59 protein-coding genes and 1 riboswitch (1 of these 60 only partly in view) are annotated in these 57671 nt (G+C 44.6%); of the genes, 57 read left to right on the forward strand and 2 right to left on the reverse strand.

What is annotated here, in order from left to right; translation table 11 throughout:
• The 9 genes from pyrF to sirC form a co-directional block, all read left to right on the forward strand.
• Nucleotides 1-477: orotidine-5'-phosphate decarboxylase (gene pyrF, locus C1T29_RS09695; protein WP_208945670.1), on the forward strand; the 477-nt coding region annotated here is incomplete at its 5' end.
• On the forward strand, nucleotides 474-1106 hold the full coding sequence (gene pyrE / locus C1T29_RS09700; protein ID WP_331281202.1) for an orotate phosphoribosyltransferase: 633 nt from the start codon (nucleotides 474-476) through the stop codon (nucleotides 1104-1106). The genes pyrF and pyrE, both read left to right, overlap by 4 nt.
• A 146-nt stretch (nucleotides 1107-1252) precedes the next feature.
• Nucleotides 1253-1358: riboswitch (SAM riboswitch) on the forward strand.
• Between the two features lie 162 nt (nucleotides 1359-1520).
• Nucleotides 1521-2222: a phosphoadenylyl-sulfate reductase gene (locus C1T29_RS09705; RefSeq protein WP_103748788.1), complete on the forward strand. Its 702-nt coding sequence runs from the start codon at nucleotides 1521-1523 to the stop codon at nucleotides 2220-2222.
• An 11-nt stretch (nucleotides 2223-2233) separates the two neighbouring features.
• A complete protein-coding gene (gene cysP, locus C1T29_RS09710; RefSeq protein WP_071576814.1) occupies nucleotides 2234-3298 on the forward strand; it encodes a sulfate permease in 1065 nt (354 codons plus the stop codon).
• A gap of 48 nt (nucleotides 3299-3346) precedes the next feature.
• Complete coding sequence (gene sat, locus C1T29_RS09715) at nucleotides 3347-4495, forward strand: sulfate adenylyltransferase (protein WP_095431278.1); 1149 nt, start codon at nucleotides 3347-3349, stop codon at nucleotides 4493-4495.
• Between the two features lie 12 nt (nucleotides 4496-4507).
• The gene (gene cysC / locus C1T29_RS09720; RefSeq protein WP_015252120.1) at nucleotides 4508-5101 is read left to right on the forward strand and encodes an adenylyl-sulfate kinase; all 594 of its coding nucleotides are present in this window, start codon (nucleotides 4508-4510) and stop codon (nucleotides 5099-5101) included.
• A gap of 99 nt (nucleotides 5102-5200) precedes the next feature.
• Entirely contained in the window at nucleotides 5201-5974 is a 774-nt protein-coding gene (gene cobA / locus C1T29_RS09725) for a uroporphyrinogen-III C-methyltransferase (protein WP_014663921.1), read from the forward strand.
• Nucleotide 5975: 1 nt separating this feature from the next.
• Nucleotides 5976-6761, forward strand: coding sequence for a sirohydrochlorin chelatase (gene sirB, locus C1T29_RS09730; RefSeq protein ID WP_103748787.1), 786 nt, complete (start codon nucleotides 5976-5978; stop codon nucleotides 6759-6761).
• The gene (gene sirC / locus C1T29_RS09735) at nucleotides 6742-7230 is read left to right on the forward strand and encodes a precorrin-2 dehydrogenase (RefSeq protein ID WP_103748786.1); all 489 of its coding nucleotides are present in this window, start codon (nucleotides 6742-6744) and stop codon (nucleotides 7228-7230) included. The genes sirB and sirC overlap by 20 nt, the downstream gene beginning before the upstream one ends.
• A gap of 39 nt (nucleotides 7231-7269) precedes the next feature.
• Here sirC and rqcH read toward each other — a convergent pair whose 3' ends face one another.
• Nucleotides 7270-8982 carry a tRNA modification protein RqcH gene (rqcH, locus tag C1T29_RS09740; protein ID WP_189396834.1) on the reverse strand — a complete coding sequence of 571 codons (1713 nt, stop codon included), beginning with the start codon at nucleotides 8980-8982 and terminating at the stop codon, nucleotides 7270-7272.
• A gap of 121 nt (nucleotides 8983-9103) precedes the next feature.
• Here rqcH and C1T29_RS09745 point away from each other — a divergent pair, with 121 nt between their 5' ends.
• The 17 genes from C1T29_RS09745 (at nucleotide 9104) to spoVM (ending at nucleotide 26667) form a co-directional block, all read left to right on the forward strand.
• Nucleotides 9104-11776 carry a calcium-translocating P-type ATPase, SERCA-type gene (locus C1T29_RS09745; protein WP_103748784.1) on the forward strand — a complete coding sequence of 891 codons (2673 nt, stop codon included), beginning with the start codon at nucleotides 9104-9106 and terminating at the stop codon, nucleotides 11774-11776.
• 82 nt (nucleotides 11777-11858) lie between these two features.
• Nucleotides 11859-12734, forward strand: coding sequence for a YicC/YloC family endoribonuclease (locus tag C1T29_RS09750; protein WP_041521332.1), 876 nt, complete (start codon nucleotides 11859-11861; stop codon nucleotides 12732-12734).
• Between the two features lie 76 nt (nucleotides 12735-12810).
• The gene (gene remA, locus C1T29_RS09755; RefSeq protein ID WP_003154355.1) at nucleotides 12811-13080 is read left to right on the forward strand and encodes an extracellular matrix/biofilm regulator RemA; all 270 of its coding nucleotides are present in this window, start codon (nucleotides 12811-12813) and stop codon (nucleotides 13078-13080) included.
• 7 nt (nucleotides 13081-13087) lie between these two features.
• Nucleotides 13088-13702, forward strand: a complete 615-nt coding sequence (gene gmk / locus C1T29_RS09760) for a guanylate kinase (protein WP_003232083.1) — start codon at nucleotides 13088-13090, stop codon at nucleotides 13700-13702.
• Nucleotides 13703-13705: 3 nt separating this feature from the next.
• Entirely contained in the window at nucleotides 13706-13909 is a 204-nt protein-coding gene (gene rpoZ / locus C1T29_RS09765) for a DNA-directed RNA polymerase subunit omega (RefSeq protein ID WP_003221520.1), read from the forward strand.
• Between the two features lie 80 nt (nucleotides 13910-13989).
• Entirely contained in the window at nucleotides 13990-15210 is a 1221-nt protein-coding gene (gene coaBC, locus C1T29_RS09770) for a bifunctional phosphopantothenoylcysteine decarboxylase/phosphopantothenate--cysteine ligase CoaBC (RefSeq protein WP_103748783.1), read from the forward strand.
• The gene (priA, locus tag C1T29_RS09775) at nucleotides 15207-17624 is read left to right on the forward strand and encodes a primosomal protein N' (RefSeq protein WP_103748782.1); all 2418 of its coding nucleotides are present in this window, start codon (nucleotides 15207-15209) and stop codon (nucleotides 17622-17624) included. The genes coaBC and priA overlap by 4 nt, the downstream gene beginning before the upstream one ends.
• Before the next feature lie 26 nt (nucleotides 17625-17650).
• A complete protein-coding gene (def, locus tag C1T29_RS09780) occupies nucleotides 17651-18133 on the forward strand; it encodes a peptide deformylase (RefSeq protein ID WP_103748781.1) in 483 nt (160 codons plus the stop codon).
• A 4-nt stretch (nucleotides 18134-18137) separates the two neighbouring features.
• Nucleotides 18138-19091 (forward strand): methionyl-tRNA formyltransferase, encoded by a 954-nt coding sequence (gene fmt, locus C1T29_RS09785; RefSeq protein ID WP_103748780.1) that lies wholly within the window; start codon nucleotides 18138-18140, stop codon nucleotides 19089-19091.
• Complete coding sequence (rsmB, locus tag C1T29_RS09790) at nucleotides 19078-20421, forward strand: 16S rRNA (cytosine(967)-C(5))-methyltransferase RsmB (RefSeq protein ID WP_103748779.1); 1344 nt, start codon at nucleotides 19078-19080, stop codon at nucleotides 20419-20421. Before fmt ends, rsmB begins: the two co-directional genes overlap by 14 nt.
• Nucleotides 20422-20424: 3 nt before the next feature.
• On the forward strand, nucleotides 20425-21516 hold the full coding sequence (rlmN, locus tag C1T29_RS09795) for a dual-specificity RNA methyltransferase RlmN (RefSeq protein ID WP_014663932.1): 1092 nt from the start codon (nucleotides 20425-20427) through the stop codon (nucleotides 21514-21516).
• A 6-nt stretch (nucleotides 21517-21522) separates the two neighbouring features.
• Nucleotides 21523-22287, forward strand: coding sequence for a protein-serine/threonine phosphatase PrpC (gene prpC / locus C1T29_RS09800; protein WP_014663933.1), 765 nt, complete (start codon nucleotides 21523-21525; stop codon nucleotides 22285-22287).
• Nucleotides 22281-24227, forward strand: coding sequence for a serine/threonine protein kinase PrkC (gene prkC / locus C1T29_RS09805; RefSeq protein WP_103748778.1), 1947 nt, complete (start codon nucleotides 22281-22283; stop codon nucleotides 24225-24227). The genes prpC and prkC overlap by 7 nt, the downstream gene beginning before the upstream one ends.
• Nucleotides 24228-24241: 14 nt before the next feature.
• On the forward strand, nucleotides 24242-25138 hold the full coding sequence (gene rsgA, locus C1T29_RS09810) for a ribosome small subunit-dependent GTPase A (protein ID WP_103748777.1): 897 nt from the start codon (nucleotides 24242-24244) through the stop codon (nucleotides 25136-25138).
• A 4-nt stretch (nucleotides 25139-25142) separates the two neighbouring features.
• Nucleotides 25143-25793 carry a ribulose-phosphate 3-epimerase gene (rpe, locus tag C1T29_RS09815; RefSeq protein ID WP_069840339.1) on the forward strand — a complete coding sequence of 217 codons (651 nt, stop codon included), beginning with the start codon at nucleotides 25143-25145 and terminating at the stop codon, nucleotides 25791-25793.
• 76 nt (nucleotides 25794-25869) lie between these two features.
• A complete protein-coding gene (locus C1T29_RS09820; protein WP_103748776.1) occupies nucleotides 25870-26514 on the forward strand; it encodes a thiamine diphosphokinase in 645 nt (214 codons plus the stop codon).
• A gap of 72 nt (nucleotides 26515-26586) precedes the next feature.
• The gene (spoVM, locus tag C1T29_RS09825; RefSeq protein WP_003221545.1) at nucleotides 26587-26667 is read left to right on the forward strand and encodes a stage V sporulation protein SpoVM; all 81 of its coding nucleotides are present in this window, start codon (nucleotides 26587-26589) and stop codon (nucleotides 26665-26667) included.
• 72 nt (nucleotides 26668-26739) lie between these two features.
• Here spoVM and rpmB read toward each other — a convergent pair whose 3' ends face one another.
• Nucleotides 26740-26928: a 50S ribosomal protein L28 gene (gene rpmB, locus C1T29_RS09830; protein WP_003221548.1), complete on the reverse strand. Its 189-nt coding sequence runs from the start codon at nucleotides 26926-26928 to the stop codon at nucleotides 26740-26742.
• A gap of 276 nt (nucleotides 26929-27204) precedes the next feature.
• On the opposite strand from rpmB, the gene C1T29_RS09835 reads away from it, so the two are divergent.
• The 31 genes from C1T29_RS09835 to trmFO all read left to right on the forward strand — a co-directional run.
• Complete coding sequence (locus C1T29_RS09835; RefSeq protein ID WP_014663939.1) at nucleotides 27205-27567, forward strand: Asp23/Gls24 family envelope stress response protein; 363 nt, start codon at nucleotides 27205-27207, stop codon at nucleotides 27565-27567.
• Between the two features lie 15 nt (nucleotides 27568-27582).
• Complete coding sequence (locus tag C1T29_RS09840) at nucleotides 27583-29244, forward strand: DAK2 domain-containing protein (RefSeq protein WP_103748775.1); 1662 nt, start codon at nucleotides 27583-27585, stop codon at nucleotides 29242-29244.
• Between the two features lie 138 nt (nucleotides 29245-29382).
• Nucleotides 29383-30045 carry an L-serine ammonia-lyase, iron-sulfur-dependent subunit beta gene (gene sdaAB / locus C1T29_RS09845; protein ID WP_069840337.1) on the forward strand — a complete coding sequence of 221 codons (663 nt, stop codon included), beginning with the start codon at nucleotides 29383-29385 and terminating at the stop codon, nucleotides 30043-30045.
• Nucleotides 30046-30069: 24 nt separating this feature from the next.
• Nucleotides 30070-30972 carry an L-serine ammonia-lyase, iron-sulfur-dependent, subunit alpha gene (gene sdaAA / locus C1T29_RS09850; protein ID WP_003232049.1) on the forward strand — a complete coding sequence of 301 codons (903 nt, stop codon included), beginning with the start codon at nucleotides 30070-30072 and terminating at the stop codon, nucleotides 30970-30972.
• The gene (recG, locus tag C1T29_RS09855; protein WP_095431292.1) at nucleotides 30950-33001 is read left to right on the forward strand and encodes an ATP-dependent DNA helicase RecG; all 2052 of its coding nucleotides are present in this window, start codon (nucleotides 30950-30952) and stop codon (nucleotides 32999-33001) included. The genes sdaAA and recG overlap by 23 nt, the downstream gene beginning before the upstream one ends.
• A 108-nt stretch (nucleotides 33002-33109) precedes the next feature.
• Nucleotides 33110-33676, forward strand: coding sequence for a transcription factor FapR (gene fapR / locus C1T29_RS09860; RefSeq protein ID WP_003232044.1), 567 nt, complete (start codon nucleotides 33110-33112; stop codon nucleotides 33674-33676).
• Between the two features lie 13 nt (nucleotides 33677-33689).
• Entirely contained in the window at nucleotides 33690-34691 is a 1002-nt protein-coding gene (gene plsX, locus C1T29_RS09865) for a phosphate acyltransferase PlsX (protein WP_095431293.1), read from the forward strand.
• Nucleotides 34692-34709: 18 nt separating this feature from the next.
• On the forward strand, nucleotides 34710-35663 hold the full coding sequence (gene fabD / locus C1T29_RS09870) for an ACP S-malonyltransferase (RefSeq protein ID WP_095431294.1): 954 nt from the start codon (nucleotides 34710-34712) through the stop codon (nucleotides 35661-35663).
• Complete coding sequence (gene fabG, locus C1T29_RS09875; protein ID WP_014113766.1) at nucleotides 35656-36396, forward strand: 3-oxoacyl-[acyl-carrier-protein] reductase; 741 nt, start codon at nucleotides 35656-35658, stop codon at nucleotides 36394-36396. Before fabD ends, fabG begins: the two co-directional genes overlap by 8 nt.
• Before the next feature lie 83 nt (nucleotides 36397-36479).
• On the forward strand, nucleotides 36480-36713 hold the full coding sequence (acpP, locus tag C1T29_RS09880) for an acyl carrier protein (protein WP_003154310.1): 234 nt from the start codon (nucleotides 36480-36482) through the stop codon (nucleotides 36711-36713).
• 139 nt (nucleotides 36714-36852) lie between these two features.
• Entirely contained in the window at nucleotides 36853-37602 is a 750-nt protein-coding gene (gene rncS / locus C1T29_RS09885) for a ribonuclease III (RefSeq protein ID WP_103748774.1), read from the forward strand.
• Between the two features lie 100 nt (nucleotides 37603-37702).
• Nucleotides 37703-41263: a chromosome segregation protein SMC gene (smc, locus tag C1T29_RS09890; RefSeq protein WP_095431295.1), complete on the forward strand. Its 3561-nt coding sequence runs from the start codon at nucleotides 37703-37705 to the stop codon at nucleotides 41261-41263.
• 19 nt (nucleotides 41264-41282) lie between these two features.
• The gene (gene ftsY, locus C1T29_RS09895; protein WP_014663946.1) at nucleotides 41283-42272 is read left to right on the forward strand and encodes a signal recognition particle-docking protein FtsY; all 990 of its coding nucleotides are present in this window, start codon (nucleotides 41283-41285) and stop codon (nucleotides 42270-42272) included.
• A gap of 84 nt (nucleotides 42273-42356) precedes the next feature.
• Nucleotides 42357-43127: a phosphotransferase family protein gene (locus tag C1T29_RS09900; RefSeq protein ID WP_103748985.1), complete on the forward strand. Its 771-nt coding sequence runs from the start codon at nucleotides 42357-42359 to the stop codon at nucleotides 43125-43127.
• A 121-nt stretch (nucleotides 43128-43248) separates the two neighbouring features.
• Nucleotides 43249-43581 (forward strand): putative DNA-binding protein, encoded by a 333-nt coding sequence (locus C1T29_RS09905; RefSeq protein ID WP_003238590.1) that lies wholly within the window; start codon nucleotides 43249-43251, stop codon nucleotides 43579-43581.
• 13 nt (nucleotides 43582-43594) lie between these two features.
• On the forward strand, nucleotides 43595-44935 hold the full coding sequence (ffh, locus tag C1T29_RS09910) for a signal recognition particle protein (protein WP_014663948.1): 1341 nt from the start codon (nucleotides 43595-43597) through the stop codon (nucleotides 44933-44935).
• Nucleotides 44936-45040: 105 nt separating this feature from the next.
• Complete coding sequence (gene rpsP / locus C1T29_RS09915; protein WP_003220815.1) at nucleotides 45041-45313, forward strand: 30S ribosomal protein S16; 273 nt, start codon at nucleotides 45041-45043, stop codon at nucleotides 45311-45313.
• Nucleotides 45313-45558, forward strand: a complete 246-nt coding sequence (locus tag C1T29_RS09920; RefSeq protein ID WP_014663949.1) for a KH domain-containing protein — start codon at nucleotides 45313-45315, stop codon at nucleotides 45556-45558. The genes rpsP and C1T29_RS09920 overlap by 1 nt, the downstream gene beginning before the upstream one ends.
• A gap of 121 nt (nucleotides 45559-45679) precedes the next feature.
• On the forward strand, nucleotides 45680-46066 hold the full coding sequence (locus C1T29_RS09925; protein ID WP_103748773.1) for a YlqD family protein: 387 nt from the start codon (nucleotides 45680-45682) through the stop codon (nucleotides 46064-46066).
• A gap of 4 nt (nucleotides 46067-46070) precedes the next feature.
• Nucleotides 46071-46595, forward strand: a complete 525-nt coding sequence (rimM, locus tag C1T29_RS09930) for a ribosome maturation factor RimM (protein WP_014663951.1) — start codon at nucleotides 46071-46073, stop codon at nucleotides 46593-46595.
• A complete protein-coding gene (trmD, locus tag C1T29_RS09935) occupies nucleotides 46592-47323 on the forward strand; it encodes a tRNA (guanosine(37)-N1)-methyltransferase TrmD (RefSeq protein WP_003232011.1) in 732 nt (243 codons plus the stop codon). Before rimM ends, trmD begins: the two co-directional genes overlap by 4 nt.
• A 139-nt stretch (nucleotides 47324-47462) precedes the next feature.
• Nucleotides 47463-47810 carry a 50S ribosomal protein L19 gene (rplS, locus tag C1T29_RS09940; protein ID WP_003220825.1) on the forward strand — a complete coding sequence of 116 codons (348 nt, stop codon included), beginning with the start codon at nucleotides 47463-47465 and terminating at the stop codon, nucleotides 47808-47810.
• Nucleotides 47811-47954: 144 nt separating this feature from the next.
• Entirely contained in the window at nucleotides 47955-48803 is an 849-nt protein-coding gene (gene ylqF, locus C1T29_RS09945; protein ID WP_009967235.1) for a ribosome biogenesis GTPase YlqF, read from the forward strand.
• Nucleotides 48804-48873: 70 nt separating this feature from the next.
• Complete coding sequence (gene rnhB, locus C1T29_RS09950; protein WP_103748772.1) at nucleotides 48874-49641, forward strand: ribonuclease HII; 768 nt, start codon at nucleotides 48874-48876, stop codon at nucleotides 49639-49641.
• 29 nt (nucleotides 49642-49670) lie between these two features.
• On the forward strand, nucleotides 49671-51398 hold the full coding sequence (locus C1T29_RS09955; protein ID WP_103748771.1) for a hypothetical protein: 1728 nt from the start codon (nucleotides 49671-49673) through the stop codon (nucleotides 51396-51398).
• Nucleotides 51395-51676, forward strand: coding sequence for a FlhB-like flagellar biosynthesis protein (locus C1T29_RS09960; protein ID WP_014663956.1), 282 nt, complete (start codon nucleotides 51395-51397; stop codon nucleotides 51674-51676). The genes C1T29_RS09955 and C1T29_RS09960 overlap by 4 nt, the downstream gene beginning before the upstream one ends.
• Before the next feature lie 174 nt (nucleotides 51677-51850).
• Nucleotides 51851-53008: an ADP-forming succinate--CoA ligase subunit beta gene (sucC, locus tag C1T29_RS09965; protein WP_103748770.1), complete on the forward strand. Its 1158-nt coding sequence runs from the start codon at nucleotides 51851-51853 to the stop codon at nucleotides 53006-53008.
• Between the two features lie 28 nt (nucleotides 53009-53036).
• Entirely contained in the window at nucleotides 53037-53939 is a 903-nt protein-coding gene (gene sucD / locus C1T29_RS09970) for a succinate--CoA ligase subunit alpha (protein WP_103748769.1), read from the forward strand.
• A 60-nt stretch (nucleotides 53940-53999) separates the two neighbouring features.
• On the forward strand, nucleotides 54000-54893 hold the full coding sequence (gene dprA / locus C1T29_RS09975) for a DNA-processing protein DprA (RefSeq protein WP_103748768.1): 894 nt from the start codon (nucleotides 54000-54002) through the stop codon (nucleotides 54891-54893).
• A 187-nt stretch (nucleotides 54894-55080) separates the two neighbouring features.
• Nucleotides 55081-57156, forward strand: coding sequence for a type I DNA topoisomerase (gene topA, locus C1T29_RS09980; RefSeq protein WP_014663959.1), 2076 nt, complete (start codon nucleotides 55081-55083; stop codon nucleotides 57154-57156).
• A 75-nt stretch (nucleotides 57157-57231) separates the two neighbouring features.
• On the forward strand, nucleotides 57232-57671 hold the start of the coding sequence (gene trmFO / locus C1T29_RS09985) for an FADH(2)-oxidizing methylenetetrahydrofolate--tRNA-(uracil(54)-C(5))-methyltransferase TrmFO (RefSeq protein ID WP_014663960.1). 868 nt of this gene lie beyond the right edge of the window; the window shows 440 of its 1308 coding nt (coding positions 1-440); its start codon is at nucleotides 57232-57234; the stop codon falls past the right edge of the window.

Raw genomic sequence — 57671 nt, forward strand, 5'->3', positions numbered from 1 at the left:
GTAGATCTCGTCAATGTTCATGCGGCCGGGGGCAAAAAAATGATGCAAGCAGCTCTTGAAGGCTTAGAAGAAGGTACGCCGGCGGGGAAAAAACGCCCGTCACTTATTGCGGTAACCCAGCTGACAAGCACATCTGAACAAATCATGAAGGATGAACTGCTGATTGAAAAGCCTCTGATCGATACGGTTGTGCACTACAGCAAACAGGCGGAAGAAAGCGGACTGGATGGAGTGGTCTGCTCTGTTCATGAAGCAAAAGCCATTTACCAAGCAGTGTCGCCTTCATTTCTGACTGTCACTCCAGGGATCAGAATGTCAGAGGACGCTGCGAATGACCAAGTCCGCGTGGCGACACCTGCAATTGCAAGAGAAAAAGGTTCATCAGCGATTGTAGTAGGACGCTCGATTACAAAAGCGGAAGATCCGGTAAAAGCCTATAAGGCTGTCAGACTTGAATGGGAGGGAATCAAATCTTGAAACAAATCATCGCAAAACATCTATTAGACATCCAAGCTGTATTTTTACGTCCGAACGAGCCGTTCACATGGGCAAGCGGCATTTTATCACCAATCTACTGTGACAACCGCCTTACGCTATCTTTCCCAGAGGTCAGAAATGATGTCGCCTCAGGCATCAGCAAGCTTGTTAAAGAGCATTTTCCCGAAGCTGAAATGATAGCAGGAACAGCAACTGCGGGTATTCCTCATGCTGCTCTGGCGGCTGACCGTTTGAATCTTCCGATGTGTTATGTGAGGAGCAAGCCGAAAGCGCACGGAAAAGGCAATCAGATTGAGGGAGCTGTGCAGAAAGGGCAAAAAACGGTCGTTATTGAAGACTTAATCTCCACAGGAGGCAGCGTGCTTGAAGCTTGTGCAGCTTTACAAGCGGCTGGCTGTGAGGTGCTTGGTGTCGTCTCAATCTTTACGTACGGACTTCCCAAAGCAGAAGAAGCCTTCGCAAAGGCAGAACTGCCATACTACTCATTAACTGATTACGATACGCTCACAGAGGTCGCACTTGAGAACGGAAATATTCATTCAAATGATCTAAAAAAGCTGAAAACATGGAAACGAAATCCCGAGTCAAAAGATTGGTTTAAAAAATAAAAAATAAATTCCAACGATGTAAAGAGGCTTCAAAGCCTTGCTGTACTTAAAAACAGGCCATGAGGCCTGTTTTTTTTATTAATCCTATAAAAAAAGTCGGGTTGACTTATGTTAGAATTGTGCTAAAATTTACTACAAATCTGAAAAACTTATCAAGAGCGGCTGAGGGACTGGACCTATGAAGCCCGGCAACCTGCATAGTTTGTAAGGTGCTACTTCCAGCAAAATGAATTCCATTTTGAAAGATAAGGGCTACATGCTGTTCCTGTCTTTCTTTCCGCCGGATTGAAAGTTTTTTATTTTAAGAGGCAAAAAGGCTGTTTGAAATCACCAGCCAAGAATCACATTACAATTGGGAAAAGACAACCGGCAGGAAGCTACTGTTTGTTTGTCTCCGAAAGGAGGAAAGAAGAAATGTTAACGTATGATAATTGGGAAGAACCAACGATTACATTTCCGGAAGACGATCCTTATAAAGGAGCGCTGTCAGTTTTAAAGTGGGCATACGGCCATTACGGCAACCAGCTTGTTTATGCCTGCAGTTTCGGAATTGAGGGAATCGTTTTGATTGACTTAATTTATAAAGTGAAAAAAGACGCAGAGATTGTGTTTCTTGATACAGGACTTCATTTTAAAGAGACCTATGAAACAATTGAACGAGTGAAAGAGCGTTATCCAGGTCTTAATATCATCCTGAAAAAACCAGACCTCAACCTTGAGGAACAAGCCGAAGAATATGGTGACAAGCTGTGGGAAAGAGAGCCGAATCAGTGCTGCTACCTTAGAAAGGTCGTTCCTTTAAGAGAGGCGCTTTCAGGACATCCAGCCTGGCTTTCCGGTCTGCGCCGTGATCAAGGGCCAAGCCGTGCCAATACGAATTTTTTAAACAAAGATGAAAAATTCAAGTCAGTAAAAGTTTGCCCGCTTATCCATTGGACTTGGAAAGACATTTGGAGATACACATCACGGAATGAACTGGACTACAATCCGCTTCATGACCAAGGATACCCAAGTATTGGCTGTGCGCCTTGCACTGCTCCCGCTTTTACCGCAGAGGATCTGCGTTCAGGCAGATGGAATGGTATGGCGAAAACAGAATGCGGACTGCATGAATAAGGAGCTGCAAAATGGAACTAGCCGCTATTTTATTTAGCTTGTTTTTCGCGATGAATATTGGTGCAAGCGGCGCTGCAGCTTCGATGGGAGTTGCTTATGGCTCTGGAGCCATCAAAAAGAAAACCTACGCTTTGATCCTATGCGCAGTCGGTGTCTTGGCCGGGGCGGTCATTGGCGGAGGCGAGGTCGTAAAAACAATCAGCTCTGGCATTATCCCAGAACAGACGATTACACTGACGATTGTTTGCATCATTATTGGAGCTGCTGCGCTGTCGCTCTTTACGGCTAATCTGCTCGGCATTCCTTTATCGACAAGTGAAGTGACGGTCGGCGCGGTTGTCGGCGTGGGAGTGGCTTATAAAGTATTGTTTGTGAATAATCTTCTGATCATTGTGACATTTTGGGTTTTTGTCCCGCTGTTCGCTTTTGGCTTCACCTATTTCGTATCTAAGCTGTTTCGTTATTTTAAGATTGAAGTGAAATCTTCTAAAAAGCAAAAAATCCTCGGCATTGTTTTGTTAGTTGCCGGATTTTTCGAAGCATTCTCTGCCGGCATGAATAATGTGGCGAATGCCGTTGGCCCGTTAGTGGCTGCCGGTGTGCTTGATGTCGTAAAAGGGACCTTGTACGGAGGAGCTTTTGTTGCGCTTGGCGCACTGTTATTAGGCCGGCGTGTGTTAGAAACAAACGGGAAGAAAATTACGAGATTTTCAAAAGGAGAAGGCATTCTCTTATCCGGCACAGGAGCGGGACTGGTAATAATCAGTTCTGTATTTGGGATGCCGGTGCCCTTGGCGCAAGTCACGTCATCGTCTATTATCGGCATAGGCATGGCAAAAAACGGACCGAACGTGTTCCATAAACAAGTTGTTCAAACGATGCTGAAGGTATGGATCGTATCGCCGTTTTTATCTTTATCGATTTCTTATCTGCTTGTATCCTTGTTTTTAAAAGCGGATTATTATTCGATCTTTATCATGGTAAGTGTGCTTTTAGCGGCGGGCGGTGCCGTAAGCCTGACAAAGGCCATTCGTAAAGAGAGACGCTCAGTCCACGAACAAGGCGGGGGAATCTGAACATTAATCTGAGTAATTTTATAAGTTAACTAGGAGGAGATGGATGTTATGAGCTTAGCACCACACGGAGGTACATTAGTAAACAGAGTAGATGAATCATATGATGTGAGCAGCATTCAAAAAGAAATTGAACTTGATTTAATTTCTTTCGCGGATTTGGAATTGATCGGTATCGGCGCATACAGCCCGATTGAAGGTTTCTTTAATGAAAAAGATTACGAATCTGTTGTCGAAAACATGCGTCTTTCTTCCGGCGTTATCTGGTCTCTTCCAATCACACTTCCGGTCGATGCGCAAAAAGCAGCGGAACTGTCAGTTGGCGAAACGGTAAAGTTAACGTATGAAGGAGACACATACGGCGTTATCCAAATCGAAGACCTGTATGTGCCTGACAAACAAAAAGAAGCTATCAATGTGTACAAAACGGATGAGCAGGAGCATCCGGGTGTTAAAAAACTGTTCAGCCGCGGCAATACATATGTCGGCGGACCGATCACGTTGATTAAAAAAGCTTCAAAACAGTTCCCTGAGTTTACTTTTGAACCGGCAGAAACAAGACGCCAGTTTGCTGAAAAAGGCTGGGAAACGATTGTCGGCTTCCAAACAAGAAACCCTGTTCACAGAGCGCATGAATACATTCAAAAAACGGCTCTTGAAACAGTAGACGGCTTGTTCTTGAATCCGTTAGTAGGTGAAACAAAATCCGATGACATCCCAGCTGATGTACGGATGGAAAGCTACCAAGTTCTTCTTGATCATTATTACCCGAAAGATCGCGTGTTCCTTGGTGTCTTCTTGGCGGCGATGCGTTATGCAGGCCCGAGAGAAGCAATTTTCCACGCGCTTGTCAGAAAGAACTACGGATGCACACATTTCATCGTTGGCCGTGATCATGCAGGTGTAGGTGACTATTACGGAACATACGAAGCACAGGAGCTGTTTGACACATTCAAACCTGAAGAACTCGGGATTACACCGCTGAAATTCGAGCACAGCTTCTTCTGTAAAAAATGCGGAAATATGGGGACAGCGAAAACATGCCCTCATGGCAGAGAGCATCACGTCATTTTATCAGGCACTAAGGTAAGAGGTATGCTGAGAGACGGCGTGCTGCCTCCTGCTGAATTCAGCCGAAAAGAAGTCGTAGAAGTGTTAATCAAAGGGATGAAGAAAAAAGAAGAAGTAGGCGTATCTTAAGGAGGATTGGCAGTGACAAATCGCGATATTGTATGGCATGAAGCCTCTATCACAAAAGAAGAGTACCAGCAAAAAAACAAGCATAAAAGCTCCATTCTCTGGCTGACAGGGTTAAGCGGCTCAGGCAAATCAACCATTGCCAACGCCGCTGCGAGAGAATTGTTTGAGCAAGGCTACCAAGTCATTGTGCTGGACGGGGATAATATCCGTCACGGCTTAAATAAGGATCTTGGTTTTTCTGATGAAGACCGAAAAGAAAACATCCGCCGAATCGGAGAGGTGGCAAAACTTTTTGTTCAGCAGGGAACCATTGTCATTACTGCTTTTATCTCTCCTTTCCGCGAGGACAGACAACAGGTTCGCGAGCTTGTGGAAGCTGGCGAATTCAATGAAGTATACATTAAATGTGACCTTGATATTTGTGAACAAAGAGATCCGAAAGGGCTCTACAAAAAAGCAAGAAACGGAGAGATTCCGTTTTTTACAGGAATTGATTCTCCTTATGAGGAACCGGAAGCGCCAGAGCTCGTTCTTGATTCAGGACAGCATGACCGTGAAGCGTGTAAAAATCAGCTGATCGAGTTTGTCAAACAAAAATTGAGCTGAATATGATCTGCTGCGTTCTTCTCAGATGCCGGAATGCAAGCGAGAACAACATCACAAGTGAATGTTCTGGAAGAACTCGAATAGATCGGGGGAAATACGATGGGAAAAGTATATATTGTAGGAGCGGGTCCCGGTGATCCTGATCTGCTGACGATTAAAGCGCTGAAAGCCATTGAAAAAGCTGATGTTATCTTATATGACAGATTAGTAAATAAAGAGATTTTACAATATGCCAAAGAGCAAGCAGACCTGATCTACTGCGGGAAGCTTCCAGATTTTCATACGATGAAGCAGGAAACCATCAATCGATTTCTTGTGAAGTATGCGCAAAAAGGGAAAATAGTTGTCAGACTGAAAGGCGGTGACCCTTTTGTGTTCGGCAGGGGAGGGGAAGAAGCGGAATGCCTCTCTGAAAATGGCATACCGTTTGAAATCATCCCTGGCATTACGTCAGGAATCGCGGCAGCCGCTTATGCCGGGATTCCTGTTACTCATCGGGATGCGGGCTCTAACGTCGCATTTGTAACGGGTCATTATAAAAGCGATGAAGATTTTGAGGAAAAGTGGAAAGCGCTGGCTACAGGAATTGATACACTTGTCATCTATATGGGTATCAAAAACGTGCAGCAGATTGAAAGAAAACTCCTTGAAAACGGCCGGGACGGTTCTACGCCGGCAGCCTTTATTCATTGGGGAACAACGGACAAGCAAAAATCTGTTTTTTGTACAGTTGACACCCTTTCAGAAACAGTGATAAAAGAAAACATTACAAATCCGAGTTTAATTGTCATTGGAAATGTTGTAAATTATCACTATAAGCTGGAATGGTTTGAATCTGAACTGAAAAAACAAGATTTAAGCGAGGCGTTGTAAAATGAAACAAGCAATTTTATATGTCGGCCACGGCAGCCGGGTCAAAAAAGCTCAGCAAGAAGCCGCAGCCTTTTTGGAAGGGTGTAAGGCACACATCTCTGTGCCAGTACAAGAAATCAGCTTTTTAGAGCTTCAGGAGCCGACTATTGAGACAGGATTTGAAGCATGTGTGAAGCAAGGCGCCACTCATATCGCAGTGGTGCCTCTGCTTCTTTTAACAGCTGCGCATGCAAAACATGATATTCCGGAAGAAATTGCGCGTGCTGCATCCCGATTTCCGTCAGTCCATATTTCATACGGAAAGCCGATCGGGATTGACGAAGAAGTAGTCAAGGCCGTATATCATCGAATGAAAGACATTGGTGTTCCGTATGAAAATGCCAGAGTGGTGCTCATCGGAAGGGGAAGTTCAGATCCAGATGTCAAAAGAGACGTGACTGGTATTGCTCATCTTCTTCAGGAAATGGTTCCAGTCAAGGAAGTCATTCCGTGCTTTTTGACAGCATGCGGCCCGAATTACAAAGAGGTTTTTTCAGAACTTGAAAAAGATGACGGCACAACAACCTTTATCGTTCCGTATTTGCTCTTTACGGGTATGCTGATGAATGAAATCGAACGAGAGGTTCAGAAATTAAAAGCTCATAATCCGAATGTCTATCTTTCTTCTTATATCGGTTTCCACCCTCATGTGAAAAGCGCATTTTTAAACCGTGTGAAAGAAACTGCGGCAAATCCTGAGGGACAATTTGATTTTGATGGAGGTTCATATGCTTCCGCTGCACATTAGCCTGGAAAAGAAGAAGGTTGTCATTGCGGGGGGCGGCAGCATCGCTCTCAGAAGACTGAAAACGGTGATTTCTGAAGGAGCTGATATAACGCTTGTCAGTCCGGATGTTGAACCGGAAATCAAGCAAATGGCAGAAGATCGACGCATCAAATGGAAAAAACGGACGATCGAAAAAGAAGATTATCTCAATGCTTTTTTCATTATTGCCGCGACGGATGATGCGGCAGTGAACAAAGAAATTGCCCAATCCGCTTCGCCTTTTCAGCTTGTCAATTGTGTCAGTGACGCTGAGCTTGGCAATGTATATATGCCGAAAATCGTAAAAAGAGGGCATGTCACGGTGTCCGTTTCTACAAGCGGAGCCAGTCCGAAGCACACAAAAGAGCTTGCTGAAAACGTGGATAAGCTGATTGACGGCGATTTTGTTGCTGAAGTGGATAGGCATTATCAAGTGAGAAGAAAGAAATAAGCCAGAGCATAATAATGCTCTGGCTTTTCTTTATGCGGCTCAGCTTTTTTTCAGCTTGATGACAGTATCTGCATCTGGCGTGACAAAGACGGTATGCTGGCTGTCATAGGTGACGAAACCGGGTTTCGCGCCGTTCGGTTTTTTGACATGCCTGATTTTTGTATAATCTACAGGCACGGAGCTTGAATCTTTAGCTTTTGAAAAATAAGCTGCAATTGTCGCGGCTTCAATGATTGTTTGCTCATCCGGTTCGCTGCTTCTGATCACAACGTGGGAGCCAGGGATGTCCTTCGTGTGAAGCCAAATATCATCTCTGGCTGCCGCTCTTGTCGTTAAATATTCATTTTGGCGATTGTTCTTCCCCACTAAAATCGTCAGTCCAGAGGAGGATTCGTATGTTTCTAACACCGGGTTGTGCGTTTTTTGCTTTTTCTGGCCTTTTTGCTGCTTAGGGCGTAAATATTTACCCTCCACAAGCTCTTCCCTGATTTCACTGATATCCCGGGGAGAAGCGGAGGAAAGCTGCTGAATCAGCTGATCGAAGTATTCGATCTCTTCCTGTGCCAGCCTGATTTGCTCCTCTACAACCGCGACCGAATTTTTCGCTTTCTGATACTTCGTGAAGTAGGCCTGGGCGTTTTCGGAAGGTGTTTTGTTCGGGTTTAAAGGAATCGTGATCGTCGGGCTTTCTTCATCATAATAGTTGATGACCTCAGCCTGTTTATCACCTTTTTTCAGCATATATAAATTAGCAGTTAAAAGCTCCCCGTAAAGCTGGAATTCCTTCGCATTTTCCGAATACTCCAGTGTTTTCTCTAATTTTTTGATTTTGTTGGCATTTTTCTTCCGTTCGTTGACAACAAACCGCTCAAGATCTTGAGCCTGCTGTTTGACCCGGTCTCGTTCAGCTTTTCCGAAATAAAAACGGTCGAGCAGGTCGCTTAATGAATCAAAACGGCGCGCTTCGCCTTTTAGATGAGTCAGCTCCAGCAGATAAAAATATTCCTTTCCGTTAACAGTCGTAATGTTGGGAATGAAACGGTGCTCTTTTACTTCGGCAAACAGTGCCAGTAATGCTTTTGGCAGTGTGATTTTGTTGGCGAGGCCAGCTCTGTGAACCGCTTCTTTGGCGAAAAGCGGAGACACCCCTGAAAAGTGGTCGACAATTTGTTTATCAAGCCGTCCTTCTTGAAAACTGAGGTGACGCAAAATATCATCTTCTGACGCCTCAAGCGGTGATATTTTGTCCTGGGCAGGCGGAAGCTTATAATCTTGGCCGGGCAGTACTGTACGGTAGCTGTTCATTGACGGCGATAAATGCTTAAGTCCGTCGATGATCACATTTTCTGCAGCGTCGGTCAAAATAATATTGCTGTGGCGGCCCATAATTTCTACATAAAGCTTTCGTACGGTTTCATCGCCAATTTCGTTTCGGCTTTTGATATGAAAAATCATAATGCGGTCTAAGCCCGCTTGTTCGATTTTCTCAATGAAACCGCCTTCGATATGCTTTCTCAGCAGCATGCAAAACATTGGCGGTTCATTTGGATTTTCATAAGCTTGTGTCGTGATATGCACCCGTGGATAGCTCGGATGTGCCGATAATAATAGTTTTTGGTTTTTTCCCTTGGCACGGATGTGGAAAATCACATCGTGCTTATATGGCTGATGGACTTTTGTAATTCGTCCGCCCATTATTTTCTCGTTAAGTTCGTGTGTCATTCCGTATGTAAACATGCCATCAAACGACATATGCAATACACCCTCTCATTCTTCCTGCATTCGATAATTATAGCATGAAATGGGACGAGTCAGAATAAGCATGCTTATAGAGTGATATCTCTATAAGAGAGCAGGGGAGTGGACGAGCGGAATGAAGTTTCATGAAATGGGACAAACAGATTTACTAGAGGCAACCAATACGTCCATGAAACAAGGATTAACAGAAAAAGAAGTGAAAAAACGCCTTGACAAGCATGGGCCAAACGAGCTGCAAGAAGGGAAAAAAACGTCAGCGCTTCTCTTGTTTTTCGCGCAGTTCAAAGATTTTATGGTGCTTGTGCTTCTGGCGGCAACGTTAATCTCGGGATTTCTTGGTGAATATGTAGATGCGGTTGCGATTATTGCGATTGTGTTTGTGAATGGCATACTCGGTTTCTTTCAAGAAAGGCGAGCTGAGCAATCTCTTCAAGCTTTAAAAGAGCTTTCAACACCGCATGTCATGGCACTCAGGGAAGGAAGCTGGGCAAAGATTCCTTCTAAGGAACTTGTGCCGGGGGATATTGTGAAATTTACGAGCGGGGACAGGATTGGTGCGGACGTTCGAATTGTTGAAGCGAGAAGCCTTGAAATAGAAGAATCAGCGCTCACCGGGGAATCAATTCCGGTTGTGAAGCACGCTGATAAACTGAAAAAACCGGATGTTTCACTCGGTGATATTACCAATATGGCATTTATGGGAACCATTGTGACCCGCGGCAGCGGTGTCGGGGTTGTCGTCGGGACAGGGATGAATACGGCAATGGGGAAAATTGCTGACATGCTTGAATCGGCTGGGACATTGTCAACCCCGCTGCAAAGAAGACTGGAGCAGCTTGGGAAGATTTTGATTGTTGTTGCATTGCTTCTGACCGTTCTTGTTGTTGCTGTCGGTGTTATTCAGGGTCATGATCTGTACAGCATGTTTTTAGCGGGTGTCTCATTAGCGGTAGCCGCCATTCCAGAGGGGCTGCCGGCGATTGTCACAGTGGCGCTGTCGCTTGGTGTACAGCGGATGATTAAACAAAAATCCATTGTTAGAAAGCTTCCTGCTGTTGAAACGCTTGGGTGTGCGTCTATCATTTGTTCAGATAAAACAGGGACAATGACCCAAAACAAAATGACGGTGACACATGTCTGGTCCGGAGGGAAAACATGGAGAGTGACAGGGGCCGGGTATGAACCGAAAGGAAGCTTCACACTAAACGAAAAAGAGGTCAGTATCAATGAACATAAGCCGCTTCAGCAGATGCTTTTGTTCGGGGCGCTCTGTAACAACTCCAATATTGAGAAAAGAGACGGCGAATATGTGCTTGACGGAGATCCGACAGAGGGGGCGCTGCTCACCGCGGCAAGAAAAGGCGGTTTTTCAAAGGAGTTTGTTGAAGCAAACTACAGGGTGATTGAAGAATTTCCGTTTGATTCTGCACGGAAAATGATGACTGTCATCGTAGAGGATCAGGACAGAAAGCGCTATATCATTACAAAAGGTGCACCGGATGTACTGATGCAGCGATCTTCCCGTATTTATTATGACGGCTCAGCCGCTCTTTTTTCAAATGAAAGAAGAGCAGAAACAGAGGCGGTATTAAGACATTTGGCATCTCAGGCGCTCAGAACGATAGCGGTCGCCTACAGGCAGATAAGAGCAGGCGAAACACCGTCAATGGAGCAGGCGGAAAAAGATCTGACGATGCTCGGCCTTTCAGGTATCATTGACCCGCCGCGGCCGGAAGTCAGACAGGCGATTAAAGAATGCCGTGAAGCGGGAATTAAGACCGTCATGATTACAGGTGATCATGTGGAGACCGCTAAAGCGATAGCGAAAGATCTGCGTCTCCTTCCGAAAAGCGGAAAAATTATGGATGGGAAAATGCTGAATGAACTTTCTCAAGAAGAGCTTTCTAATGTAGTGGAGGATGTGTATGTATTTGCCCGCGTTTCTCCTGAGCATAAGCTGAAAATCGTAAAAGCCTATCAGGAGAACGGGCATATCGTGGCGATGACGGGAGACGGCGTCAATGATGCCCCTGCCATTAAACAAGCTGATATCGGCGTCTCTATGGGCATTACCGGGACAGATGTGGCTAAAGAAGCGTCATCTCTTGTGCTCGTGGATGATAATTTTGCGACGATTAAATCAGCGATAAAAGAAGGCAGGAACATCTACGAAAATATCAGAAAGTTTATTAGATACCTGTTAGCTTCTAATGTCGGGGAAATCCTTGTCATGCTGTTTGCGATGCTGCTCGCTCTTCCTTTGCCGCTCGTTCCGATTCAGATTTTGTGGGTCAACTTGGTGACGGACGGATTGCCGGCAATGGCGCTCGGCATGGATCAGCCGGAAGGAGACGTAATGAAGCGCAAGCCCCGTCATCCGAAAGAAGGGGTATTTGCCCGCAAGCTAGGGTGGAAGGTCGTCTCCAGAGGATTTTTAATCGGAGCTGCCACTATTTTAGCGTTTATCATTGTGTACCACCGCAATCCGGAAAATTTGGCTTATGCCCAGACGATCGCATTTGCAACATTGGTGCTGGCTCAGCTTATTCACGTTTTTGACTGCCGAAGCGAGACTTCTGTTTTCTCCAGAAATCCGTTTCAAAACCTGTATTTAATCGGTGCGGTATTGTCATCCATTTTGCTGATGCTTGTCGTGATCTACTATCCGCCGCTTCAGCCGATTTTTCATACCGTAGCCATCACCCCGGGAGACTGGATGCTCGTCATCGGTATGTCCGCCATCCCTACTTTTTTGCTGGCGGGGTCACTTTTAACAAGAAAAAAATAAATCCATATGATATAATCTTAGGGGTAATAGCATGTCTATTGCCCTTTTATTATGAGAACAGGGAAGAATTGGGTGTTTTAAAATGATACGAAGTATGACAGGCTTCGGCAGTGCAAGCAAAACACAAGATGATCTCTCTGTAAGCGTAGAACTTAAATCTGTGAACTACAGATTTAAAGAAGTGAACGCTCGTTTGCCAAGGCCTTTGCTATATTTTGAAGATAAGCTGAAACAGACCATTCTGCAGCATATCCAGCGCGGAAGAATTGAGCTTTTCGTATCTGTTGACAGTGATATGCTTGTTGAGAAAAAGCTTGAGATTGATTGGCAGCTGCTCGATGAGTTTGTCGCAGCTGCGAGAGATATGAAGAAGCGGTATCAATTGTCTGCAGAGCCCGATGTAATGGAATTCTTTAAGCTTGATCACGTCGTCCAGGTTCATGAAGAACAGACGCAAAATGACAAGCTGGAGGCGTTGATCACCGATGCCGCAGAGGAAGCGGTAAAAGGCCTCTGTGAAATGCGTGAAAAAGAGGGGCTGCTCTTAGCGAAAGACTGCCTGATGCATATTGATCAGCTTGAAGAGCTGGTGAGAGAAACTGAATTGCTTGCTGCAGATGTCGTATCTCGTTACCGAGAACGGCTGTACGCCAGAATCAAAGAATGGACTGAAGATGTATTAGACGAGAGCCGGCTTGTAACAGAATGCGCTATTTTTGCAGACCGCTCTGATATTACTGAAGAGATTACCAGGCTGAAGAGCCACTTCGCCCAGTTTCGTGATATATTAGCTAGTGGCGGAGCTGTCGGGCGCAAACTCGACTTTCTCGTTCAGGAGCTCAATCGGGAAGCAAATACGATCGGCTCAAAAGCAAATGATCATCAGATCACAAAGCTTGTCGTTGAAATGAAAAGTTCTATTGAAAAAATAAAAGAACAAGTGCAAAATATAGAATAGTGACTGTGCGTATTGTTTACAGACGGTCTTACTAGGCTAAACTAGAGACGTCTATTTTACAGGGGGAACGTAGAAGATGACGATTAAACTGATTAATATCGGATTTGGCAATATAATCTCCGCCAATCGGATGATTTCGATTGTCAGCCCGGAGTCTGCGCCAATCAAACGGATGATCCAGGATGCAAGAGACCGCGGAATGCTAATTGACGCTACATACGGACGAAGAACCCGTGCAGTTGTCGTCATGGATAGTGATCACATTATCTTATCTGCCGTCCAGCCTGAGACAGTTGCACACAGACTTTCTGTTAAAGAAGAAATTATGGATGAAGGGCAGGGATAATTGCCGCATGAAAGAAAGAGGGTTATTAATCGTTCTCTCAGGTCCCTCAGGAGTTGGTAAAGGAACGGTTCGGCAAGCGATTTTTTCGCAGGAAGACACAAAATTTGAATATTCGATTTCAGTAACCACTAGAAGTCCAAGAGAGGGCGAAGTGAACGGAGTCGATTATTTTTTCAAAACAAGAGACGAATTCGAGCAAATGATTGCGGACAACAAGCTGCTTGAATGGGCAGAGTATGTCGGCAATTATTACGGCACGCCTGTCGATTATGTTGAACAGACGCTTCAAGATGGAAAAGACGTCTTTTTAGAAATTGAAGTCCAAGGGGCTCTTCAAGTGAGAAATGCTTTCCCGGAAGGCCTGTTTATTTTCCTTGCGCCTCCAAGCCTTTCTGAACTGAAGAACAGAATCGTGACACGAGGCACAGAAACAGACGCTCTGATTGAAAATCGAATGAAAGCCGCAAAAGCTGAGATTGAAATGATGGATGCTTATGATTATGTTGTTGAAAACGATAATGTCGAAACGGCTTGCGATAAAATCAAAGCAATCGTTCTTGCTGAACATTTGAAGCGTGAACGTGTTGCACCAAGATATAAGAAAATGCTGGAGGTTGAATAATCAATGTTAGATCCGTCAATTGATTCTTTAATGAATAAATTAGATTCCAAATACACGCTCGTGACTGTTTCTGCGAGACGTGCCCGTGAAATGCAAATCAAAAAAGACCAAATGATTGAACATACGATTTCACACAAATATGTAGGCAAAGCTTTAGAAGAAATTGATGCAGGCCTGCTTTCGTTTGAAAAGGAAGACCGCGAATAGTAGCACAAGTAGCAACCTATATCATGTAGGTTGTTATTTTTTTCCGTGCGGTTTTGTAAAGTGCAGAGGGGGAGAATTCATTGCTTAACAATCGAAATGTGTTACTTTGCGTGAGCGGAGGCATCGCTGTTTATAAAGCCTGTGCGTTAACGAGCAAGCTGGTTCAGGCAGGAGCAAATGTGAAAGTGATTATGACTGAATCAGCTTGCCGATTCGTTTCACCGCTGACATTTCAGGCATTGAGCCGCCACGAAGTCTATACAGATACATTTAAAGAACAAAATCCAAGAGTCATTTCTCATATCGACGCCGCAGACTGGGCCGACTTGATTATCGTGGCGCCGGCTACGGCTAATGTGATTGGAAAACTGGCTAACGGCATCGCTGATGATATGCTGACGACAACATTGTTGGCAGCGACGGCTCCCGTTTGGATCGCGCCGGCGATGAACGTTCATATGTATGACCACCCGGCAGTCAAACGAAATATTTCTGTATTGTATCAGGACGGTTATCGTTTTATTGAGCCGAGTGAGGGCTATTTAGCATGCGGTTACGTCGGAAAAGGAAGATTGGAAGAGCCTGAAAACATCGTAAAACTGGCCGAAAAACATTTTGCTGATGAAACATCCGCCCCTTTAGAAGGCAAACGTGTGGTCATTACAGCCGGCCCAACGCGGGAAGCGGTTGATCCTGTCCGGTTTTTTACCAATAAATCGACGGGCAAAATGGGCTACGCATTAGCGGAGACTGCAGTCCGGCTTGGTGCACGGGTAACTTTAATTTCTGGGCCTGTTTCACTTGATCAGCCCAAAGGACTTGCTCAGTTTATCCCTGTTCAATCGGCTGCGGATATGCACGAAGCTGTGCTCTCTGTGTATGAAGCAAGCGATATTGTCATCAAAACAGCTGCGGTAGCCGATTTTACGCCAAAAACAGTATTTGACCATAAAATGAAAAAACAAGACGGCGGTATGACCTTAGAACTGAAAAGAACGGTCGATATTTTGAAAGAATTGGGCGAGAAAAAGAAAGAGCAGATTTTAGTCGGATTTGCCGCTGAAACACAAGACATTGAACACTATGCACGTAAAAAGCTCGCCGCTAAAAATCTTGATATGATTGTGGCAAATGATGTGAAAGCAAATGGGGCCGGTTTTGGTGCTGATACGAATATTGTGACAATCTTTTTCAAAGACGGGCATAAGCGCGAACTTCCGATCATGTCTAAGCTCGATGTTTCGTTTGAAATTCTTCAGGAGATCGCAGCCCTCTCAAAACAAACCGGAGAAAGAACATGAATTTTGCAGAGGTCATCGTGGATGTCAGCACCAAAAATATAGACAGGCCTTTTGATTACAAAATCCCAGACCATCTCAAGGGCATGATCAAAACGGGGATGCGGGTCATTGTTCCGTTTGGCCCCCGTAAGATTCAGGGGTTTGTAACAGCAGTCAAAGAAGCATCTGACCTATCGGGGAAATCTGTCAAGGAAGTAGAGGATTTATTAGATCTTACACCTGTTCTGACAGAGGAGCTTATGGATCTGTCATCATGGCTGTCCGACAAAACGCTGTCTTTTAAAATAACGGCACTTCAAGCAATGCTGCCTGCCGCATTAAAGGCAAAATATGAAAAAGAATTAAAAATTGCAAACGGAGCTGAGCTTCCGCCGCAAGTGGAGCGGCTGTTTTCTGAAACAAAGACGCTGCTGTATTCAGATATACCCGATCATAATACGTTGAAACTTATTCAAAAGCATGTTCAAAAAGGGAGCATAGACGTAACCTATAAAGTCGCGCAAAAAACAAATAAAAAAATGGTGAGGCATATTCAGGCAAATGCGAGTAAAGAAGAGCTTGCTAAGCAGGCTGAGGGATTGTCCCGTCAAGCAGCCAAGCAGCAGGCGATTCTTCACTTTTTCATCTCTGAGCCAGAAGGTGTGAAAATCCCTGCGGCGGACTTGTGCAAAAGAACGGACGCGAGCTCTGCGACCATCAAAACCCTTATCCAAAAAGGGCTTTTGAGGGAAAGCTATGAAGAGGTCTACAGAGATCCCTATCAGGATAAAATGTTCAAAAAAACAGAGCCGCTGCCGCTGACAGACGAACAGAGAGCTGCCTTTGAGCCCATACGCGAGACATTGGATAAGGATGAGCATAAAGTGTTCCTCCTTCACGGCGTGACAGGCAGCGGAAAAACGGAAATTTATCTGCAATCAATTGAAAAAGTACTGGCGAAAGGAAAAGAAGCCATCGTCCTCGTACCGGAAATATCGCTGACGCCGCAAATGGTCAATCGCTTTAAGGGCCGCTTCGGCTCCAAGGTGGCAGTCATGCACAGCGGTTTATCCACAGGGGAAAAATATGACGAGTGGCGTAAAATCCACCGGAAGGAAGTACGGCTTGTCGTCGGTGCCAGATCCGCAATTTTTGCTCCGTTTGAAAATCTCGGAATGATTATCATCGATGAAGAGCACGAGTCTTCTTATAAACAGGAAGAAATGCCGCGCTATCATGCGAAAGAGGTGGCAATCAAGCGTGCTGAGCATCACAGCTGCCCGGTTGTATTAGGGAGTGCTACGCCGACATTAGAGTCATATGCACGGGCGCAAAAGGGCGTGTACGAGCTTCTCTCACTGAAGCACCGCGTTAACCATCAAGTGATGCCTGAGGTTTCGCTTGTCGATATGAGAGAGGAGCTTCGAAGCGGCAATCGCTCGATGTTTTCTGTTGAATTGATGGAAAAGCTTGAAGAAACGATTGCCAAGGGTGAGCAGGCGGTGCTGTTTTTAAATAAAAGAGGCTATTCTTCCTTTGTGATGTGCAGGGATTGCGGCTATGTCCCGCAATGTCCGCACTGCGACATTTCCATGACGTATCATCGTTACGGCCAAAGGCTGAAATGTCATTATTGCGGACATGAAGAGCCTGTTCCGCATACTTGTCCTGAATGCGCAAGCGAGCATATCCGCTTTTTCGGAACGGGAACACAGCGAGTGGAGGAAGAGCTGACAAAAGTGCTGCCAAATGCGAGAGTGATTCGGATGGATGTTGACACGACATCAAGGAAAGGCGCCCATGAAAAACTACTGTCAGCTTTCGGAGAAGGAAAAGCGGATATTCTTCTCGGAACGCAAATGATCGCGAAAGGGCTTGATTTTCCGAATGTCACGCTTGTCGGAGTGTTAAGTGCCGATACAACACTTCATATTCCTGATTTCAGATCGGCTGAAAAAACATTTCAGCTGTTAACGCAAGTCAGCGGCCGGGCAGGCAGGCATGAAAAGCCCGGCCATGTCACCATTCAAACGTATACACCGTCTCACTACAGTATCCAGCTGACGAAAACGCATGATTATGAAACGTTCTATCAGCATGAAATGGCGCACAGGAGAGAGCAATCCTATCCGCCCTACTACTTTTTGGCTCTTGTGACGGTTTCTCATGAGGAAGTGGCGAAAGCAGCGGTTACAGCTGAAAAAATCGCTCATTTTTTGAAAGCAAACTGCGGAGCTGACACGAAAATCCTCGGGCCAAGCGCGTCGCCGATAGCCAGGATCAAAGATAGATATCGCTATCAATGCGTGATAAAATACAAACAGGAAACCCAGTTATCCGCTTTATTGAAGAAGATACTGGAACATTATAAACGCGAAATTGAACAAAAGCATGTAATGATTTCAATTGATATGAATCCTTATATGATGATGTAAGATCTCACGTCTTGGAGGGTAACAAATTGGCAGTAAAAAAGGTCGTCACACATCCGGCGGAGGTTTTGGAAACACCGACGGAAAGCGTGACTGTTTTTGATAAAAAGCTAAGAAAACTGCTTGATGATATGTACGACACCATGCTTGAAATGGATGGAGTCGGACTGGCAGCGCCGCAAATCGGCATCTTAAAAAGAGTGGCTGTCGTAGATATCGGGGATGACAGAGGCAGAATTGATCTCGTTAATCCTGAAATTTTAGAGAAAAGCGGTGAGCAAACCGGAATTGAAGGATGCCTGAGCTTTCCTGGCGTCTATGGTGATGTCACACGTGCTGATTATGTCAAAGTGCGTGCGTTTAACCGTCAGGGACTACCGTTCATTATGGAAGCGCGAGGCTTTTTGGCGAGAGCCGTGCAGCACGAGATGGACCACTTAGACGGTGTGCTGTTTACATCTAAAATAAGCAAATACTATACAGAAGATGAACTAGCGGATATGGAAGGATGATTTGATGACGAGAATCGTATTTATGGGGACGCCGGATTTTTCAGTTCCTGTTTTAAGAACCCTGATTGAGGACGGATATGAAGTAGTGGGGGTCGTCACACAGCCGGACCGTCCGAAGGGCAGAAAAAAAGTGATGACACCTCCTCCGGTCAAGGAAGAGGCATTGCGTCACGGCATCCCGGTTCTTCAGCCGGAAAAAGTCAGATTGAAAGAAGAAATTGAAAAAGTGCTGGCATTAAAGCCTGACCTTATTGTAACGGCGGCATTCGGACAAATTTTGCCTAAGGAGCTTCTCGACAGCCCGAAATACGGCTGCATTAACGTTCACGCGTCTCTTTTGCCGGAACTGCGCGGCGGGGCTCCGATCCATTACTCTATTTTGCAGGGAAAGAAGAAAACCGGGGTTACCATTATGTATATGGTAGAAAAATTGGATGCCGGGGACATGATCTCAAAAGTGGAAGTGGACATTGAAGAAACCGATAATGTCGGAACGCTGCACGATAAATTAAGCGTTGCTGGCGCGAAGCTATTGTCTGAAACGGTTCCAAACGTCATTGCCGGCAACATATCACCCGAAAAGCAGGATGAAGAGAAAGCGACGTACGCGCCTAATATCAAAAGAGAGCAAGAACTGCTCGACTGGTCCAGAACGGGCGAAGAGCTTTACAACCAGATCCGCGGATTAAATCCATGGCCTGTTGCTTATACAACTCTAAACGGACAAAACTTGAAAGTGTGGGCGTCGAAAAAAACACCAGCACCAACAACAGCTGAGCCTGGCACAGTCGTTGCAGTTGAAAAGGAAGGGATTATCGTTTCCACAGGTAATGATACGGCCCTGTTATTAACTGAGCTTCAGCCGGCCGGCAAAAAACGCATGAAAGGCGAGGACTTTGTGCGGGGCGCTCATGTTGAAGCCGGAGATGTGTTAGGAGTAAATAATGAAAAAAACTAGTGTTCGTGACATCGCCCTTGAAGCGCTGATCAAATTAGAACAAAACCAGGCATACAGCAACCTGCTGCTGAAATCGGTCATTAAATCAAATGAACTGAGTGATCAGGACAGAGGGCTTTTGACTGAACTTGTCTATGGTACATTACAAAACAAAATCGCGCTTGATTATATGCTTAAACCGTTTATCAATAAGCCTCAAAAAGTAAAGCCGTGGGTGATTCAGCTTCTTCGCCTATCCTTATATCAAATGGAATATTTGGAGAAGATTCCAGATAGGGCAGCCATCCATGAAGCGGTTGAGATTGCTAAAATCCGCGGACACAAAGGCATTGCTTCTTTTGTCAATGGCGTGCTTCGTTCTATCCAGCGCGAAGGTGTTCCATCCTTTGACGCCATCGAAGATCCTGTACGTCGGCTGGCGACAGAAACAAGCCATCCGGAATGGCTTGTGAAAGAGTGGGCGGATGCGTATGGGTTTGACGCGGCTGAAAAGATTTGCCGTATCCACCTCATACCGCCGAAGCAAACGCTGCGTGTCAATCAAATGAAAGCAGACAGAGCTGAGCTGCTTGATCAAATGGCTGCTGAGGGAATCGAAGTTGAAAAAGGCGATCTCGCTGAGGATGCTGTGAAGCTCTTAAAGGGATCAATTGCCGGAACTCATTTCTTCCGAAACGGCGAAGTATCCATCCAGGATGAGAGCTCCATGCTCGTCGCCCGCGCCCTTGATCCTAAGCCTGATGAAACAGTGCTTGACGCGTGTGCGGCGCCTGGCGGCAAATCGGCTCATATCGCAGAATTAATGAAGAACGAGGGGAGCGTTACGTCGCTTGATCTTCACAAACATAAAGTGAAGCTGATCAAAGAAGCGGCAGACCGTCTTGGCCTGACAATCATTCATGCGGAGACAATGGATGCAAGAAAAGCAGGGGAAACGTTTGAAAACGAACAGTTTGACCGGATATTGGTTGATGCCCCGTGCTCTGGTTTCGGCGTTATCAGAAGAAAGCCGGACATGAAATACACGAAAAAGCCTGATGACAGCGCGCGTCTAGCTGAAATTCAGCTGTCGATCCTGAGGGAAATCGCACCATTAGTAAAAAAAGGTGGCACTCTTGTCTACAGTACGTGTACAATGGACCGGACAGAAAATGATGAAGTAATACATGCGTTTATACAAGAACATCCTGATTTTGAACCCGATTTGTCTCTTGAAAAGCGGCTGCCCGAAAAGGCGAGACCCTTTGTTCGGGATGGAAGGCTGCAAATCCTTCCTCATTATTTCGGAACAGATGGTTTCTTTATTTGCAGCATGAGAAAGAAGGGATAAGCAATGGCAGAACTTAATAAAACAAAAGTAAGAAAAGAGTTGCGGACAGAGCGTCCGTCTATTTATTCTTTTGAATTAGATGAAATCAAACAATGGCTGACAGACAACGGGGAGAAACCGTTCCGGGCAGCTCAGATCTTTGAATGGCTATATGAAAAACGCGTATCTTCTTTTGAAGAAATGACAAACCTGTCAAAGGATCTGCGTGAGAAATTAAACACTCACTTTGTGTTAACAACGCTGAAAACGGCTGTTAAACAAACCTCTCAAGACGGTACGATGAAGTTTTTGTTTGAGCTTCATGACGGTTATACCATCGAAACCGTTTTAATGAGACACGAGTATGGCAATTCTGTATGTGTAACGACACAAGTCGGCTGCCGTATTGGCTGCACATTCTGCGCGTCAACGCTTGGAGGCTTAAAACGAAACCTTGAAGCAGGTGAAATTGTCGCTCAAGTAGTTAAAGTGCAAAAAGCTCTTGATGAAACGGATGAACGCGTCAGCTCTGTCGTGATCATGGGAATCGGTGAACCTTTTGATAACTTTAACGAAATGCTCGCTTTCTTGAAAATCATTAACCATGACAAGGGCCTGAATATCGGTGCTCGCCATATTACGGTCTCTACGAGCGGAATCATCCCGAAAATTTACGAATTTGCTGATCAGAAAATGCAGATTAACTTTGCAATTTCTCTACACGCGCCGAACACAGAAATCAGAAGCCGTTTGATGCCGATTAACAGAGCCTATAAACTGCCTGATCTCATGGAAGCCGTTAAATATTATATTAATAAAACGGGACGTCGCATCAGCTTTGAATACGGTCTGTTTGGAGGCGTAAACGACCAGGTGGAACACGCCGAAGAGCTTGCCGACTTGCTGGAAGGAGTCAAATGCCACGTGAACTTGATTCCGGTAAACTACGTGCCTGAACGGGACTATGTGCGCACACCGCGTGATCAGATTTTCGCTTTTGAAAAAACATTGAAATCCCGTGGAGTAAATGTCACAATCCGAAGAGAGCAAGGACATGATATTGACGCAGCCTGCGGTCAGCTTCGCGCGAAGGAGCGTCAAGACGAGACGAGGTGATGAGGGTTGTTAACAGCCTTAAAAACAGATACAGGAAAAATCCGCCAGCATAATGAAGATGATGCGGGGATATTCAAGGGGAAAGATGAATTTGTATTAGCGGTTGTCGCTGATGGCATGGGCGGCCATCTTGCTGGAGATGTTGCGAGCAAGATGGCTGTGAAAGCCATGGGGGAGAAATGGAATGAAGCAGAGACAATTCCACAAGCGCCCTCGGAATGTGAAAAATGGCTCATTGAACAGATTCTTTCAGTAAACAGCAAAATATACGATCACGCTCAAGCCCACGAAGAATGCCAAGGCATGGGGACGACAATTGTATGTGCGCTATTTACGGGAAAAACGGTTTCTGTTGCCCATATCGGTGACAGCAGATGCTATTTGCTTCAGGACGATGATTTCATTCAAGTGACAGAAGACCATTCGCTTGTAAATGAACTGGTTCGTACTGGAGAGATTTCCAGAGAAGACGCTGAACATCATCCGCGAAAAAATGTGTTGACGAAGGCGCTTGGAACAGACCAGTCAGTCAGCATCGACACACGTTCCTTTGACATCGAACCCGGAGACAAACTGCTTTTGTGTTCTGACGGACTGACGAATAAAGTGGAAGGCACTGAGTTAAAAGACATCCTGCAAAGCGATTCAGCTCCTCAGGAAAAAGTAAACCTGCTTGTGGACAAAGCCAATCAGAATGGCGGAGAAGACAACATTACAGCAGTTTTGCTTGAGCTTGCTTTACATGTTGAAGAGGGTGAAGATCAGTGCTAATCGGCAAGCGGATCAGCGGGCGTTACCAAATTCTCCGCGTCATAGGCGGCGGGGGAATGGCCAACGTGTATTTAGCTGAGGATATTATTCTAGACCGTGAAGTCGCGATCAAAATCCTGCGGTTTGACTATGCAAATGACAATGAATTTATCAGGCGTTTCCGCAGAGAAGCCCAATCCGCATCAAGCCTCGATCACCCGAATATTGTCAGCATTTACGACTTGGGCGAGGAAGATGATATTTATTATATTGTCATGGAATACGTCGAAGGCATGACGCTTAAAGAATACATAACAGCAAATGGGCCGCTTCACCCTAAAGAAGCGCTGAACATTATGGAGCAAATTGTCTCAGCCATCGCTCATGCCCATCAAAACCAGATTGTTCACAGAGATATCAAGCCGCATAACATTTTGATTGACCACATGGGGAATATCAAAGTAACGGATTTTGGAATTGCGACGGCATTAAGTTCGACCACAATCACCCATACCAATTCTGTCCTGGGCTCAGTCCACTACTTATCACCTGAACAGGCCCGGGGCGGCTTAGCGACAAAAAAATCGGATATTTATGCCCTTGGAATCGTTCTATTTGAGCTTTTAACGGGCCGTATTCCGTTTGACGGAGAGTCAGCAGTCAGCATCGCCTTGAAGCATCTTCAAGCGGAAACTCCTTCGACTAGAAGGTGGAACCCGTCAGTCCCCCAAAGCGTTGAAAACATCATACTAAAGGCAACGGCCAAAGACCCTTTTCATCGCTACGAAACGGCTGAAGACATGGAAGCTGACATAAAAACCGCTTTTGATGCTGACAGACTCAATGAAAAGAGATTTACGATTCAAGAAGATGAAGAGATGACAAAAGCGATACCGATCATTAAAGATGAAGAACTCGCTAAAGCTGCTGGCGAAAAAGAAGCTGATTTGACAACCGCACAAGAAAACAAAACAAAGAAAAACGGCAAAAGAAAAAAGTGGCCGTGGGTTTTGCTCACGATATGCCTCGTTTTTATCACGGCTGGAATTCTTGCTGTCACTGTTTTTCCGTCGCTTTTTATGCCTAAGGATGTCAAAATACCTGATGTCTCCGGAATGGAATACGAAAAAGCAGCAGGCCTCTTGGAAAAAGAAGGTTTACAAGTTGATTCCGAGGTGTTGGAAATCTCAGACGAAAAAATTGAAGAGGGCCTGATGGTAAAAACGGATCCCAAAGCGGAAACCACAGTTAAAGAAGGCGCCACGGTCACCCTTTATAAGAGCACCGGAAAAGCAAAAACGGAGATCGGTGATGTGACAGGCCAAACGGTCGACCAGGCAAAAAAAGCGCTGAAGGACCAAGGGTTTAAACATGTAACGGTAAATGAAGTGAATGACGAGAAAAACGCGGGCACTGTCATTGACCAAAATCCTTCAGCAGGGACTGAGCTTATCCCGAGTGAAGATCAAGTCAAACTCACAGTCAGTATCGGCCCCGAAGACATTACGCTTAGAGACTTGAAAACCTACAGTAAAGAAGCGGCGTCTGGATATCTGGAAGACAACGGATTGAAGCTTGTAGAAAAAGAAGCATACTCAGATGATGTTCCAGAAGGACAGGTTGTCAAACAAAAACCAGCAGCAGGTACGGCAGTAAAGCCGGGAAATGAAGTGGAAGTGACATTCTCTCTAGGACCCGAGAAAAAACCTGCGAAAACAGTGAAAGAAAAGGTCGAGATCCCTTATGAACCAGAAAATGAAGGGGACGAACTTCAAGTGCAAATCGCGGTTGACGATGCGGATCACAGCATCTCTGACACTTACGAAGAATTTAAGATAAAAGAGCCGACTGAACGAACGATCGAACTAAAGATTGAACCCGGCCAAAAAGGGTACTATCAAGTAATGGTAAACAATAAAGTTGTCAGCTACAAAACCATTGAGTATCCAAAAGATGAATAACAAGGAGGGAAAATATGCCTGAGGGCAAAATTATTAAGGCGCTAAGCGGCTTTTACTATGTACTGGATGAATCAGAGGATTCAAATAAAGTAATACAATGCAGAGGGAGAGGCATTTTCAGAAAGAACAAAATTACTCCTCTCGTCGGTGATTACGTTGTATATCAGGCTGAAAATGACAAAGAAGGATATCTGATGGAAATTAAAGAAAGAACCAATGAGCTTATCAGGCCGCCAATTTGCAATGTTGATCAAGCGGTCCTTGTTTTCTCAGCGGTTCAGCCTTCTTTCAGTACGGCATTGCTCGACCGCTTCCTGGTTCTCGTCGAAGCCAATGATATTCAGCCGATCATATGCATTACTAAAATGGATCTGGTTGATGATCAAGATACAAAAGATACGATACAAACCTATGCAGATGACTATCGGAATATTGGTTATAACGTGTATCTTACCTCCTCTAAGGACCAAGACAGTTTAGCGGACATCATCCCGCATTTTCAGGATAAAACAACGGTATTTGCCGGTCAATCCGGTGTTGGAAAATCCTCGCTTCTCAATGCGATCAGTCCCGAGCTCGGATTGAAAACAAACGAGATTTCCGAGCATTTGGGCCGCGGGAAACACACAACCCGCCACGTGGAGCTGATACACACGTCCGGAGGCTTGGTTGCGGATACGCCGGGATTCAGCTCGCTTGAATTTACAGACATTGAGGAAGAAGAGCTGGGCTATACCTTCCCAGATCTAAGAGAAAAAAGCTCTTCATGCAAATTTAGAGGCTGTTTACACCTAAAAGAGCCGAAATGTGCGGTGAAGCAAGCTGTTGAAGACGGGGAAATAAAGCAGTACCGCTATGACCATTATGTTGAATTTATGACGGAGATTAAAGACAGAAAGCCGAGGTATTAGCATAATGATAAAGGTTGCACCATCTATTCTTTCCGCTGATTTTGCTTCTTTAGGCAATGAGATTAAAGATGTAGAAAAAGGCGGAGCTGATTATATTCATATTGATGTTATGGACGGCCATTTTGTCCCGAATATCACAATCGGTCCGCTGATTGTAGAAGCAGTCCGGCCGGTAACGGATCTGCCGCTCGATGTTCATTTAATGATAGAAGAGCCCGATCGCTATATCCCGGCTTTTGCGAAAGCCGGCGCAGATATCCTGTCTGTGCATGCTGAGGCATGTCCGCACCTGCACCGTACTATCCAGCTTATTAAAGAGCAAGGAGTGAAGGCCGGTGTTGTTCTAAACCCGCATACTCCTGTACAAGTCATCGAGCATGTTTTTGATGATCTCGACCTTGTTCTATTAATGACGGTGAATCCAGGGTTCGGCGGACAGAAATTTATTCATTCAGTCCTTCCTAAAATAAAAGAGGTTAAGCGAATGGCGGATGAAAAAGGAAAAAAAGATCTCTTAATTGAAGTAGACGGCGGCGTCAACAAAGAAACCGCTCCGCTAGTTATTGAAGCGGGCGCGAATTTACTCGTAGCCGGTTCAGCTGTTTATGGCCAGTCTGACCGCAAAAAAGCAATTTCTGAAATCAGAGGAAAATAAATAAACAGCTTTAGAAAAGAGCTGGGCATACAGTAGCCTAAGCTCTTTTTCCTGTATTCAGAGAAAGGAATCAGAGATGAAAACAATTAATATCGTTGCGGGAGGCCCGAATAATCTCATTCCCGATCTAACCGGCTATGCGGATGAACACGCGCTTTGGATCGGTGTTGACAAAGGCACCGTCACTCTTCTAGATGCCGGGATCATTCCTGTTGAAGCCTTCGGAGATTTTGACAGCATAACAGAGCAAGAACGACGGCGGATAGAACAAGCCGCTCCCGCCCTTCATGTGTATCAAGCAGAGAAAGATCAAACAGATTTAGACCTCGCCCTTGATTGGGCGCTGGAAAAGCATCCGGATATCATTCAGATTTTCGGCATTACAGGCGGCAGAGCTGATCATTTTTTAGGAAACATTCAGCTTCTGTTTAGAGGTGTAAAAACGAACATAAAAATTAGGCTGATAGACAAACAAAATCATATTCAAATGTTCCCTCCTGGTGAATATGATATTGAGAAGGATGAAAATAAGCGATATATCTCCTTCATACCGTTTTCCGAAGAAATACATGAGCTGACTCTGACCGGTTTTAAATATCCTCTAAATAATTGTCATATTACGCTCGGTTCAACACTATGTATTAGTAACGAACTCATTCATTCACGAGGTACTTTTTCGTTTGCAAAAGGCATATTAATAATGATAAGAAGCACGGATTAAGCATGTGCTTTCATTCATTTGCTGAAAACAATGAACAAGGTGGTTACGGGACGTTATAGGAGGGGACAAAAAATGAAATTTTACACCATTAAATTGCCGAAGTTTTTAGGAGGAATTGTCCGGGCGATGCTGGGCTCATTTAGAAAAGATTAATGCCCAGGGGTTCAAAGCCCTCTTTCACCACATAAAAACGCCTGCCACATATTGAGGCAGGCGTTCATTTTGTTATACACGCTCAACTTTACCGGATTTCAAAGCTCGAGCAGATACATATACTTTTTTAGGTTTTCCGTTCACAAGGATACGAACCTTTTGAAGATTCGCGCCCCAAGTGCGCTTAGAAGCGTTCATTGCGTGAGAACGGTTATTCCCAGCTGTTGTTTTTTTACCTGTGATAACGCATTTACGTGCCATTTGTTTCCCTCCTCACTTGCACAAAACATCTACTTTTTAACATTCATATGATCTTAGATGCTTTCGATATGGATACTTTAAATAATTTACCACAGCTAAAAAACGTTTGCAACTATTGTTTCATCATCTTTCAAGAAAATTCACTTGACATCTTGCGGAAACAGCAGCGCTATAGTATATGTAGAGGTACGGCCAGCAATTATTGCCTGGTCTTTTCATAATGGAAACCATATAGTAGAATAGCTGTAACTCTATGCATTCGAAGGAGGAAATAGTGTGTCCATTGAATTAAGAACGAAGTACGGGCAGATTGATATATCTAATGAAGTCATCGCAATGGTTGCAGGAGGCGCGGCTGTTGATTGCTACGGCATTGTCGGCATGGCTTCTAAAAACCAGATTAAAGACGGACTGACTGAAATCCTTCGGAAAGAGAATTTCAGCAGGGGTGTCCAAGTTCGCCAAGTAGGAGAACAGATACATATCGACATGTATATCATAGTCAGCTACGGCACGAAAATTTCTGAAGTGGCACATAATGTCCAAACAAAAGTAAAGTACACAGTAAATCAAACCATCGGACTCGCAGTGGACTCGGTCAATATTTATGTCCAAGGCGTACGAGTGACGAACCCGTAGTTAGGAGGAGTAGGATTGTCTATTAGAACATTAGACGGCAAAACCTTTGCCGAGATGATTCTTGCGGGAGCGCAGAATCTGTCTCAAAACGCCAGTGCAGTTGATGCGCTGAACGTGTTCCCTGTGCCGGACGGTGATACGGGAACAAATATGAACCTGTCGATGACTTCCGGAGCAAGAGAAGTTGAACAAATGGATACGGATGATATCGGGAAGGTGGGTTCCGCGTTATCTAAAGGACTGCTCATGGGAGCGCGTGGAAATTCAGGAGTCATCCTGTCCCAATTGTTCCGCGGATTCAGCAAAAGCATTGAATCGAAAAAAGAAATTAATTCGCTGGAATTTGCAGCTGCACTGCAAGCAGGTGTAGACATGGCGTATAAAGCTGTCATGAAACCTGTAGAGGGCACCATTTTAACAGTTGCAAAAGACGCTGCGAAAAAAGCGATGGCCTTAGCAGAAAAAGAAACCGATATCACTGCGCTGATGACTGCAGTGACAGAAGAAGCGGAGGCGTCTTTAAACCGCACCCCTGAATTGCTTCCTGTTCTAAAGGAAGTAGGAGTTGTCGACAGCGGGGGCAAAGGTCTGCTTTGTGTGTATGAAGGTTTCCTTGCTTCATTAAAAGGTGAAGCTGTACCTCAGAAAGCAGTTCTTCCGTCACTTGATGACATGGTCAACGCGGAGCATCACAAGAGTGCCCAAAGCATGATGAATACCGAAGATATTGAATTTGGGTTTTGTACCGAAGTGATGGTGAGGCTTGATCAGGCAAAAAGAGAATTCGACGAAGGTACGTTCAGACAAGACCTCAGCCAGTTCGGTGATTCTCTGCTCGTGATTGCGGATGAATCGCTGGCGAAGGTTCATATTCATGCTGAAGAGCCTGGGAACGTGTTAAACTACGCCCAGCATTACGGTGAATTGATCAAAATAAAAATAGAAAATATGAGAGAACAGCATACCTCTATCATCAGTCAAGAAAGCAAGCCCGCTGGCAACGAAAAAACGCCGGCAAAACAGCCGTATGGCATTGTGACTGTGGCGATGGGGGAAGGAATTTCAGACCTATTCAAAAGCATCGGCGCTTCTGTTGTGATTGAAGGCGGTCAGACGATGAACCCGAGCACTGAGGATATCGTCGAAGCCGTGAAGTCTGTAAATGCAGAAACGGTGTTTATCCTGCCGAACAACTCTAACATTATTATGGCTGCTAACCAAGCGGCCAGCGTAATGAATGAACAGGTTTTAGTCATTCCGGCCAAAACGGTTCCACAAGGGATGTCAGCATTGCTGGCCTTTAACCCGGATCAAGAAGCTGAAGCGAACGAGGCCAATATGCTCAGCGCCATTCAGCAAGTAAAAAGCGGACAGGTGACGTATTCAGTCAGAGATACTCATATTGACGGTAAAGATATTAAAAAAGGCGACTTTATGGGCATTCTAAATGGAACGATTATCGGCACTTCTGAAAATCAACTGTCAGCCGCGAAAATGCTGCTGTCAGAAATGATCGGAGAAGACGATGAAATCGTGACCATTCTATATGGTGAGGATGCGTCTCGGGAAGAAGCCGAGCAGCTTGAAGCATTTCTCAGTGATAAGTACGAGGAGATTGAGGTTGAGATCCACAATGGGAAACAGCCGCTGTATTCGTATATCGTTTCTGCAGAATAGAAGGGCAAATTGCCCTTCTATTCTTATGTCTACTTTTAAATGCGGCAGCGCTGTAACGCGCCCGCTTGCCATTTTATATCTGATCAATTAGTCTAGAAGCAAAGCGCTAATAAGCTCTGGTTCATAAGGAGGAATAGCATGAAATACAGAAGCGTTTTTGATATTATCGGTCCGGTTATGATCGGTCCGTCCAGCTCTCATACAGCGGGAGCTGCCAGAATCGGGAGAGTGGCCAGAAGTTTATTTGGCAGAGAGCCTGAGCGCATCATCATATCTTTTTACGGATCTTTTGCGGAAACGTATAAGGGCCACGGCACTGATGTCGCGATTATCGGCGGATTGCTTGATTTTGATACATTCGACGAACGGATTAAAACCGCTATACAAATTGCAGAAGATAAAGGAATTCATATAGAGTTTCGGGTTGAAGACGCAGTTCCGGTCCATCCGAACACAGCAAAAATCACCATTTCTGATGAAAAGGGAGAGCTTGAGCTGACGGGTATTTCAATTGGCGGAGGAAAGATCGAAATCACAGAATTGAATGGTTTTGAACTCCGGCTGTCAGGAAATCATCCGGCCATATTAGTTGTTCATAATGACAAATTTGGCACAATCGCCGGTGTTGCCAATGTTCTTGCGAAATTTTCAATCAACGTAGGACATATGGAAGTAGCCCGGAAAGATATCGGCCAGCTTGCGCTGATGACAATAGAGGTCGATCAAAATATTGACGACCATATTCTCGACGAGCTGTCAAAGCTGCCGAATATTATTCAAGTGACAAAGATTGCTGACTAGCGAAAGGGTCAGGAGGAGCCAGTTATGTTTCGTAATGTAAAGGAATTAATTGAGATTACTAAAGAAAAACAAATATTGATCTCTGATGTGATGATCGCTCAAGAGATGGAAGTAACAGAAAAAACAAAAGAGGACATTTTTCAGCAGATGGATCATAACCTGTCTGTTATGGAAGCGGCGGTTCAGAAAGGACTCGAGGGAGTGACGAGCCAAACGGGTTTAACGGGCGGAGACGCCGTTAAATTACAGGCTTATATTCGATCAGGAAAAAGCCTGTCTGGCCCGCTGATTTTAGATGCTGTATCGAAAGCCGTTGCAACAAATGAAGTAAATGCAGCTATGGGAACTATCTGTGCGACACCGACTGCAGGTTCTGCCGGTGTGGTGCCCGGCACGTTATTTGCTGTAAAAGAAAAGCTGAATCCAACGAGAGAACAAATGATTCGCTTTTTGTTTACGGCCGGAGCCTTCGGATTTGTCGTCGCCAATAACGCAAGTATTTCCGGTGCTGCCGGAGGATGTCAGGCAGAGGTTGGATCAGCTTCAGGCATGGCGGCTGCGGCCATTGTTGAAATGGCAGGAGGAACCCCCGAACAAAGCGCGGAGGCCATGGCCATTACATTAAAAAATATGCTAGGCCTCGTGTGCGACCCTGTAGCGGGGCTTGTTGAGGTGCCCTGCGTGAAACGGAATGCGATGGGCGCGTCAAATGCGATGATCGCCGCTGATATGGCATTGGCGGGCATTACTAGCCGTATTCCATGTGATGAGGTTATCGATGCCATGTATAAAATAGGCCAAACGATGCCAACTGCACTTAGGGAAACAGGCCAGGGCGGTTTAGCGGCCACACCGACTGGAAGAGAGTTAGAGAAAAAAATTTTCGGAGGAGCGCTAGGTTCACGTGAAACAACATCAGCAAACTAGTATAGCTAACATTAAGGGTATTGGGCCGGAAACAGAAAAAACATTACACGAACTCGGAATTTATGACATTTCTGATCTTCTGAATTATTTCCCTTATCGTTATGATGACTACGAGCTGAGGGATTTAGAAGAAGTAAAGCATGATGAAAGAGTCACAGTCGAAGGGAAGGTTCATTCAGAGCCTTCTCTTACCTATTACGGAAAAAAACGAAACAGGCTGACATTTCGGGTTCTTGTCGGCAACTATTTAATCACAGCCGTATGTTTTAACAGGCCTTATTTGAAGAAAAAGCTTTCGCTCGGCTCTGTTGTGACGGTCTCAGGTAAATGGGACAAGCACCGCCAAACCATCTCTGTTCAGGAGTTGAAAAACGGGCCGCATCAAGAGGATAAAAGCATTGAACCAGTGTATTCTGTGAAAGAAAATGTTACCGTCAAAATGATGAGGCGTTTTATTCAGCAGGCGCTGACCCAATATGCAGAATCACTTCCTGATGATCCTCTTCCGGAAAAGCTAAGAAAAAGCTATAAATTGCCTGACTATTATGAGGCGTTAAAAGCAATGCACCAGCCTGAAACAAGGGAAGCATTAAAGCTTGCCAGACGACGGTTTGTTTACGAAGAATTTTTGCTGTTTCAGTTGAAAATGCAGGCGTTCCGAAAGGCGGAAAGAGAGCAGACACAAGGGATACGGCAGGTTTTTTCAAACGAAGAACTCATGAGATTTATCAAAAGCCTCCCGTTTCCCCTCACAAATGCCCAGTCACGCGTTCTTCGCGAAATAACAGCAGACATGTCTTCTCCATACAGAATGAACCGTCTTCTTCAAGGGGACGTTGGATCAGGAAAAACAGCAGTCGCTGCGATTGCGCTGTATGCCGCGATCTTATCCGGATACCAAGGAGCGCTCATGGTGCCGACAGAAATTCTGGCCGAACAGCATGCTGATTCGCTTGTTTCACTATTTGAAAAATGGGATGTCAGCGTGGCTCTTTTGACAAGCTCCGTTAAAGGGAAGCGGCGAAAAGAATTGCTTGAGCGTCTTGCGGCGGGAGAGATTGATATTCTTGTAGGAACCCACGCTTTAATCCAAGATGAGGTGGAGTTTAAGGCGCTGAGTCTTGTTATTACAGATGAACAGCATCGTTTTGGGGTTGAGCAGCGCAAAAAGCTTCGGAACAAAGGGCAGGATCCCGATGTTCTCTTTATGACAGCCACTCCGATTCCAAGAACGTTAGCGATCACAGTGTTCGGTGAAATGGACGTATCAGTTATTGATGAGATGCCGGCTGGACGAAAGCAAATCGAAACCTATTGGGTAAAACATGACATGCTGGATCGCATTTTGGCATTTGTCGAAAAAGAATTAAAGCAAGGCAGACAGGCTTATATCATCTGTCCGCTGATTGAAGAATCAGACAAGCTTGATGTGCAAAACGCCATTGACGTGTACAATATGCTTTCTGATATTTTTCGGGGGAAATGGAACGTCGGTCTTATGCACGGAAAGCTGCATTCAGATGAAAAAGACCAGGTCATGAGAGAATTCAGCACCAATCATTGTCAAATTCTCGTATCCACCACTGTCGTTGAGGTCGGCGTGAATGTTCCGAATGCAACGATTATGGTGATTTATGACGCCGACCGTTTCGGGCTGTCACAGCTTCACCAGCTGCGCGGCCGAGTCGGACGGGGGGAACATCAATCTTTCTGTATTCTGATGGCTGATCCAAAATCAGAAACAGGGAAAGAACGGATGAGGATCATGTCGGAGACCAATGACGGGTTCGAGCTGTCTGAAAAGGATCTGGAACTGAGAGGTCCCGGTGATTTCTTTGGGAAAAAACAAAGCGGAATGCCGGAATTCAAGGTGGCGGACATGGTTCATGATTACAGAGCGCTTGAAACGGCAAGGCAGGATGCTGCGAATCTTGTGGCTTCCGACGCGTTCTGGAAGGAGCCGGAATACGCTGTGTTAAGAGAGCATTTGCTGAAGAGCGGAGTGATGGACGGGGAAAAATTAAGCTGAGCATCAGAAGTTTTTGGTGTTCAGCCAGAAACAATCGTTGCATTCCAATCTATGAAATTATATACTACTATTAGTACCTAGTCTTAATTGTCCGGATGGTGTTTAGATATGAGAAGAAATAAGAGAGAACGCCAGGAATTACTTCAGCAGACGATTCAAGCAACCCCTTTTATTACAGATGAAGAATTAGCTGGTAAATTCGGGGTGAGCATCCAGACGATACGTTTGGACCGCTTAGAGCTTTCCATACCGGAGCTGAGAGAAAGAATTAAGAACGTGGCAGAGAAAACACTTGAGGACGAAGTAAAGTCCCTGTCACTTGATGAAGTTATCGGAGAAATTATTGACCTTGAGCTGGATGATCAGGCGATATCCATTTTAGAAATAAAACAGGAGCATGTGTTCAGCCGGAATCAGATTGCGAGAGGACACCATTTATTTGCACAGGCGAATTCTTTGGCCGTTGCAGTCATTGATGACGAGCTGGCGCTGACTGCAAGTGCAGACATCCGCTTTACAAGACAGGTAAAGCAGGGAGAACGCGTCGTAGCGAAAGCGAAAGTAACGGCTGTCGAAAAAGAAAAAGGAAGAACGGTTGTCGAAGTGAACAGCTACGTTGGCGAAGAAATTGTTTTTTCTGGACGCTTTGACATGTATCGTTCAAAACATTCATAAAGGTGGAGCATGCATGAGAATAGCTGTAGATGCAATGGGAGGAGACCACGCTCCCAAAGCTGTTATTGACGGAGTTATAAAAGGTATAGAGGCATTTGATGATCTCCATATCACACTTGTCGGTGACAAATCAACGATAGAATCACATTTAACAACAACATCAGATCGCATCACGGTGCTGCACGCAGATGAAGTGATTGAGCCTACGGATGAACCGGTCCGCGCCGTGCGAAGAAAAAAGAACTCATCAATGGTTCTTATGGCGCAGGAGGTTGCGGAAAACAGAGCTGACGCCTGCATTTCAGCAGGGAATACCGGTGCGTTAATGACAGCCGGTCTCTTTATCGTCGGAAGAATTAAAGGAATTGACCGACCGGCGCTTGCCCCGACACTTCCGACCGTTTCGGGAGGCGGATTTCTTCTGCTTGATGTCGGCGCCAATGTCGATGCCAAGCCGGAGCACCTCGTTCAATACGCCATCATGGGCTCTGTTTATTCTCAGCAAGTGCGCGGTGTCTCTTCACCGAGAGTCGGGCTTTTAAATGTCGGAACAGAAGATAAAAAAGGAAACGAACTGACGAAACAAACGTTTCAAATGTTAAAAGACACAGAGAACATCAATTTTATCGGAAACGTGGAAGCGCGAGACCTATTAGATGATGTGGCGGATGTTGTAGTAACAGACGGCTTTACCGGGAATGTTACACTCAAAACGCTGGAAGGCTCTGCGTTGTCTATTTTTAAAATGATGAGAGAAGTAATGACGTCTACTTTCACATCCAAGCTTGCAGCAGCTGTGCTGAAGCCAAAGTTGAAAGAAATGAAAATGAAAATGGAGTACTCGAATTATGGTGGAGCAAGTCTTTTTGGCTTAAAAGCCCCTGTGATCAAGGCGCACGGCTCATCAGATTCTCATGCAGTATTTCATGCGATTCGGCAAGCAAGAGAGATGGTCAGCCAAAATGTGGCTGAACTCATTCAGGAAGAAGTAAAAGAAGAAAAAACAGATGAGTAGTCTGGAGGTTTTTACATCATGAGTAAGTTTGCATTTTTATTCCCGGGTCAGGGTTCACAATTTATCGGCATGGGAAAAGAGCTTTATGAGCAGGTGCCTGCTGCAAAGCGTCTGTTTGATGAAGCCGATGAAACGTTAGAAACAAAACTCAGCTCGCTTATTTTTGAGGGTGCTGCTGAAGAATTAACACTTACATACAATGCGCAGCCTGCTTTGCTTACGACAAGCATTGCTGTTCTTGAGAAATTTAAAGAATCTGGCATTACACCTGATTTCACAGCAGGGCACAGCCTTGGTGAATATTCTGCACTGGTTGCGGCTGGTGCCCTGTCCTTCAAAGATGCTGTTTACACCGTCAGAAAACGCGGAGAGTTTATGAATGAAGCGGTACCGGCTGGCGAAGGAGCAATGGCTGCGATTCTCGGCATGGATGCTGAAGCGTTAAAGCAAGTAACTGATAAAGTCACGAAGGAAGGCAACCTTGTACAGCTTGCGAATCTCAACTGTCCTGGACAAATCGTTATTTCCGGAACAGCTAAAGGGGTTGAGCTTGCATCTGAACTGGCAAAAGAGAATGGTGCAAAACGCGCGATTCCGCTTGAAGTAAGCGGTCCGTTCCATTCCGAACTGATGAAACCGGCAGCTGAAAAGCTGAAAGAGGTATTGGATGCTTGTGACATAAAAGACGCTGACGTTCCGGTCATCTCAAATGTTTCTGCTGACGTGATGACTGAAAAAGCTGAAATCAAACAAAAACTCATTGAGCAGCTTTACTCTCCTGTTCGTTTTGAGGAAAGCATTAACAAGCTGATTGCAGAGGGCGTTACGACTTTTGTTGAAATCGGTCCCGGAAAAGTGCTTTCAGGCCTTGTGAAAAAAGTAAACAGACGATTAAAAACAATTGCTGTATCAGATCCGGAAACGATCGAGCTGGCAATTCAAACGCTTAAGGAGGAGAATGATAATGCTTAATGATAAAACGGCTATTGTCACTGGCGCATCCCGCGGAATTGGCCGCTCAATCGCCCTTGACCTGGCAAAAAGCGGCGCGAATGTTGTCGTGAACTACTCCGGCAATGAAGCGAAAGCAAATGAAGTGGTTGATGAAATCAAATCAATGGGCAGAAAAGCAATTGCTGTCAAAGCGGATGTATCAAATCCCGAAGATGTACAAAACATGATAAAAGAAACGCTTTCTGTTTTTTCTACGATTGATATTCTGGTTAATAATGCGGGAATTACAAGAGACAATCTCATCATGAGAATGAAGGAAGACGAATGGGATGATGTCATTAACATTAACCTGAAGGGTGTTTTCAACTGCACAAAAGCTGTGACAAGACAAATGATGAAACAGCGTTCAGGACGTATTATTAACGTATCGTCTATCGTAGGCGTCAGCGGAAACCCTGGACAAGCCAACTACGTGGCTGCAAAAGCCGGCGTCATCGGTTTAACCAAATCTTCCGCTAAAGAGCTGGCCAGCCGAAATATTACGGTAAATGCGATAGCGCCAGGATTTATCTCAACTGATATGACAGATAAACTTGCAAAAGACGTTCAAGATGAAATGCTGAAACAAATTCCGCTCGCGCGCTTTGGCGAACCCGGCGATGTCAGCAGTGTTGTCACGTTCCTTGCTTCAGAGGGAGCACGTTACATGACAGGCCAAACACTTCATATTGACGGCGGAATGGTGATGTAAGTTTTTTCTCGAAAATTTCATCATAGTTTCTCTAGTTTTTTAAAAACGAATCCACTATAATACTTGAGGGGAGGTGAATTGCTATGGCAGATACATTAGAGCGTGTAACGAAAATCATCGTAGATCGCCTTGGCGTTGATGAAGCAGACGTCAAACTTGAAGCTTCTTTCAAGGAAGACTTAGGTGCTGATTCCCTAGATGTAGTTGAGCTTGTTATGGAACTTGAAGACGAGTTTGATATGGAAATTTCTGACGAAGATGCTGAAAAGATTGCAACAGTCGGCGACGCTGTGAACTACATACAAAACCAGCAATAAGCTGATGCTAAAAGTCCCGCCGAAACGCGGGGCTTTAGCCCTTTATTCGTGCAGTTATTACAGCATGCCGCTTTTACGCGCGCTGTATCCGGTTTAGTCAGAGAAGCGCGGTGAACCTGATGTGCCTATGGAGGTTACTATGTCAAAACACTCACATTATAAAGATAAAAAAAAGTTCTATAAAAAAGTAGAACAATTTAAAGAGTTTCAAGAACGGATTTCGGTTCACTTTCAAAATGAAAAGCTTTTGTATCAAGCATTTACACATTCATCTTATGTGAATGAGCATCGGAAAAAGCCGTATGAAGATAATGAAAGGCTTGAATTTTTAGGTGACGCTGTTTTGGAACTGACGATCTCCAGATTCTTATTTGCCAAATACCCGGCTATGAGTGAAGGAGATTTGACGAAATTGAGAGCCGCAATTGTTTGCGAACCGTCTCTCGTTTCATTGGCTCACGAACTGTCATTCGGCGACCTTGTCCTGTTGGGAAAAGGTGAGGAAATGACAGGCGGAAGAAAGCGTCCTGCTCTATTGGCAGATGTTTTTGAGGCATTTATCGGAGCCTTGTATCTTGACCAAGGATTAGAGCCGGTCGAAAGTTTCTTAAAAGTTTATGTGTTCCCTAAAATTAACGATGGTGCTTTTTCTCATGTGATGGATTTCAAAAGCCAGCTGCAGGAATACGTGCAGCGGGACGGCAAAGGCTCTCTGGAGTATAAAATCTCCAACGAAAAAGGACCTGCGCACAACCGTGAATTTGAAGCCATCGTATCTCTAAAAGGTGAACCACTCGGTGTCGGAAATGGCCGTTCAAAGAAAGAAGCCGAACAGCACGCTGCTCAGGAAGCTTTAGCTAAATTGCAAAAACACCATACGAATCAATAAAATCCCCCTTATAATTCAGGGGGATTTCAGTATGTTTGCCGTCTTATTTCACCAATGTTTATGATAGAATTGAAATACTTATTACATAAGGAGGATCGCTATGTTCCTCAAACGTTTAGACGTTATAGGATTTAAATCATTTGCAGAACGGATTTCCGTAGACTTCGTGAAAGGCGTGACAGCGGTTGTCGGCCCGAACGGAAGCGGAAAAAGCAACATCACGGATGCCATTCGCTGGGTTCTCGGCGAACAATCGGCACGCTCTCTTCGCGGCGGAAAAATGGAAGACATTATTTTTGCCGGCAGTGATTCAAGAAAGCGATTAAATCTAGCTGAAGTTACGCTTACTCTTGATAATGACGATCATTTCTTGCCAATTGACTTCCACGAGGTTAGTGTCACAAGACGTGTGTACAGATCAGGCGAAAGTGAGTTTCTGATTAACAATCAGCCATGCCGCTTAAAAGATATTATTGATTTATTTATGGACTCCGGCCTTGGTAAAGAAGCATTTTCTATTATCAGCCAAGGGAAAGTGGAAGAGATTTTAAGCAGCAAAGCAGAGGATCGCCGCAGTATCTTTGAAGAAGCGGCCGGGGTGCTTAAATATAAAACGAGAAAGAAAAAAGCAGAAAATAAACTGTTTGAAACACAAGACAACCTAAATCGGGTAGAAGATATATTACATGAGCTTGAAGGACAGGTTGAACCTCTTAAAATTCAAGCTTCAATAGCGAAAGATTACCTTGAGAAAAAGAAAGAGCTGGAGCATGTTGAAATTGCGCTGACTGCCTATGATATCGAAGAACTGCATGGCAAATGGTCAACGCTTAAAGAGAAAGTGCAGCTTGCAAAGGAAGAAGAGCTCGCTGAATCGTCTGCGATTTCTGCGAAAGAAGCGAAAATCGAAGATGCGAGAGATAAAATTCAAGCGCTTGATGAATCAGTAGATGAACTCCAGCAAGTTTTACTGGTAACAAGTGAAGAGCTGGAAAAGCTTGAAGGCCGTAAAGAAGTCCTGAAAGAACGAAAGAAAAACGCTGTGCAAAACCAAGAACAGCTTGAAGAAGCCATTGTTCAGTTCCAGCAAAAAGAAACGGTGCTCAAAGAAGAGCTTGCGAAGCAGGAAGCTGTCTTCGAAACACTTCAAGCAGAGGTGAAACAGCTAAGGGCTCAAGTAAAAGAAAAACAACAGGCTCTAAGTCTTCACAACGAAAATGTCGAAGAGAAAATCGAGCAGCTGAAAAGTGATTACTTTGAGCTGTTAAACAGCCAGGCTTCGATTCGCAACGAGCTCCAGCTCCTAGATGATCAGATGTCCCAATCTGCTGTCACATTGCAGAGACTCGCGGACAACAATGAAAAGCATATACAGGAACGGCGTGATATTTCTGCGCGAAAAGCAGCATGTGAAACAGAATTTGCCCGAATTGAGCAGGAGATTCACAGCCAAGTTGGTGCATATCGTGATATGCAGACAAAATATGAGCAGAAAAAGCGCCAATACGAAAAAAATGAATCCGCTCTGTATCAGGCATACCAATACGTTCAGCAAGCGAGAGCAAAAAAGGACATGCTTGAGACGATGCAGGGGGATTTCTCCGGCTTTTATCAAGGTGTTAAAGAAGTGCTGAAAGCGAAAGAGCGCCTTGGCGGAATTCGCGGAGCGGTCCTTGAGCTGATCTCGACAGAACGGAAGTATGAAACGGCCATTGAAATAGCGCTCGGCGCTTCTGCTCAACACGTCGTGACCGACGATGAACAGTCTGCCCGCAAAGCGATTCAATATTTAAAGCAGAATTCCTTCGGCCGGGCGACGTTTTTGCCTCTTTCTGTTATTAGAGACCGCCAGTTTCAAAGCCGTGACGGGGAAACAGCCGCTCGGCACTCATCATTTCTCGGGGTTGCCAGTGAACTTGTCACATTTGATCCTGCATATCGAAGCGTCATACAGAATCTTCTTGGGACCGTGCTGATCACAGAGGATTTAAAGGGTGCAAACGAGCTTGCGAAGCTTCTCGGGCACCGGTACCGCATCGTAACCCTTGAGGGAGATGTTGTGAACCCTGGTGGCTCAATGACGGGCGGCGCGGTTAAAAAGAAAAATAACTCCCTTCTCGGAAGAAGCCGGGAGCTAGAAGATGTGACGAAACGGCTCGCTGAAATGGAAGAGAAAACTGCTCTGCTTGAACAAGAGGTCAAAACCCTTAAGCACTCCATTCAGGATATGGAGAAAAAACTGGCTGACTTAAGAGAAACCGGAGAAAGCTTAAGGTTAAAGCAGCAGGATGTGAAGGGCCAGCTGTACGAACTTCAAGTTGCCGAGAAAAATATCAACACCCATTTAGAGCTCTATGATCAAGAAAAATCTGCTCTGTCAGAAAGCGATGAAGAGAAAAAAGCGCGCAAACGCAAGCTTGAAGAAGAGCTCTCTGCCGTATCTGAAAAGATGAAGCATCTTGAAGAGAACATAGACAGACTGACAAAACAAAAACAATCGCAATCCTCAACGAAAGAGTCTCTCTCCAACGAGCTGACTGAGCTGAAGATCGCAGCGGCCAAAAAGGAGCAGGCATGCAAGGGGGAAGAGGACAACCTTGCCAGATTAAAGAAAGAGCTCACAGAAACTGAGTTTGCGTTAAAAGAAGCAAAAGAAGACTTAAGCTTCTTAACGTCAGAGATGTCATCAAGCACCAGCGGCGAAGAAAAGCTGGAAGAAGCCGCAAAACATAAATTGAATGACAAAACGAAAACGATCGAACTGATTGCGTTAAGGCGCGATCAGCGCATCAAGCTTCAGCATGGGCTTGATACGTATGAGCGTGAGCTAAAAGAAATGAAACGCCTGTATAAACAAAAAACAACACTCTTAAAAGACGAGGAAGTCAAACTTGGGCGAATGGAAGTAGAGCTCGATAATTTACTCCAGTATTTGCGGGAGGAATACAGCTTGTCCTTTGAGGGGGCAAAAGAGAAATATCAGCTTGAAACCGATCCAGAGGAAGCCAGAAAGCGCGTGAAGCTGATTAAACTCGCAATTGAAGAGCTTGGTACCGTGAACCTCGGAAGCATAGATGAGTTTGAGAGGGTCAACGAACGGTACAAGTTTCTGTCGGAACAAAAAGAAGATTTAACAGAAGCGAAAAATACCCTGTTCCAAGTGATTGAAGAAATGGATGAAGAAATGACGAAACGCTTTAACGACACATTCGTCCAAATCCGCTCACACTTTGATCAAGTCTTCCGCTCCTTATTCGGAGGGGGGCGAGCTGAATTGAGGCTCACCGATCCTAACGATCTGCTTCACTCAGGAGTTGAGATTATCGCACAGCCGCCGGGGAAAAAACTGCAAAACTTAAATCTCCTGTCAGGCGGAGAGCGTGCGCTTACGGCTATAGCGCTCTTATTCTCAATTTTAAAAGTTCGCCCAGTGCCGTTTTGCGTCCTTGACGAAGTAGAGGCTGCGCTTGACGAAGCGAATGTGTTCCGGTTTGCGCAGTATTTAAAAAGATACAGCAGAGATACCCAGTTTATTGTGATTACCCACAGAAAAGGGACGATGGAGGAAGCGGATGTCCTATACGGCGTAACCATGCAGGAGTCCGGTGTGTCCAAGGTAATCTCAGTTAAGCTGGAAGAAACAAAAGAATTCGTTCAGTAACGAGGAAAGAGGTTAAAAGATGAGCTTTTTTAAAAAATTAAAAGAGAAAATCACAAAACAGACAGATTCCGTATCTGAAAAGTTTAAGGATGGCCTTGAAAAAACAAGAAACTCCTTTCAAAACAAAGTGAATGATCTTGTATCCCGTTACCGTAAAGTGGATGAGGATTTCTTCGAAGAGCTTGAAGAGGTTCTTATCAGCGCGGATGTCGGTTTTACAACCGTTATGGAATTGATAGATGAACTAAAAAAAGAAGTCAAACGCAGAAATATCCAAGATCCGAAGGAAGTCCAGTCAGTCATTTCTGAGAAACTGGTCGAGATTTATAACAGCGGGGATGAGCAAATTTCAGAGCTGAATATCCAGGATGGGCGTTTAAACGTAATCCTTCTGGTAGGTGTAAACGGCGTTGGGAAAACGACAACGATCGGAAAGCTTGCTCATAAAATGAAACAAGAAGGAAAATCTGTCGTGCTTGCTGCCGGAGACACTTTTAGAGCGGGAGCCATTGAACAGCTGGAAGTATGGGGAGAGCGTACAGGAGTGCCTGTCATTAAGCAGACGGCCGGAAGCGATCCGGCGGCTGTCATCTACGATGCTGTTCATGCTGCAAAAGCAAGAAATGCCGATGTATTAATTTGTGATACGGCAGGTCGTCTCCAAAACAAAGTCAATCTCATGAAAGAGCTTGAAAAAGTGAAACGTGTTATCGAAAGAGAGGTTCCTGAAGCGCCGCATGAGGTGCTGCTTGCCCTTGATGCCACAACTGGCCAAAATGCAATGGCCCAGGCAAAAGAGTTCTCTAAAGCGACAAATGTTACCGGCATTGCTTTAACGAAGCTTGATGGTACGGCAAAAGGCGGTATCGTCCTTGCGATTCGCAACGAGCTTCACATCCCGGTTAAACTAGTCGGGTTAGGTGAAAAAGTTGATGACCTCCAGGAATTTGATCCAGAATCGTATGTGTACGGGCTCTTTTCAGATTTAGTGGAAAAAGCCGAGGATTAATGAATAAAAAGCGAGTATAAAATGGACAGTTTTATACTCGTTTTTTTATACGCATTGATATATTGGAATGGAGGGTGCAGATTGTTGGACAAATGGCTGAAAGCTGAATTGAAAAAAAAGATCGGCGCAATAAAACACATGTCGCTGTTGGATGAACAGGGAGGCACTTCAACCGTTCGAAAAATAGTGACAAGCCAAGGCGCATATCTGTTGAAAAGTTCTTCTCACCTGAGGTATCGGGAATGGTTAAGGAGAGAAGCCCTTGTTTTACAAAAGCTTAACGGAACTCATCGTCTGCCTGTCCCTGTTTATTATGGGTTTATCCAGCAACAGCATTCCAGCCATATCGTCATGTCGTTTGAAGATGGAATTACACTGACTTCTGCTTTAAGAAAAGCAAAGGGAGATACTGAAAAGAAAAAGCTGATCAAAAGCTTCGGCCAGTTTCTCAATCGTCTGCATGAAACCGAACTTGTCCCTGATTTACAGCCGGAAATAGATTGGCTCGATTTGCAAATCAAACGAGCCGGTGATTATGTCGAAAAAGGACAAGCTGAAGGCAGCGCATGGCTTTTGAAGGAATTGGACCAGCACAGGCCTGTTCCTGTTCAGCAGACAATGATTCATGGTGACTGCACAACTGATAATGTGCTGGTGAAAGACGGAGAGGTCTGTCTGTTTATTGATGCTGCGGGAATATCGGCGGGAGACCCGCGATATGATGAATCATTAGCGATCAGAAATTTTGCCACAAATGAAGCATTTCTCAATGCTTTTTACGAAGGCTATTGCCGCTATCGAGTATCTAAACAAGAATTCGAGTATTTTAACGGCGGTCTATATGAATTTTTCTGAATGAATTTATTATGCAAAAAGAGCAGCATGCTTTGACAAGATAAAAACTTGACAGTGTCAATAAAACCGTGTAAACTAAGTTATCGTAAAGGGATTTGACTTAACAAAGGGGAGAGCTCAAATGTCACTCGAAAAGACAACGAGAATGAATTATCTGTTTGATTTTTATCAGTCGTTGTTGACGTCAAAACAGAAGAGCTATATGTCGCTTTATTATTTGGACGATTTCTCCCTAGGCGAAATAGCCGAAGAATATGAGGTTTCAAGACAAGCTGTTTATGATAACATCAAACGAACAGAAGCGATGCTTGAACAATATGAAGAAAAGCTGCTCCTTTTGAAAAAGTTTCAGGAGCGTAAAGAGATGTTTAATAAGCTGAAGGAGCTTGCTTCCGGTTCAAAAGAAGAGGAAGAAATTACAGCTCTGATTGAAGCGCTTGAGAAATTAGATTAGGAGGCGGCAAACTATGGCATTTGAAGGATTAGCCGACCGACTGCAGCAGACGATTTCTAAAATCCGCGGAAAAGGGAAAGTCAGCGAACAAGATGTTAAAGATATGATGCGTGAGGTTCGTCTTGCGCTGCTTGAGGCTGACGTTAACTTTAAAGTAGTCAAGGATTTTGTCAAAAAAGTAAGTGAACGCGCTGTAGGCCAAGACGTCATGAAAAGTCTGACGCCCGGCCAGCAGGTCATTAAAGTTGTTCAAGAGGAACTGACTGAGCTGATGGGCGGCGAAGAGAGCAAAATCGCCGTCGCAAAAAGGCCGCCGACTGTTATTATGATGGTCGGTCTCCAAGGTGCCGGTAAAACGACAACAAGCGGTAAGCTTGCGAATCTGCTGCGCAAAAAGCATAATCGCAAACCGATGCTGGTTGCTGCCGATATTTACCGCCCAGCCGCAATTAAGCAGCTGGAAACGCTCGGCAAACAGCTAGATATGCCTGTTTTCTCTCTTGGTGATCAGGTCAGTCCTGTAGAAATAGCGAAACAAGCGATTGAGAAAGCCAAGGAAGAACATTATGACTATGTCATTTTGGATACGGCAGGCCGCTTGCATATCGACCATGAACTAATGGATGAACTGACCAACGTCAAAGAAATCGCCAATCCGGAAGAAATCTTCCTTGTTGTCGATTCAATGACCGGTCAGGACGCTGTGAATGTTGCCAAAAGCTTTAATGAACAGCTCGGTTTAACCGGTGTTGTGTTAACGAAGCTGGATGGAGACACACGCGGCGGGGCTGCGCTTTCTATTCGCGCGGTCACAAACACGCCGATTAAATTCGCGGGTATGGGCGAAAAGCTTGATGCGTTAGAGCCGTTCCATCCTGAACGCATGGCATCAAGGATTCTCGGCATGGGCGACGTGCTGACATTGATTGAAAAAGCACAGGCCAGCGTTGATGAAGACAAAGCCAAAGAGCTCGAACAAAAAATGAGGACGATGAGCTTCACATTGGACGATTTTCTGGAGCAGCTCGGGCAAGTCAGAAACATGGGACCGCTTGATGAACTTCTGCAAATGATGCCGGGTGCAGGCAAAATGAAAGGCCTGAAAAACATCCAAGTTGACGAAAAACAGCTGAATCATGTGGAAGCCATCATCAAATCAATGACTGTTCTTGAAAAAGAACAGCCGGATATCATCAATGCCAGCCGGCGGAAGCGGATTGCAAAAGGAAGCGGGACATCCGTACAGGAAGTCAACCGTCTGCTTAAGCAGTTTGACGAAATGAAAAAAATGATGAAGCAGATGACAAATATGTCAAAAGGCAAGAAAAAAGGGTTTAAGCTACCTTTTATGTAATCGGTTATACATGATAAAACCATTGTTAAGAAAAAACACTTTACAAACACTTTTATCATTGTTAATATACTATCTTGTTGAAATATTTTCGGAGGTGCTAGTAAAATGGCAGTAAAAATTCGTTTAAAACGTATGGGAGCAAAAAAATCTCCTTTCTATCGTATTGTTGTAGCAGATTCTCGTTCACCACGTGACGGCCGTTTCATTGAAACAGTCGGAACTTACAACCCGGTTGCAAAACCAGCGGAAGTAAAAATTGACGAAGAGCTTGCTCTTAAATGGCTTCAAACTGGAGCGAAACCATCTGATACAGTTCGCAACTTGTTCTCTAGCCAAGGAATCATGGAAAAATTCCACAACGCTAAACAAGGCAAGTAATGACTGATCAACACTTGGAAGATTTGATTGTCCGAATTGTGACCCCGCTTGTTGATCATCCAGATGACATTCGCGTCACAAGAGAAGAAACCGATCAAAAGATTGCGCTGCGCTTATCTGTCCATAAGTCAGATACCGGTAAAGTTATCGGAAAGCAAGGCCGGACTGCAAAAGCGATTCGAACAGCTGTATTTGCAGCTGGCGCACAGTCTTCTAAGAAAGTTCAATTTGAGATATTTGACTAAAAGGGAGAGGGCCGGCACCTCCCCTTTTTTTACACGCAAAAAAAGGGTAAACTGATAGAAGCTTAGGCAAAATAGAAAAGCCTGAGCGAGAAAAAGTTTTAAAAGCGGGGAGCTTGGTGCGATGCAAATTATTCACCGTGTAGCCGTTATGCAAGTCTTAACCGAGCGCAGCAAAGAACAGCTTTTAACTTCTTTTGCCGAAAAGAAACAAATGCTTGAACGAGAATGCAGCCAGCTCTATTTTCAGCTTAGAAAACACGAGAAAGAACAACAAAACCCTGATATGATTGAACAATTTAAAAAGGCAATAGAAAAGCGAAAAGATGATATAAAGATCATCGATTTTCAAATTGCTCAAGTACATACATTGCCGCTTGGCAGTGAGTTGAGAGAAAAGGAAGTCGATGCCCTGCTGACGATTGAAGCCGGGGATGACTGGCATGAAAAAACAGCAGCGAACACCATCGTCATAAAAGACGGAAAAGTAATTGAAATTCGCCAGAGGTGATCATATGACAAAGCGATGGTTTAATGTAGGCAAAATCGTGAATACCCACGGAATCAAAGGCGAAGTGCGTGTGATTTCGAAAACAGATTTTGCCGAAGAACGATACAAGCCGGGAAACACGCTGTATTTGTTTATGGACGGCCGTAACGAACCAGTGGAAGTAACGGTAAACACGCATAGACTGCATAAGCAATTTCATCTGCTGCAGTTTAAAGAAAGACAAAGCCTAAATGAAGTAGAAGAGCTGAAAAACGCAATCATTAAAGTGCCTGAAGAAGATTTAGGAGAGCTGAATGAGGGTGAATTTTATTTTCACGAAATCATTGGGTGTGAAGTATTTACTGAGGAAGGCGAACTCATTGGAAAGGTCAAAGAAATTTTGACGCCTGGAGCTAATGACGTTTGGGTCATCGAACGAAAAGGAAAAAAAGACGCACTCATTCCTTACATTGAATCAGTGGTCAAACATATTGATGTCAGCGAAAAGAAAATTGAGATTGATCTCATGGAAGGGTTAATAGACGAATGAAAATCGACTTTTTGACGCTGTTTCCAGAAATGTTTGAAGGTGTGCTCGGCTCATCGATTCTTCAAAAAGCCCAGGAAAAAGATGCGGTGCAGTTTCAAGTCGTCAATTTCCGGGAGTATTCTGATAACAAGCACAATACTGTTGATGATTATCCTTATGGCGGCGGTGCAGGTATGGTTCTCAAGCCTCAGCCTGTTTTTGACGCGGTCGAGGACCTGACATCAAAGGCAGCAGCTGCTCCGCGTATTATCCTCGTATGCCCGCAAGGTGAGCGTTTTACCCAAAAAAAAGCCGAACAATTAGCAAAGGAAGAGCATTTGCTGTTCATTTGCGGCCACTATGAAGGCTATGATGAACGCATCCGCGAGCATCTGGTAACGGATGAAATATCAATTGGCGACTTTGTACTGACGGGCGGTGAGCTCCCTGCAATGATGATCGCAGACAGCGTGGTCAGACTGCTTCCGGGTGTACTGGGTAAAGAGGCTTCCCATATTGAGGATTCATTCAGCACCGGACTCTTGGAGCACCCGCATTATACAAGACCGGCAGATTACAAAGGTTTAAAAGTGCCTGAAACACTTTTGTCAGGAAACCATGCAAAAATTGAAGAATGGCGGAATAAAGAATCGATCAGAAGGACCTACCTAAGACGTCCGGATCTGTTGAAAGACTACCCGCTTACAGAGCAGCAAAGAAAGTGGATTTCTGAATGGGAAAAAGAATAGATTTTATTGCATAGGCTATGAAATTGTGATAAGATACTACTTGTGGCTTAAGCGGGCTTATCCGCTGCAAGCTTGAAAACGATGTTCCGCTGTGCCGTGTTTTGTGGCCAAGAGCATCTGTTGGAAGGAGTTGAAAACGATGCAAAAACTAATTGAAGATATCACAAAAGAACAACTTCGTACTGATCTTCCTGCGTTCCGTCCTGGTGACACTTTACGTGTACACGTTAAAGTTGTTGAGGGTAACCGTGAGCGTATCCAGATCTTTGAAGGTGTTGTGATTAAGCGTCGTGGTGGTGGAATCAGCGAAACGTTCACAGTTCGTAAGATTTCTTACGGTGTTGGCGTTGAACGTACTTTCCCTGTACACACACCAAAAATCGCGAAAATCGAAGTTGTACGTTACGGTAAAGTACGCCGTGCTAAACTTTACTACCTGCGTGAACTTCGCGGAAAAGCGGCTCGTATTAAAGAGATCAGACGATAATGATAACGAACGAAAAGAGCTTGTTACCTGTAACAAGCTCTTTTTTTATACAGAATTTGAAAATGCCGGACAGGCATCGTAAAATACATAAAGAACAACAATGAATCATGCATACTGAAGAGATAAAGGCGGTGTTCGTGTCACATGACAATTCAATGGTTCCCGGGCCATATGGCAAAGGCAAGAAGGGAAGTAACGGAAAAATTAAAATTAATCGATATCGTATATGAATTAGTAGATGCCAGAATTCCAATGTCATCAAGAAACCCAATGATTGAAGATATTCTAAAAAATAAGCCGCGAATTATGCTGTTAAACAAGGCTGACAAAGCAGATGCGGCAGTTACACAGCAATGGAAAGAGCACTTTGAGAACCAGGGGATCCGCTCTCTGTCCATTAATTCTGTAAATGGACAAGGATTAAATCAAATTGTGCCTGCATCAAAAGAGATCCTCCAAGAAAAATTTGACCGAATGCGGGCGAAAGGTGTGAAGCCGAGAGCGATTCGCGCCTTGATTATCGGTATTCCAAATGTCGGGAAATCGACGCTCATTAACCGCCTTGCAAAGAAAAACATAGCAAAAACGGGAGACAGACCTGGTATTACGACATCTCAACAGTGGGTCAAAGTTGGGAAAGAATTAGAGTTATTAGATACACCGGGGATTTTGTGGCCTAAATTTGAGGATGAGCTTGTCGGCTTGAGACTGGCAGTCACCGGCGCTATTAAAGACTCGATTATCAATTTGCAGGATGTAGCCGTGTTCGGTCTTCGTTTTCTTGAAGAACATTATCCAGAACGGCTTAAAGAGCGCTACGGCCTTGATGAGATCCCGGAGGACATTGCCGAGCTGTTTGATGCAATAGGTGAAAAACGCGGCTGTCTCATGAGCGGTGGGCTTATTAACTACGATAAGACGACTGAAGTCATCATTCGCGATATCCGCACTGAAAAGTTCGGCAGGCTGTCATTTGAACAGCCGACGATGTAAAGGCGCGCAGAAATGCGGGTCTTTATTTTTTCTTGGCCGAACCGATACATACAGTAAGGGAGAAGAGAAAGTGAATACATTAACCGTAAAGGACATTAAAGACCGTTTGCAGGAAGTGAAGGATGCACAAGACCCATTTATTGCCCAGTGCGAAAACGACCCGAGAAAAAGCGTTCAAACGCTTGTAGAGCAATGGCTTAAAAAGCAAGCGAAAGAAAAAGCGCTGAAAGAACAATGGGTGAATATGACTTCCTATGAAAGGCTGGCAAGAAACAAAGGATTCCGTTTGATTGCAGGTGTTGACGAGGTCGGACGGGGGCCATTGGCAGGGCCAGTTGTCGCCAGTGCAGTCATCCTGCCAGAGGAATGTGAAATACTTGGGCTGACAGACTCCAAAAAGCTTTCAGAGAAAAAACGTGAGGAATTTTACGAGCTTATTATGAAAGAAGCACTGGCGGTCGGGATAGGAATTGTAGAAGCTGCAGTCATTGACGAAATCAATATATATGAAGCTTCTAAAATGGCAATGGTGAAAGCGATACAGGATTTGTCGGATACACCTGATTATTTGCTTGTTGACGCAATGACACTGCCGCTCGACATGGCTCAGTCGTCAATTATAAAAGGAGATGCCAAAAGTGTGTCTATTGCGGCAGGTGCGTGTATCGCAAAAGTGACGAGAGACCGAATGATGAGCGCTTATGCCGACACGTACCCTATGTACGGGTTTGAAAAAAATAAAGGCTATGGAACAAAAGAACATTTGGAAGCTCTCGCTGCATACGGCCCAACTGAATTGCACCGCAAAACTTTCGCTCCTGTTCAATCTTTCAGATAAATCAATGGACAAGGAGGCACTTTTTTTAAATGAACATACGAAATGATGTGCAAAAGGCGCTGCAGCACCTTTTTGGGCGTACAGCAGTCCCGCAGGAAACATCAAATGTAAACGAAGCGCTAAACGGGGAGAAACGTCTCCTTTTGGGCAAAGTGCTTCGTTTATTAGGAGATCAGCATGCCCTGATCCAAGTCGGCAATCAAACGGTTCAGGGAAAACTAGAAACCCAGCTTCGTCCTCAGGCATACTATTGGTTTTCCTACGAAAAAACGGCAGAACAGACAGGACGTCTTCAGGTCGTTCAAAGCTTTGAGCAAAATCCTAAAACCATTCAGGATGCAGCTGGCAAGCTTTTAAATGCCATTTCAGTGAAGCCGTCAAACGCAGCTCTCATGATGACAGGAGCGATGCTGAAGAGCAAAACACCCGTGACAGAAAATGATATTAAAACAGCTGTCCGCTGGATGGACACGCTGCCGTCGCAAGACGCCAAAAAAGCGATTGAAACGGTTCTTTTCGCTTTAAAGCGCGATCTTCCCATTCACTCCGAGGTTTTGAATGGTGTTCATGCTGTGAAATCGCCTGTTCCATTGCATCAGCATATATCCCAGCTGGTTCAGGCAATCGAACAAAACCCTCAGCAGAGCCAAATGATGTCAAAGCTAAAGGAGGCAGTTACGGCGCTTTTAAATAGTGAAATTGATGTTCATGCAGAACGGCTGATCGATAAGCTTATTTCTTTAACGGAGACTGCGAAAACACCCTCTTCCGCCAATACAGCTGGAAACAGGGAACTTAGCACACCAGCAGGCTCCCCCGAAAAGGCCAGACTGCCGGTTGCAAATCATCTAGCAGAACAGAGAAACATACAAGGAGAGCCTGTTAAAGCAGCCTCAGACATTCCAATCAAAGAAGCCCGCCAGCTGCTGGCAAAGCTGACGGAATCTGCTGAAAAAAACAGTCTCCAAATAGTGAAAGAAGCAGCAAATTGGATTAAAGCGGCTGGTTCAACGGGTGATAGTAAGTCACTTGCAGCTTCAGCTCATTTACAGGCGGCACAAATCACAGACCAGGAAGCCGAAGTTTTTTTAAAGGCTGTTCAGCAGACAGCACCTCATTTAGCGGATAAGGCAGATGTTCTTTCCTTCTTATCCAAAGTGAAAACGGCAATTGGCGCAAGGGACGAGCTTGCGTTCATTAAAGCGTTTGAACAAGGAAGCGCAGACACATCTGACGAAATGCAGTCCATCAAGCTGGCTCTTCATGCTATAAGAGCATCGCATGAGGTAGCCGAACCAATCAAGCAAGAAGCCGATCAGCTTTTTCATAAATTAAATGGCCAGCTTTTCATGCAGCAGGACCATCCGTCATACAGCCAAATTGTACTGTCATTTCCGATGTTTTCGAAGTCAGGAATTCAGGACATGACCGTTCTGTTTAAAGGAAAGAAAGAAGCGGATGGCAAGCTTGATCCTTCCCATTGCCGCCTTTTGTTTTTGCTGCAGCTTGATACATTAAAAGAAACCGTCGTTGATTGCTTGATACAGCAAAAAGTCATGACCATTACAATAGAGACTGATTTCGAGCTGCAGGCTGCGATAGATCCGATGGTTCCCGCGCTTAAACAGGGGTTAAAAGAAATGGGATACAGCCTTTCAGGGGTAAACGCGAAAAAAAGGGTTCACACCGAAGAAAAGGCTTCAATCGATCAATATATAACAAGTATCAGTGATCAAGAAGTGGATGTGAAAATATGAAAGAGCAGACACCGATCAGAAAAGCTGTGGCTCTTCATTATGACGAACAAAAAGACAAGGCGCCGAGAGTGCTTGCCACAGGAAAGGGCCATGTAGCCGACAACATTATTAAAGAAGCGAAAAAGGCAGGGGTCCCGATTCAAGAAGATCGGACCCTTGTCGAATTAATGCGCCATTTGACGGTAGATGATCAAATCCCTGAGGCTCTTTATGAAACGGTAGCCGAGATTTTTTCATTCATTTACAGATTGGACGAAAGCGTAAAAAATAAAAAATAGCTAAAATATTCCCCATCCTCTGTTTGAAAATTTATGTTTTTAATAAAGTAAAAGTTTGAATGTTTAGAAGGATTAAAAGATTTTGCACCGAAGTGTAGACAATTCTTCCAGTATTATTATAGAATGAAAGCGCAGTCTATTTTAGTTTTGTTACATAAGTTAGGAGGATGGGAAATGAATATCCATGAGTACCAGGGAAAAGAAGTCCTCAGAAAATATGGGGTATCTGTTCCTGAAGGTAAAGTGGCTTTTACAGCAGAAGAAGCAGTTGAGAGTGCAAAGAGCTTATCCAGCTCGGTTTATGTCGTAAAGGCTCAAATTCATGCTGGCGGTCGAGGCAAAGCTGGTGGGGTAAAAATAGCAAAATCATTAGACGAAGTAAAAGCGTATGCCGAAGAACTATTAGGGAAGACCCTAGTTACACATCAGACGGGTCCGGACGGCCAAGTAATAAAACGCTTACTTATTGAAGAAGGCTGCGATATTAAAAAAGAATATTACGTGGGTCTTGTGCTTGACCGCGCTACTTCCAGAATCGTTCTGATGGCTTCTGAAGAAGGCGGAACGGAAATTGAAGAAGTTGCGGAGAAAACACCGGAAAAAATCAAAAAAGCTGTCATTGATCCGGCTGTCGGCCTTCAAGGCTATCAAGCCAGAGAAATTGCATTCGCTATTAATATTCCAAAAGAGCTTGTGGGAAAAGCTGCTAAATTTATGTTTGGACTATATAAAGCGTTTGTTGAAAAAGACTGCTCAATCGCCGAAATCAACCCGCTTGTTGTTACCGGGGACGGAAATGTGATGGCGCTTGATGCAAAATTGAATTTTGACAGCAATGCGTTGTACAGACAAAAGGACATTATGGAATACAGAGATTTGGATGAAGAAGATCCGAAAGAAATCGAAGCGTCCAAATATGACCTAAGCTACATTTCCCTTGATGGAAATATCGGCTGTATGGTAAACGGCGCGGGACTTGCAATGTCCACAATGGATATTATCAAGCATTACGGTGGAGAACCGGCCAACTTCCTTGATGTGGGCGGCGGTGCAACCGCGGAAAAAGTCACGGAAGCATTTAAAATCATTCTTTCTGATCAAAACGTTAAAGGAATTTTTGTCAACATTTTCGGCGGCATTATGAAATGTGATGTCATCGCAGAAGGGGTTGTTGAAGCGACTAGACAAGTTGGTTTGACATTGCCGCTTGTCGTCCGTCTTGAAGGCACAAACGTGGATCTAGGGAAGAAAATCCTTAGTGAATCAGGATTAAACATTACATCTGCGGAATCAATGGCTGACGGCGCGCAGAAAATCGTATCCTTAGTTTAAGAAAGAATGAAAGGCAGGGGACCATATAATGAGTGTTTTTATTAATAAAGATACAAGAGTTATTGTACAAGGGATTACAGGTTCTACCGCTTTATTTCATACGAAGCAGATGCTCGAATACGGCACAAATATCGTAGGTGGTGTAACACCTGGAAAAGGCGGAACTGAAGCGGAAGGTGTTCCTGTATTTAATACAGTGGCTGAAGCAGTTCAAACGACCGGCGCTAACGCGTCTGTTATATATGTGCCTGCACCGTTTGCAGCTGATGCGATTATGGAAGCGGTAGATGCGGAGCTTGATCTCGTGATTTGTATCACAGAACACATTCCGGTTTTGGATATGGTGAAGGTCAGACGTTTCATGGAAGGCAAGAAAACGAGACTGATAGGGCCGAACTGCCCTGGTGTCATTACGCCTGAAGAATGTAAAATCGGCATTATGCCCGGATACATCCATAAAAAGGGTCATGTAGGCGTTGTATCACGTTCAGGAACATTAACATACGAAGCGGTGCACCAGCTCTCAGAAGCGGGCGTAGGACAGTCTACAGCTGTTGGAATCGGCGGCGACCCTGTAAATGGAACAAACTTTATTGACGTTTTAAAAGCGTTTAACGAAGATCCTGACACACACGCTGTCATCATGATTGGCGAAATCGGCGGTACTGCCGAAGAGGAAGCGGCAGAGTGGGTAAAAGCCAACATGACAAAACCGGTAGTCGGTTTTATCGGCGGTAAGACAGCACCTCCTGGGAAGCGCATGGGGCATGCAGGCGCCATTATTTCCGGCGGAAAAGGGACAGCTGATGAAAAAATCAAAACCCTTAATGCATGCGGAATTGAAGTTGCAGAGACACCTTCTGTTATGGGTGAAACCTTAATTAAGGTGCTGAAAGAGAAGAACCTGTTCGAAACTTGTAAAACGCATTAATAAAAAAGGGACAGCCGTTAAGGCTGTTCCTGCTTTTTCTGTCAAAAGGAGGTCAATCTATTGGATCAGGCCGCTGCCTGCTTAACGACTTGCAGAATCAATCAATTATTATCCCCATCCCTTCTATTAAAATGGTGGAAAGCCGATCCGTCTATGTCGCTGACATCATCGGTGTTACAAACGGTTACTCGTGATAAAATGAAAGCAGCTGCATTAAAAAAGAAAATAGAAGAATTTTACCCAAAGCTCCAACGCGTACTTGCTGCTTATCGTGAGCAAGGCATTGACACCATTCCTATCTCTTCAAAGCAATATCCTTTCTGGCTTAAAACCATTTATGATCCCCCCGCCGTTCTGTTTGCAAAGGGTGATATGACTCTTCTTTCGAAAGGAAGAAAAATTGGAATTGTAGGGACAAGAAATCCAACAGCTTACGGGAAACAAGTTGTCAATCATCTTACAGAAGAGCTATGTCGTAAAGATTGGGTGATTGTCAGCGGACTGGCGTCTGGGATAGACGGAATGTCCCATGCTGCAAGTATTAAGGCGAAGGGGCGGACAATTGGCGTCATTGCAGGCGGATTTCAACACATTTATCCCCGGGAAAACCTTCAATTAGCAGATCACATGGCTAAACACCATATCCTTCTGTCAGAGCACCCACCTGAAACTAAACCCCAAAAATGGCATTTCCCTATGAGAAACCGTATCATCAGCGGACTGAGTGAAGGCGTTATTGTCGTACAGGGCAAGGAAAAAAGCGGTTCGCTGATAACTGCCTATCAAGCATTGGAGCAAGGTAGAGAAGTGTTTGCCGTACCCGGTTCATTATTTGACCCTTACGCCGGAGGTCCTATAAAACTGATCCAGCAGGGGGCTAAAGCCATAAGGTCAGCAGAGGATATTTTCGAGGAGCTTCCCGAGAGAAACGTTCAATATACGGAACCCTTTTGAATTATCGTTTGACAAACGGCATTGTAATATTTAATAATAGTGAGGATTTAAAGTTGCATATTGTTTTCTATTTAATGAATGATGTTCATGATAAAGAATGAAATGTTGAAAGCCAAATAAAGACAGCTGCAAAAATAAAATTGAAATATCTTGAAAAGAGAGAGAACACCTCTTGAGGGGGATGAAAATGTCTGATTATCTAGTCATCGTGGAATCGCCCGCTAAGGCGAAAACGATTGAACGTTACTTAGGTAAAAAATATAAAGTAAAAGCATCAATGGGACATGTCCGGGATCTTCCAAAAAGTCAAATGGGAGTTGACATAGAACAGAATTTCGAACCGAAATATATTACCATTCGAGGTAAAGGTCCGGTATTAAAAGAACTGAAAACGGCTGCCAAAAAAGCCAAAAAAGTGTATCTCGCGGCCGACCCCGACAGAGAAGGGGAAGCGATTGCATGGCACTTGGCACACAGCCTTGATTTAGATCTTAATTCAGACTGCCGTGTAGTGTTTAACGAAATTACAAAAGACGCTATTAAGGAATCGTTTAAGCATCCACGCATGATTAATATGGATTTAGTGGATGCACAGCAAGCGAGACGTATTTTAGACAGGCTTGTCGGATATAAAATCAGTCCGATCTTATGGAAAAAAGTCAAAAAAGGGCTTAGCGCAGGACGCGTGCAATCCGTTGCCCTCCGTTTGATTATTGACCGTGAGAAAGAGATTAACGACTTTAAGCCTGAGGAATATTGGACAATTGACGGTACGTTCTTAAAAGGCCAGGAAACCTTTGAAGCAAGCTTTTTCGGGAAAAACGGCAAAAAACTTCCTTTAAATAGTGAAGCTGATGTAAAAGAGATTCTTTCTCAGCTCAAAGGGAATAAATATACAGTCGAAAAAGTAACCAAAAAAGAACGCAAACGTAATCCTGCATTGCCTTTTACCACCTCAACCCTGCAGCAGGAAGCGGCTCGCAAGCTCAATTTCAGAGCGAAGAAAACGATGATGATTGCACAGCAATTATATGAAGGAATTGATCTAGGAAGAGAAGGAACTGTTGGTCTGATTACGTATATGAGAACGGATTCAACCCGTATTTCAAATACGGCTGTTGATGAAGCTGCTGCTTTTATCGATCAGACATATGGAAAAGAGTTCCTAGGCGGAAAACGGAAGCCTGCGAAAAAGAATGAAAATGCTCAGGATGCCCACGAAGCAATTCGGCCGACATCAGTTCTCAGAAAACCAAGTGAATTAAAAGCAGTTCTCGGCAGAGACCAAATGAGACTGTATAAATTAATTTGGGAGCGTTTTGTTGCCAGCCAAATGGCGCCGGCTGTTCTAGATACAATGAGTGTCGACCTGACAAACAATGGTTTGACATTTCGTGCAAATGGAAGTAAAGTCAAGTTTTCCGGGTTTATGAAGGTGTATGTTGAAGGAAAAGACGACCAAATGGAAGAAAAAGACCGGATGCTGCCTGACTTAAAAGAAGGCGATACGGTATTATCAAAAGATATAGAACCGGAGCAGCATTTTACCCAGCCGCCTCCGAGGTATACTGAGGCACGGCTTGTGAAAACGCTTGAAGAACTCGGCATAGGCCGTCCATCCACATATGCTCCGACGCTTGATACTATTCAACGGCGCGGCTACGTGGGTTTGGATAATAAACGCTTTGTTCCGACTGAATTAGGTCAGATCGTTCTTGACCTGATCATGGAGTTTTTCCCGGAGATCATTAACGTTGAGTTTACAGCTAAAATGGAGAGAGATCTTGATCATGTTGAAGAAGGAAATACCGAATGGGTCAAGATTATTGATAATTTCTACACCGATTTTGAAAAACGCGTCAAAAAAGCCGAATCAGAAATGAAGGAAGTTGAAATCGAACCAGAATATGCTGGAGAGGATTGTGAATTGTGCAGTTCTCCGATGGTATATAAAATGGGACGGTACGGTAAATTCTTAGCTTGCTCCAACTTCCCTGACTGCCGGAACACGAAACCGATTGTGAAACAAATCGGCGTGAAGTGTCCGAGCTGCGGAGAAGGAAACATTGTTGAGCGAAAATCGAAAAAGAAACGGGTGTTTTACGGCTGTGACCGTTATCCGGACTGTGAATTCGTATCCTGGGACAAACCAATTGAACGAAAATGCCCGAAATGCGGAAAAATGCTCGTCGAGAAAAAACTCAAAAAAGGCATACAAGTCCAATGCGTGGAATGCGATTATAAGGAAGAACCACAGAAGTAGCGGTGAGCAGGGTCTTGCTCACCTTCTTTGTGTGTTAAAAGAAGGCCTTGAATAATAAACTAGGAGATGTGAAAGATGAACCAACAAACAGTGAATGTAATCGGAGCCGGACTCGCAGGAAGTGAAGCAGCATGGCAGCTTGCCAAACGCGGGATTCAAGTTAAATTGTATGAAATGCGGCCTGTGAAACAAACGCCTGCGCACCATACTGATAAATTTGCCGAGCTAGTCTGCAGCAACTCTCTTCGCTCTAATACTCTCGCTAACGCTGTCGGTGTATTAAAGGAAGAGATGCGTGCGCTTGATTCAGCCATCATCGCGGCTGCTGACGAATGTTCGGTCCCTGCCGGAGGGGCTCTTGCAGTAGACCGTCATGAATTTGCCGCAAGTGTGACAAATCGGGTGAAAAATCATCCAAACGTAACCGTTATTAATGAAGAAGTGACTGAGATTCCTGAAGGTCCTACCATTATCGCAACGGGACCGTTAACATCTGAATCGCTGTCTGCCCAGCT

It is taken from the genome of Bacillus sp. MBGLi79 (genome assembly GCF_002953915.1).

Excerpts from the sequence above, each read along its gene's own strand:
- rpoZ (WP_003221520.1), top strand. The coding sequence starts at position 13,706 with ATGTTAGATCCGTCAATTGATTCTTTAATGAATAAATTAGATTCCAAA.
- ylqF (WP_009967235.1), top strand. The coding sequence starts at position 47,955 with ATGACAATTCAATGGTTCCCGGGCCATATGGCAAAGGCAAGAAGGGAA.
- remA (WP_003154355.1), top strand. The coding sequence starts at position 12,811 with ATGACGATTAAACTGATTAATATCGGATTTGGCAATATAATCTCCGCC.
- rlmN (WP_014663932.1), top strand. The coding sequence starts at position 20,425 with ATGGCAGAACTTAATAAAACAAAAGTAAGAAAAGAGTTGCGGACAGAG.
- ffh (WP_014663948.1), top strand. The coding sequence starts at position 43,595 with ATGGCATTTGAAGGATTAGCCGACCGACTGCAGCAGACGATTTCTAAA.
- C1T29_RS09925 (WP_103748773.1), top strand. The coding sequence starts at position 45,680 with ATGCAAATTATTCACCGTGTAGCCGTTATGCAAGTCTTAACCGAGCGC.
- sdaAA (WP_003232049.1), top strand. The coding sequence starts at position 30,070 with ATGTTTCGTAATGTAAAGGAATTAATTGAGATTACTAAAGAAAAACAA.
- rncS (WP_103748774.1), top strand. The coding sequence starts at position 36,853 with ATGTCAAAACACTCACATTATAAAGATAAAAAAAAGTTCTATAAAAAA.
- C1T29_RS09820 (WP_103748776.1), top strand. The coding sequence starts at position 25,870 with ATGAAAACAATTAATATCGTTGCGGGAGGCCCGAATAATCTCATTCCC.
- cobA (WP_014663921.1), top strand. The coding sequence starts at position 5,201 with ATGGGAAAAGTATATATTGTAGGAGCGGGTCCCGGTGATCCTGATCTG.
- rsmB (WP_103748779.1), top strand. The coding sequence starts at position 19,078 with ATGAAAAAAACTAGTGTTCGTGACATCGCCCTTGAAGCGCTGATCAAA.
- gmk (WP_003232083.1), top strand. The coding sequence starts at position 13,088 with ATGAAAGAAAGAGGGTTATTAATCGTTCTCTCAGGTCCCTCAGGAGTT.
- fapR (WP_003232044.1), top strand. The coding sequence starts at position 33,110 with ATGAGAAGAAATAAGAGAGAACGCCAGGAATTACTTCAGCAGACGATT.
- acpP (WP_003154310.1), top strand. The coding sequence starts at position 36,480 with ATGGCAGATACATTAGAGCGTGTAACGAAAATCATCGTAGATCGCCTT.
- smc (WP_095431295.1), top strand. The coding sequence starts at position 37,703 with ATGTTCCTCAAACGTTTAGACGTTATAGGATTTAAATCATTTGCAGAA.
- trmD (WP_003232011.1), top strand. The coding sequence starts at position 46,592 with ATGAAAATCGACTTTTTGACGCTGTTTCCAGAAATGTTTGAAGGTGTG.
- C1T29_RS09745 (WP_103748784.1), top strand. The coding sequence starts at position 9,104 with ATGAAGTTTCATGAAATGGGACAAACAGATTTACTAGAGGCAACCAAT.
- rqcH (WP_189396834.1), bottom strand. The coding sequence starts at position 8,982 with ATGTCGTTTGATGGCATGTTTACATACGGAATGACACACGAACTTAAC.
- spoVM (WP_003221545.1), top strand. The coding sequence starts at position 26,587 with ATGAAATTTTACACCATTAAATTGCCGAAGTTTTTAGGAGGAATTGTC.
- topA (WP_014663959.1), top strand. The coding sequence starts at position 55,081 with ATGTCTGATTATCTAGTCATCGTGGAATCGCCCGCTAAGGCGAAAACG.
- rpmB (WP_003221548.1), bottom strand. The coding sequence starts at position 26,928 with ATGGCACGTAAATGCGTTATCACAGGTAAAAAAACAACAGCTGGGAAT.
- rplS (WP_003220825.1), top strand. The coding sequence starts at position 47,463 with ATGCAAAAACTAATTGAAGATATCACAAAAGAACAACTTCGTACTGAT.
- rpe (WP_069840339.1), top strand. The coding sequence starts at position 25,143 with ATGATAAAGGTTGCACCATCTATTCTTTCCGCTGATTTTGCTTCTTTA.
- rpsP (WP_003220815.1), top strand. The coding sequence starts at position 45,041 with ATGGCAGTAAAAATTCGTTTAAAACGTATGGGAGCAAAAAAATCTCCT.
- sdaAB (WP_069840337.1), top strand. The coding sequence starts at position 29,383 with ATGAAATACAGAAGCGTTTTTGATATTATCGGTCCGGTTATGATCGGT.
- C1T29_RS09905 (WP_003238590.1), top strand. The coding sequence starts at position 43,249 with ATGTCACTCGAAAAGACAACGAGAATGAATTATCTGTTTGATTTTTAT.
- sirB (WP_103748787.1), top strand. The coding sequence starts at position 5,976 with ATGAAACAAGCAATTTTATATGTCGGCCACGGCAGCCGGGTCAAAAAA.
- cysP (WP_071576814.1), top strand. The coding sequence starts at position 2,234 with ATGGAACTAGCCGCTATTTTATTTAGCTTGTTTTTCGCGATGAATATT.
- priA (WP_103748782.1), top strand. The coding sequence starts at position 15,207 with ATGAATTTTGCAGAGGTCATCGTGGATGTCAGCACCAAAAATATAGAC.
- sat (WP_095431278.1), top strand. The coding sequence starts at position 3,347 with ATGAGCTTAGCACCACACGGAGGTACATTAGTAAACAGAGTAGATGAA.
- fmt (WP_103748780.1), top strand. The coding sequence starts at position 18,138 with ATGACGAGAATCGTATTTATGGGGACGCCGGATTTTTCAGTTCCTGTT.
- C1T29_RS09960 (WP_014663956.1), top strand. The coding sequence starts at position 51,395 with ATGAAAGAGCAGACACCGATCAGAAAAGCTGTGGCTCTTCATTATGAC.
- C1T29_RS09920 (WP_014663949.1), top strand. The coding sequence starts at position 45,313 with ATGACTGATCAACACTTGGAAGATTTGATTGTCCGAATTGTGACCCCG.
- C1T29_RS09705 (WP_103748788.1), top strand. The coding sequence starts at position 1,521 with ATGTTAACGTATGATAATTGGGAAGAACCAACGATTACATTTCCGGAA.
- fabG (WP_014113766.1), top strand. The coding sequence starts at position 35,656 with ATGCTTAATGATAAAACGGCTATTGTCACTGGCGCATCCCGCGGAATT.
- rimM (WP_014663951.1), top strand. The coding sequence starts at position 46,071 with ATGACAAAGCGATGGTTTAATGTAGGCAAAATCGTGAATACCCACGGA.
- sucC (WP_103748770.1), top strand. The coding sequence starts at position 51,851 with ATGAATATCCATGAGTACCAGGGAAAAGAAGTCCTCAGAAAATATGGG.
- rsgA (WP_103748777.1), top strand. The coding sequence starts at position 24,242 with ATGCCTGAGGGCAAAATTATTAAGGCGCTAAGCGGCTTTTACTATGTA.
- fabD (WP_095431294.1), top strand. The coding sequence starts at position 34,710 with ATGAGTAAGTTTGCATTTTTATTCCCGGGTCAGGGTTCACAATTTATC.
- sirC (WP_103748786.1), top strand. The coding sequence starts at position 6,742 with ATGCTTCCGCTGCACATTAGCCTGGAAAAGAAGAAGGTTGTCATTGCG.
- C1T29_RS09750 (WP_041521332.1), top strand. The coding sequence starts at position 11,859 with ATGATACGAAGTATGACAGGCTTCGGCAGTGCAAGCAAAACACAAGAT.
- ftsY (WP_014663946.1), top strand. The coding sequence starts at position 41,283 with ATGAGCTTTTTTAAAAAATTAAAAGAGAAAATCACAAAACAGACAGAT.
- C1T29_RS09955 (WP_103748771.1), top strand. The coding sequence starts at position 49,671 with ATGAACATACGAAATGATGTGCAAAAGGCGCTGCAGCACCTTTTTGGG.
- plsX (WP_095431293.1), top strand. The coding sequence starts at position 33,690 with ATGAGAATAGCTGTAGATGCAATGGGAGGAGACCACGCTCCCAAAGCT.
- sucD (WP_103748769.1), top strand. The coding sequence starts at position 53,037 with ATGAGTGTTTTTATTAATAAAGATACAAGAGTTATTGTACAAGGGATT.